Source organism: Allobranchiibius sp. GilTou38, assembly GCF_017565325.1.
Lineage (GTDB): Bacteria > Actinomycetota > Actinomycetes > Actinomycetales > Dermatophilaceae > Allobranchiibius > Allobranchiibius huperziae.
On sequence record NZ_JAGEKN010000003.1, the window covers coordinates 1 to 57,198 of the forward strand.

Genomic DNA, 57,198 nt, shown 5'->3' on the forward strand with positions numbered 1-57,198 from the left:
CATGACCGGCGACACGTTCCAGGACAGCACGACCACGTCCACCCCCACACCGGAGCCCACCGGCCGCTGATCACCGGTCCGTCGAGCGCGGCGCCGCGAGGGCCTCTTACGTCTGCGGCCAGGGCTGCAGCACTGGCCACCAACGCAGAACGCCCACCCCGCCGTACGGCGGGGTGGGCGTTCTGCGTTGATACCCGCGCCGGGAGACCCGGGGCGTGACCGCTGACCGTCAGCCGGCCAGGGTCTCCTCCTCGATCTGCGCCTCACGCTGGGAGTCGGCGATGTAGCGGTCGACCGAGACGCGGGACAGGCGGGTGGAGTACGCCAGCGCCATGATCGCGGCGGAGAAGATGAACGTGACGATGAACGCGCTGCCGAACTGGATCACGTTGCGCCCACCGTCGTAGTTGCCGAGGTAGGACATCAGCGCCAGGCCACCGAGCCACGGCACGTACCAGAGACCGGACACCCAGTCCCACTCCGGCTGCTGGCCCCGCACGGCGTTGACGGCGTACATCACGCCGAGCAGCACGACACCGAGCAGCACTGCCATGAAGAGCTTCTCGTTGGTCTTCCAGCCGGTCCAGTAGACGATCAGGTTGGCCGACCAGAACGCGAGGAAGGCCAGCACGTGCGCTCCGGGCAGCCGGAACGAGCGCGGGTGGTCCGGCAGCTGCTTGCGGAAGGCCAGCAGCACCAATGGCCCGGAGCCGAACGACAGCACGGTCGCGGAGGTGATGAAGCCGACCAGCTGCTGCCAGCTCGGGAAGGGCAGGAAGAGGATCAACCCGACGACGAACGCGAGGACCATGCTGATGAGCGGTACGCCGTTCGACGTCGTCTTCGCCAGCGCCTGCGGCGCGTTGCGGTTGCGCGCCATCGCGAAGGAGATGCGCGAGGTCACCGTGGTGTAGATCAGACCGGTGTCGGCCGGCGAGACCACCGCGTCGATGTAGAGCAGGGTGGCCAGCCAGCCGAGACCCAGCACGCTGGCGATGGCCGCGAGCGGGCCGAAGTCGTCGGTGAAGGACACCTTGCCCCAGCCGTGCGCGAGATCGGACGGGGAGAGCGAACCCACGAAGGCCACCTGCAGCAGGACGTAGATCACGGTGGTCAGCAGTACCGAGCCGATCACTGCGACCGGCACGTTGCGCTTGGGGTTGTCGGTCTCGCCGGCGAGCTCGATGCCCTGCCGGAAACCGAGGAAGGAGAAGACGATCCCCGAGGTCGAGATCGCGGTGAAGACCCCGTGCCACCCCTCGGGCCTGAAGCCGTGGGAGGTGAAGTTGTGGGGGCTGAACTTGGTGACCAGGAAGGCCACGATCACCAGGGTGATGATGCCGAGCTTCCACCACACCAGGACGTTGTTGACGCGCGCGAACCACCGCACGCCGAAGTAGTTGATGACCACGAAGACGGCCATTGCGATCACGGCGACACCGAGTCCCAGGCCGGTCAGGGTGTGGACGACGGCACCGTCGACCGTGTGCTTCTCGGTGAACGCCGCGTACTTGGTGGCGTAGGTGAGTGCGCCCTCGACCTCGATCGGCGCGACGGCCATGCACGCCACCCAGGTGATCCACCCGGTCATGTAGCTGGCGAACGACCCGAAGCCGATGTGCGGGAAGCGCACGACGCCGCCGGACAACGGGAACATCGTGCCGAGCTCGGCGTAGCAGAGGCCGATCAGCAGGATCATCACTCCGCCGAGGCCCCACGAGATGACCGCGGCCGGCCCGGCCTCCTGCGAAGCGTTGAGGGCACCGAAGAGCCACCCCGATCCGATGATGGATCCGACGCTGGCGAAGAGGAGGCCGACCACGCCGACGTGCCGCTTGAGGTGCGGATCACCACCGTCGGCGGTGTTCGTCGTGGGTTCGGCGGCTTTGTTGGGGGAGGCCATGGGCCACCTTCCGGCCCGCTGGGGGCATTGTCGATAGGAGTGCTATAACCGTCGCAGGCTACCGACCGACCGCGCCGCGACGACGCCGGGACCGGAAGAAATCGGTCAGCAGCCCAGCGCACTCCTGCTCGCGTACGCCGCCCACGCAGGTCACCTTGTGCGGCGACGGGTTGCCACGGATGACGTTCCACGCGCTCCCGCAGGCGCCGGCCTTCGCGTCGTACGCGCCGAAGACGATCCCGGACAGACGCGACTGCATCACCGCGCCGGTGCACATCAGACACGGTTCGAGCGTCACCACCAGCAGGCAGTCGTCGAGTCGGTAGTGGCCCAGATGCGTTGCGGCAGCACGGATCGCGAGCATCTCGGCGTGCGCGAGCGGATCCTTGTCGCCGACCCGCAGATTGAGCCCGGAGCCGATCACCTCGCCATGCGGATCGAGCACGACGGCGCCGACGGGCACGTCGTCGGTGAGCAGCGCCTCGCGGGCGCGGAGCAGCGCCAGTCCCATCCACGCGTCGTACGGCGGCTCGGGAGCGCCAGGGAAGCCTGCCGTCACGCCGTAGAGTCTGGGCCATGCGTGTCCAGGTCGCCAATCACCCGCTCATCGCACACAAGCTGACGTATCTGCGCGACGAGCGGACCGACAGCCCGACGTTCCGACGGCTCACCGAGGAGCTGGTGACGCTGCTCGCGTACGAGGCGACCCGCTCGGTGCGCGTGGAACCGTTCGAGATCAACACCCCGGTCTCCCCCGCCACCGGCATCAAGCTGTCGACGCCGAAGCCGCTGGTCGTGCCGATTCTGCGCGCCGGGCTCGGCATGCTGGAGGGGATGGTGCGACTGCTGCCGAGCGCCGAGGTGGGCTTCCTCGGGATGCAACGCAACGAGGAGACCCTCGAGGCCATCACCTACGCCAACCGGCTGCCGGACGACCTGTCCGGTCGGCAGTGCTACGTGCTCGACCCGATGCTCGCGACCGGCGGCACCCTCGCCATGTCGATCCAGTACCTGGTCGACCGGGGCGCGGACGACATCACGGCGGTCACCCTGCTGTGCGCGCCGGAGGGCATCGAGGCCCTCGACGACCAGCTGCGAGAGCTGGACGTGCCGGTCACGCTGGTCACCGGCGCCATCGACGAACGGCTCAACGAGAAGGGCTACATCGTGCCGGGCCTCGGCGATGCGGGCGACCGGCTGTACGGCGTGGTCTGAGCCCTGCGGACACCTAGGCGCTGGTCGCGACACTCCCGGCGGCGGCAGACGGTGTCGTCACACGCGTCACTCCTGTCACACTGGCTCATGAATCGTGCCGCACGTCCCGTCGGCACCCACGCACTTCCGGAGGACCGATGGCCACCGACAAGGTGAAGAAGATCGTCATTTGGGCGGTCTTCGTCTTCCTCCTCTACGCGATCTTCACCGACCCGCACCACTCGGCCGGCATCGTGCACAACATCTGGAGCATCCTGCAGTCCGGCGTGCAGCACATCGGCGACTTCTACCACGACATCCTGCACTCCTGATCGCACATGGACGGGGTGGCGTCGGGCGCCGAACGGGCGATGGGGCGCTATCTGCTCGACGGTGAGCGGATGGTGGTGGCGGTCCACCAGCACTGGTCCCGTGTCGCCGGGGTCGTCGCCGGCACGGTGGCCGGACTGCTGCTCGTCGTGGCGATCGGGTTGATCACCCCCGCGAGCGCCGGGCTCGTCTCCGACCTCGCATGGTGGCTCTGGCTGGCGCTGCTGGTCTACTGCCTGGTCCAACTGCTGCTGTGGCGCCACGACTGGTTCATCGCGACCGACCGGCGCCTGCTGCTGACCTACGGCCTGGTGTCGCGCAAAGTGGCGATGATGCCGCTGGCGAAGGTCACCGACATGTCGTTCAACCAGTCGGTGTCCGCGCGGTTCCTCGGTTACGGCACCTTCGTCATGGAGAGCGCGGGACAGGACCAGGCGCTGCGGCAGATCGACTACATCCCCGACGCCGACATGCACTACCGCTCCATCTGCGCCGAGATCTTCGGCGAGGAGGAATCGGTCGACGAGGACAGCAACGAGCCGCAGCACCACCATCGCTCGCTCGACCCGGTCGATGCGACCGATCCGTACGGCATCCCGGTGCCCGTACGCCGGCCGGTACGTTCCGGTTTCGAGGACCGGCCACCCCCGGACTACGGCGCGAACCGTCGCCGCGTCGTACGCGCCGCGACCGTGCTGTCCGACGACCCGGAGGCCAGCTGGTCGGTCAGCCGCGAGGACGCGCCGCCGCCCCAGCGCGTCCGCCCGCGCCATGACCGGCGCACGGACGACGACCGACCGTGAAACACTCCTCGCTGCAACGATCCGCGCAGCGATGCAGCAACACCCAGGAGTGAAAAAGGTATGGCGGTCCGGCCGATCACGATCATCGGGCACAAGGCGCTGCATCAGCCGACCCGGCGCGTCCGGGAGGTCACCGACGACGTGCGCGAGCTGGTGGCCGACATGTTCGACACCCTGGAGGCCGCGGACGGTGCGGGCCTGGCCGCGAACCAGGTCGGGGTGCGACTGCGGATCTTCGTCTACGACTGCGCCGCAGACGACGACGTGGTCCAGCGCGGCGTCGTGATCAACCCGGTGCTGGAGAAGGGCACCGTGCCCCCGGGCGATCCGGACCCGGGCGAGCTCGAGGGCTGCCTCTCGGTGCCCGGTGAGCACTTCCCCACCGCGCGCTCGGACTGGGCGCGGGTCACCGGCACCGACCTGGACGGCAACGAGGTCGTCGTCGAGGCGCAGGGCGGCACGCTGGCGCGCTGCCTGCAGCACGAGACCGATCACCTGGACGGCAAGCTCTACGTCGAGCGCCTCACCCCGACGTACCGCACGCAGGCCCGGGACGCGGTCAAGTCCCGCGGGTGGGAGTCCGCGCGGATCACCAAGTGGGATCCGCTGCAGCAAGAGGCCGAGGACGTCTGAGCGGCATCGCAACGGCCCGGCATAGGGTGCGGGCATGCGCGCCCAGGAGATCTCCGCACCGCACGCCTTCCACGCCGAAGGGCCCTGCTGGGACGTCGAGTGGGGCGGGCTGAAGTACGTCGACATGCTCGCCGGCGACGTCCTCGCGCCACGCCCGGACGGCGGAGTCGACCGGGTGCACGTGGGCAAGGTCGCCGCCGCGCTGCGACCCCGCGGAGCCGGCGGCGCGATTATCGCCACCGAGCGCGGCTTCGCCCTCGCGAGCGCACCGGACCTGTCCGACGTGCAGCAGATGCAGCCGCTGTGGAGCGACCCGGGCATCCGCTTCAACGACGGCGGCTGCGACCCGATGGGCAACTTCTACTGCGGCACGATGGCCTACGGCCAGACGCCCGGCGCGGGTTCCCTGTATCTCCTCACCTCCGACGGGCTCGCGTCGCAGGTGATCACCCACCTCACCGTTTCCAACGGGATCGGCTGGACCGGTTTGGGAGACAGGGGTTTCCACAACGACACCCCGACGCGGGTCGTGTCGACCTTCGACTGGTCGCCGGACGGGATCACCGACCGCCGACCGTTCGTCACGCTGCCGGAGGACCTGGCCGGCGACCCCGACGGACTGTGCGTCGACGAGCAGGGCGGGGTCTGGGTCGCCCTCTACGGCGGCTCCGCGGTGCACCGCTACTCCCCCGAGGGTGAGCTCGACCACGTCGTCGAACTGCCGGTGACCAACGTCACCGCGTGCACCTTCGGCGGCGACGGGCTGCGCACGCTCTACATCACCACCACCAGGGAGAACGTGCCTGACGGTGAACAGCCCCTGGCCGGAGCGGTATTCGCCTGCGAGCCCGGCATCGGCGGCCTCCCTGCCCGGCCGTTCGCGGGCTGAGGCATCCGGCGTACGCCGATGGGTGGTCGGCGGGCCGCCGATTTCCGCTGTCGAGAGCGAGCAGGTAACGTACCTCTCCGGTGAACGGGCCGTCCTGACGCGCCCACACCAGCACCCGTAGCTCAACGGATAGAGCATCTGACTACGGATCAGAAGGTTGGGAGTTCGAATCTCTCCGGGTGCACGCTGTGTTGAGATAGTAGAACGGCCCCGATCGCGTGAGAACGCCGGTCGGGGCCGTTTCTTTCCGCGCGGGCCAGCGGCGCTGCGGTCATTTTCCTGCACCGGGCGGCGGGCGTTTTCAGGCGGCTTCGGACGGGGACCGCTCCGGTGGGCTTCCGCTGCGTGGCTCGGTGCGTGGGGCAGCGGCCGCGCGGTCACTTTCCTACGCCGGCTGGCGGCAGCCAGGTGGGGTATCGGCCGCCCGGTCACTTTCCTACGCGGCGGGCAACCCGGTAGCGGCCGGCGGGGCGAGCGTGCCCTTCCAGGCACCTGAAGGCGTCACCGGACTGCGAAACCGGCCCACCCGACCGGGCGATGAGGTGGGCTATGGGCACGGCGGTCACTTACCTGCACGCGCGTACGGCAGCCCGGTGGGTTATCGACCTTGCGGTCACTTTCCGATGCCTACGGACGACGCCACACCGAACCGTGACCTCGATGTGCTTGACAGTCAACGGCTTTGCGCGGACTGTGAGGTGGCTCACACTTCGACAGATAGGGCTCCAATGGCCTCGTCCAGCGCAGCATCCCCCGCCGCACGCTCGGCACCCCGCACCGGCAACCCCCTCGTGCACCGTCAGTTGGCCAAGTACCCCGCCACCGGGCAGCGCATCGCCTACCTCGCGATCACGGTGGCCGCGACGGTCGTCCTCTACTACGAGCTCTACATCCCGGGCGCCGTAGCGACGCAGATCATCACCAGCTTCAACATCAGCTTCAACCAGTTCGTCTTCATCTCGGTGATCGGCAACCTGGTCGGTGCGTTCGGCTCGCTCGCGGCGGGTCTGGCCGACCGGTGGGGCCGGGCCAATCTGGTGGTGGTCGGGCTCTTCCTCACCGGACTGCTGGTCACCTTCGCTCTGCCCCATGCGCCGAACGGCACCGTCTATCTGCTCGAGTTCGCGGTGCTCTCCCTCGTCGAGGGCATGATCCTCGTGGCCACCCCGGCACTGATCCGCGACTTCTCCCCCCAGCTCGGACGCGCGTCCGCCATGGGCTTTTGGACCCTCGGCCCGGTGCTCGGCTCCCTGATGGTCACCGAGGTCTCCAGCCACACGCTGGGATCGCATCCGGACTGGCAGTTCCAGTTCTACGTGTGCGGCATCGTCGGGCTGGTCGTGGCGGTCATCGCGCTGCTCTTCCTGCGCGAACTGTCCCCCGGCCTGCGCGACCAGCTGATGGTCTCGATGCGTGACCGGCAGCTGATCGAGGCGCGCGCGGCCGACGTCGACGAGGCGCAGGTGCATCAGGGCCAGTGGCGTCAGATGATGAAACTGGACGTCGTCGGATCGGCGTTCGCGATCAGCATCTTCCTGATCTTCTACTACATCGCCGTCGGCTTCTTCGTCGTCTACTTCGCGACGATCTTCGGCTACACGCCCGAGCGCGCCAACTCCCTGGCCAACTGGTACTGGCTGCCCAACGCCATCGCCCTGGTGGTCGCCGGGTTCATCTCGGACAAGCTGGGCGTGCGCAAGCCGCTGATGATCGTCGGCTCGGTCATCAGCGTCATCGCCCTGGTCGTCTTCGCCATGAAGGCGACCTCGTCGGGCACGTCGTACGAGACCTTCCGCACGCTGCTCATCATCATCAGTGCCTCGCAGGGCATGACCTACTGCGCGTGGATGGCCTCCTTCACCGAGACGGTCGAGAAGCACAACCCGGCCGCCACGGCGACGGGTCTCGCGACGTGGGGCTGGACACTGCGGATCATCGTGTGTCTGACACTAATCGGGTTCGGCGCGGCGCTCCCGGCGACCTCGGTCCTGGTCGACAAGGGTGCCAAGGTGCAGGAGCTGGCGGCGGAGTACAAGACGCAGCTGGGGACGGTGAAGGGCATCACTCCGGCCAACCTGGCTGCGCTGGAGAAGGATCCGACGTCATCGAGTGCCGGGGCGGCCGCCGTGGGCGACCTGGTGAAGTCCGGGACCGCGAAGTCCCCGGCGGACGCCGTATCGCAGCTGAAGTACCTCGGCGCGCACCCGATCAAAGCCGCCGACTCGGCATACCTGCAGAAGAACGGCGACAAGGTGCAGAAGGCGGCGAAGGACAGCCCCGGTCAGTGGAAGCGCTGGTGGCTGATCTGTGCACTGGCCGATCTGCTCTTCATCCCGTTCGTCTTCCTCATGGTCGGCCGGTGGAGTCCGCGCAAGGCGCGCGAGGACGCCGCCCGGCACGAGGAGTTCGTGCAGGCCGAGATGGCCAAGCTCGAAGGGGCACGCACCGCCTGAACACCCCACGAAATGAGCGCGTGAAGAGGCCGGTTCGTCGTCACACCGTGATGACGGACCGGCCTTTCGCATGTCCGGCCCGGCTGGCGTCCTGGGCGTCGGCGGCCTGCTCCAGCGAGAACGTCTGCTCGACGGGAAGGCTGAACTTCCCCGCCTCGAACAGCTGCGCCGCCTCGGCGTACGCCGCCTCCTGGGCGGAGCCGGACGTGGAGACCTTCGCGCCCTTCTCACCCGCGCCGAAGTCGGCGATGGACAGCACCTTCTGCGGGTCGCCGGTGAGCTCGATCAGCTCGTCGATCACCCCGGAGCCCGCGATGTCGAGGGCCGCGTCGACCCCGTCCGGCGCGAGAGCGCGCACCCGCTCGACGAGGCCGTCGCCGTACGTCGTCGCCGTCGCGCCGAGCCCGCGAAGGTAGTCCTGGTTCTTCTCGCCGGCGGTGGCGATCACCGTGATGCCCCGGTCGACAGCGAACTGGACGACCGATGAGCCGACACCCCCGGACGCGCCGCTCACCAGGAGCGTCTGGCCGGTCTGGATGCCCACCTCCCGCAGGATGCGCAGCGCCGTCTCGACGGGGACGGGGTAGCCCGCCGCCTCCTCGAACGACAGCCCCTGCGGCTTCGCGGCCCAGTGATCGAGCACCACACGCTCGGCGTACGCGCTCGCCCCGGAGCCGAACACCGCATCGCCCACCGCGACGCCTTCGACGCCCTCGCCCACCTCGTCGACCACGCCGGCCGCGTCCGCCCCGGATCCGGCGGGCAACTGCAGAGGCATCAGGTCCTTCATGTAGCCCTCGCGCATCTTCCAGTCCATGGCGTTCACCCCCGCAGCTCGCGTCGCGATCCGGATCTGCCCCGGCCCTGCGTGCGGATCGTCGACCTCGGTGACCGAAAGGACTTCAGGGCCGCCGTACTCGGAGAACTGAACAGCTTTCATCGCATTGCTCCTCCTGTCGCGGCGCACCACTGTGGACCGCGGAGCGCTCCCCCGGTGCAACCTCCGGTCACCTCTCGTTAGTCCCCCCTCGAGCCAGGTCGAGAATCTTTCGTCAATAATTATTGACATCCAGATCAATGTCATGTTTAGTTGACGCATGGACACGACTCAGGACCCGGCCGCCGCGGCCGCAAGCACCAATCCGGCACAAGGTCTGGCCGCGATCCGCGCATTGCGGACGCTGGCCGATCGACTGGAAGAGGTGCAGGTGCGCAATGCGCGGGACCAGGGCTGGAGCTGGCAGGCGATCGCCGACGTCTTGCACGTCAGCCGCCAGGCCGTCCATCAGAAGCACGCTCGGAGTTGAGCTGCTTTCCACCGATTTTGAAGGAGCACAACATGTTTCACCTACGAAACTCTGATGTCGGCATCGCCATGATGCAGGCCCACGACGTGGCAGCGGAGCTCGGACACTCCGAGGTCGGCCCCGACCACATCCTGCTCGGACTCACGACCAACCTGCGCTCCCCCGTGGCGCCGTTGCTCGCCGAGCATGGACTCACCTATCCGGCTGCGAGGGACATCCTCACCGCCCAGCACAGCGGGGAAGCAAGTGATCCTGACAACGACAGCGATGACGATGGTCCGCAGACCGCGAACCTGGACGACGACCGGGACGCCCTCGCCTCGATCGGCATCGACCTGGACAAGGTGACCGAGGCGGTCGGCGAGGCGTTCGGTGAGGACATCACCCGCGCCTGGGGCCGGCGCCGTGAGCGCGCCGAGCGGGACGACCGTCGCGGCCGCCGCGACGAGGATCGCCCCCGTCGCGGCCCCGGTCCGGGCATGCCGCCGACCGGTCCCGGCTTCGGCGGGTTCGGGCGCTTCCCGAATTCGGAATGGTTCGCGGACTTCCCGGACTTCCAGGAGTTCAACCCGTTCGGCGGTCCACGTGGCCGCGGGCGCCGGGGTCCGCAGAGCCGCCGGTTCGGCCGCGGGCCTCGCCCGTCGGAGGCGACCGTGCGCATCTTCCGCGACCTGCGGGCGCAGGCACAGGAGGCGCGCGCCACGGCGCAGGACGACGACCGGCAGTCCGGTCGCACACAGTTCCACGCGATGTTCCGCGCCGAGCACATCGTGCTCGCCATCCTGCACTCCGACGATCCGGCGACCCGGGCGATGGTGTCCGCCATGACGGACGTGGACCGGCTGCGCACCCAGCTGCACGAGCGACTGGCGGCCGATTCCGCCGCCTGACCCCGCACGACAGGTCGGCCCGCCGCCCGACAGTGACGCCGGGCCGACCTGTCGCATCTCCGTCGAGTCACGTTGGGGCGCCTTCGAGGTTGGGCCCCTGCACCACGGGTACCGATGTTCTGGCACTGCTGCGGGTCGCCCACTCCGGGAGGCTCCACCGCAGTAACCTGCGACGGGGTCTGACGACCCCGCGAGCGGAGGACCACCATGCTGGGTTTGCCAGAGAACATCACCACGTGTCTCTTCGACCTGGACGGTGTCCTCACCGACACGGCGAGCGTGCACCGCACGGCGTGGAAGGAGACGTTCGACGCGTTGCTCAAGGCGCGCGACGGTGACGGCTACACGCCGTTCGACATCGCCGGCGACTACAACGACTACGTCGACGGCAAACCGCGCGAAGACGGTGTCCGCGACTTCCTGAAGTCCCGCAACATCGACCTGCCCGACGGCAGCCCAGACGACCCGCCCGACGCGAACACGGTCTACGGGGTCGGCAACCGCAAGAACGATCTCGTGCAGGTCGCCATCAAACGCGACGGCGTGAAGGTCTACGACGGGTCGCGGCGCTACCTGCAGCAGGCGCAGGCGGCAGGCCTGCAGCGGTACGTCGTCTCGTCGTCGGCCAACACCGAGATGGTGCTCGACGTGACCGGTCTGGCGCAGTACGTCGAAGGTCGCATCGACGGCAAGACGCTTGCGCAACAACACATCAAGGGCAAGCCGGCGCCCGATTCCTTCCTCGCCGGCGCGAAGCTCGCCGGTGCGCCGCCGGCGCAGTGCGTCGTCTTCGAGGACGCGACGTCCGGCGTTGCCGCGGGCAAGGCCGGCCACTTCGGCTACGTCGTCGGCGTGGACCGGGTCGACCACGCGCAGGAGCTGCGCGAGCACGGCGCGACCGTCGTGGTGAAGGACCTGTCCGAGTTGCTGGATTCCACGCCGACCGATGGAGATGCACCCGCGTGAGCACCGACTACGAGGGCTTCGTCGTCGAACCCTGGAGGATCCGCGAGATCGGCATCGCACCGGACAACTTCGCGCAGGCCGAGTCGATCTTCGCGCTCGCCAACGGTCACATCGGCGTCCGCGGCAACCTCGACGAGGGCGATCCCGCCGGGCTGCCCGGCACCTACCTCAACTCCTTCTTCGAGACCCGGCCCCTGCCGTACGCCGAAGCGGGGTACGGCTACCCCGAATCGGGACAGACGGTCGTCAACGTCACCAACGGCAAGCTGATCCGGCTGCTCGTCGACGACGAGCCGTTCGACATGCGGTACGGCACCATCCGCCACCACGAACGCACCCTCGACCTGCGCACGGGCGTGCTCACCCGTGACGTGCTGTGGGAGTCCCCGGCGCGCCGCATCATCCGGGTCCGCTCCAAGAGGCTGGTCTCCTTCACCCAGCGCTCCATCCTGGCGATCTGGTACCAGGTCGAGGCCGTCGACAAACCGCTACGCGTGGTGATCCAGTCCGAGATGGTCGCCAACGAGGAGTTGCCGGTGACCTCGGCCGACCCCCGGGTGGCTGCCGCGCTCGAGCGCCCACTGGTCTCCGAGCAGCACCTCGCCGGCGTCACCCGCGCGCAGCTGATCCACAGCACGCGGCGCAGCGGGTTGAGGATGGCGGCCGCGTGCGACCACGAGCTGCACGGCGATCACGACTACGAGCCCAACACCTTCATCCAGCCGGACTGGTCGCGGATGACCCTCGGTGCGCACCTCGACCCGGGCGAGACGCTCGGCCTGACGAAGTTCGTCGCCTACGGCTGGTCCTCTCAGCGCACCCTTCCGGCGTTGCGCGACCAGGTCGACGGCGCACTGTCGGCGGTCGTGAACACCGGCTGGGACCAGCTGGTCGCGGAGCAGGAGGGCTATGTCCAGGAGTTCTGGGACGGCGCCGACGTGCAGGTCGACGGCGACGAGACCGTCCAGCAGGCAGTGCGGTTCGGCCTGTGGCACGTGCTGCAGGCAGGTGCCCGCGCCGAGGGCCGCGCGATCCTCGCCAAGGGCCTCACCGGACCTGGTTACGACGGGCACGCGTTCTGGGACACCGAGCAGTTCGTCCTGCCGGTGCTGACCGCCACCGCTCCCCTGGCGGCACGCGACGCCCTCACCTGGCGCCAGTCGATCATCGACCTCGCCTCGGAGCGGGCCACAACGCTGAAGCTGCACGGGGCGGCGTTCCCCTGGCGCACCATCCGAGGCCAGGAGTGCTCGGCGTACTGGCCGGCGGGCACGGCCGCGTTTCACATCAATGCCGACATCTCAGTGGCCGCCGCGCGGTACGTCTTCTGGACCCAGGACGAGGAGTTCGACCGCGACGTGGCGCTGCAGCTGCTCGTGGAGACCGCCCGGCTGTGGACCGACCTCGGCTACCACGGCGACGACGGCAAGTTCCACATCGACGGCGTCACCGGTCCGGACGAGTACTCCGCGGTCGTGGCCGACAACACCTACACCAACCTGATGGCGGCGCTGAACTTCCGCTACGCCGCCGACACCGCCGAACGCTGGCCGCAGGAGGCCCTGGCCCTCGGTGTGACGAAGCGCGAGATCGCCACTTGGCGCGCCGCCGATGAGGCGATGGCCATGCCGTACGACGTCGAACGCGGTGTTTACCAACAGGATCGAGGCAGCACTGAGCGCGAGGTGTGGGACTTCAAGGGCACGGCGAACAACAACGACTATCCGCTGCTGCTCAACTATCCCTACTTCGACATCTACCGCAAACAGGTCGTCAAGCAGGCGGACCTGATGCTCGCGATGCACTGGTGCGGCGACAACTTCACCCTCGAGGACAAGGCCAAGGCCTTCGCGTACTACGAGGCGATCACCGTGCGCGACTCATCCCTGTCCGCGTGCACCCAGGCGGTCATCGCCGCCGAGGTGGGTCACCGGGAGCTTGCGCACGACTACCTGACCGAGGCCGCGCTGATGGACCTGCGCGACCTGGAGCACAACACCGGAGACGGCGTGCACGTCGCGTCGCTCGCGGGTGCGTGGCTGGCGCTGGTGTGTGGTTTCGGCGGGATGCGCGACCACGGCGGCAAGCTGTCGTTCGCGCCCGCGTTGCCGAAACGGTTGTCCCGACTTGCTTTCGCGATCCGGTGGCGCGGTTGCAAGGTGCGCGTCACCGTGCACCCCGACCACGCGGTCTATGAGCTGGAGGACGGCGTGCACGGCTACACCGAGCTCTCGCACTACGGCGAGATGTTCACGCTCACCACCGATGAACCGGTCACCCGGGACATCACCCCGGTGCAGCCGATGACCCCCCGCCCGACGCAACCGGCCGGCCGGGAGCCCATCACCAGCGAGTGACAGAGCGACCACGTGTGTCGCCCTGTCACCGACTCAGTTCGCGGTACCGCCCGGGTTCGGCACGGTGCCGCCGTCAAGGGCGGCGATCCCGCCGGTGCCGGTCGGCACTCCGTCGACGGGCGAGCCGTACTCCGGGGTGTACTTCTGGCTGTTGCGGAAGGTGTCGACGAACTTCTGCATCCGCGGGTCGGTGGGGCTGCTCACCCGCAGCTGGTGACCCCACGACGACAGCACGATCGGCGACGGCAGCGAGTTCGAGGCCCACGGGGTCAGGTCGATGTAACGGTTCTTCTGCCCGCTGATGCCCTGCTGCTCCAACGCCGGTTCGGCGATGAGGGACTGCTTCGTCACGAACGCGACCAGCTGATTCACCTCGGACGTCGGCAGCTTGGGGTCGTAGGTGATCCAGATCGCCCCGTGCTCCAGGTTGTGCACGGCGCGCTCGTTGGGCACCGGCTTGGTGTAGATGCCGGCATTCATCCAGGTCGCGTTGTGCGGGCCGCCGATCGGCGGCGTCACGGCGTACGCCACGGGTCCGGGGACGTGGTCGTGTCCCACCGTGCCCGAGTTCGGGGTGCCCGACGCGGGGTACCCGGCGGTATTCCAGGCGAGGACCCCGGAGATGCCCGAGTCGTCCTCGACCTGAGCCGGTTTCGGCTGCGTCGTCGTCTGACCGGTCACCGCGGACGGCAGCACCTGCCTGCCGTACTTCGGCCCCCCGGAGGCACCCGTCGACGTCGTACTGCTGCTGCCGCTCGAGCGGGTGCCCACGTAGGTCGCGACGCCACCGATCACGACGATCAGCACGACCGCGATGACCACCGGGATCAGCCACCCGGGGCGGGACTTCTGTTGCTTCTTCAGCGCCGCCAGTTTGGCGGCGCGGTCGGTCGACGTGGGATCAGGCATGTGCTCGATCCTAGGTCGGTCAGTTCTTGGTGCCCGACGGGTTGGGCTGCACACCGCCGTACCGCGCGGCGACACCCCCGGTCCCGGTCGGTATGCCGTCCACCGGCTCGTTGGTCTCGGGGCTGTAGGGCTTGCGGTGCCGGAAGGTGTCGACGAAGCGCTGCATCCGCGGGTCGGTGGCACTCGTCACACGCAACTGGTGCCCCCACGACGACAGCACGATCGGCGAGGGCAGCGAGTTCGAGGCCCACGGCGACAGGTCCATGAAGCGGTTCGCCTGACCGGAGACCTTCACGCCGCCCTGACCCTTCGGCTCGGGGATCAGGCTCTGCCGCCCGACGAAGGCGACCAGCTTCGCGACCGTGCTCTTCGGCAGCTTCGGGTCGTAGGTGATCCAGATGGCACCGTGCTCCATGTTGTGCACGGCGCGCTCGCTGGGCACCGGTTTCGTGTAGACACCGGCGTTCATCCAGACGATGTTGTGCGGCCCACCGGCGGGCGGCGTCATCGTGTAGGTCACCGGGCCGCGAACGTGCGACAGGTGCACGGCCTTCCCGTCCTGGGTCGCCAAGGTCATGTACTGCCCCTGATCCCACGCCAGGACGCCCGGGATGCCGGAGGTGTCCCGCACCAGCCGCACCGGGTCCTGGATAGTGCGGACGCCGGTGGGCGTGCTGGGCAGCACCTGCTTCGTCGCGGCGGGACCGTCGTCACGGGTGAGCCACCACCCCAGGGCCGCGGCGATCACCAGCACGACCACGATCACCCCGGCGACGACGGCGATCCGGGTCCTGCGGGCGGACTGCGGATGCGTGGTCATACCGCACCCTAAGCACGGGCAGCGCCGTACGGGCGGCCGCGCACCCTCGCGCACTACAGTCGGGCCGTGTCCACCTGGAGGTCGCGGATCCGTACGCACCCGGCGCATCACACGCCACCGGTGTCGACGCAGGACGCCCCCGAACGGGTCCTGCAACCCGACCGCAACTCCCTCGGCACGTCGCATCCGGAGGGCGTCGAGGGGACCGTCGTAGAGCGCGCCATCTATCTGCACGGCGTACGCCAGGCCAATCCGCACAGCTTCCGGGCCGTCGTGCACCGGCTCGCCGAACCCGACCAGGCCGTCGCATGGGTGGGGCTCGCGAACGCCGCGCCCGAGGAGATCGAGCAGGTCGCGCAGATCTTCCACCTGCACCCGCTGGCCGTCGAGGACGCGATCGTCGCGCACCAGCGACCCAAGATCGAGCGCTACGACGACACGCTCTTCGTGGTGCTCCGGCCGGCGACCTACGACGACGACACGGAGACCGTGCATCTCGGCGAGCTGCACCTGTTCATCGGACCGGACTTCGTGGTGACCGTCCGGCACTCCGACGAGCCGCGACTCGCGCCGGTCCGGAAGCGGATGGACAACGACCCGCACCTGATGGCCCTCGGGCCCGAGGCGGTGCTCTACGCGGTCCTGGACTTCGTGGTCGACGGTTACGCCCCGGTCATCGCCGGTCTGGAGAACGACATCGACGAGATCGAGGAGCAGGTCTTCGAGTCCGACCCGGCGGTGTCACGGCGTATCTACGAGCTGTCCCGCGAGGTGCTCGCGCTGCAGCGGGCGACCAAGCCGCTGCTGGACATCCTCGAAGCACTGAAGAGGGGTCACGAGAAGTACGGCGTCGACGAGGAGCTGCGTCGCAACATGCGCGACGTCGCCGACCACGCGACCGGGGTCGCGGAGCGCGTCGACGGCTTCCGGCAGACCCTGATGTCGATCCTGTCGCTCAACTCCACCCTCGTCGCGCAGACCCAGAACGAGAAGATGACGCGGCTGGCAGAGACGGCCAATCAGCAGTCCGACCGGGTCAAGTCGGCCTCCTCGTGGGCGGCGATCCTCTTCGCTCCCACTGTGATCGCGGGCATCTACGGGATGAACTTCGACAAGATGCCCGAATTGCACTGGTACTGGGGATACCCCATGGCCATCGGGCTGATGGTGCTCACCTGCACCACGATGTACATCGTCTTCCGTCGCCGCGACTGGATCTAACCGACCTGTTCCCCCGACCGAAGAAGTCGGATTTTGTTGATTCGACGGTGCATTGCGTCGGCTTCGTCGAGACCCCCCGCGGGAAAGCGACACAGGTCACCGAACGTGTGACGGGGGTCACATCTGAGCGCTCTTCGCCCGTTGGGCGGCCCGCTCGGGGCCGGGTTACGTTCGACAGCACCGCATCCGCCCGGCGTACGACGCCGCGCAACCCGACCGCTCGGTCGACGCGCCATGGCCCCCCGTGCGATGCGGCGTACGAACAGCGACGAACACCTACGAAGGACGGTCACATGACTTTGGACGCACCCGAAAAGTCCGGCACGACGCACGCAGGACTGGCGAGGTGGGTCGCCGAGGTCGCTGCGCTGACGACCCCGGACGAGGTGCGCTGGGTCACCGGCTCCGCCGACGAGTGGACCGAACTGACCGACAAACTCGTCGCCGCCGGCACCTTCACCCGGCTCAACGAGGACATCAAGCCCAATTCCTTCCACGCGGCGAGCTCCCCCGAGGACGTCGCACGGGTCGAGGAGCGCACCTTCATCTGCAGCCGCGACGAGAAGGACGCGGGGCCCACCAACAACTGGATGGACCCGGAGCAGATGAAGGACCTCATGCGCGGCCTCTACCAGGGGTGCATGAAGGGCCGCACGATGTACGTCATCCCGTTCGTGATGGGTCACCTCGAGGCCGACAGCCCGATGTTCGGTGTGGAGATCACCGACAGCGAGTACGTCGTGGTCTCGATGCGCGTGATGGCGCGCTGCGGCACCAAGATCCTGGACCGCATCGAAGAGCTCGGCGACGCGGCCAAGTACGTGCCCGCCCTGCACTCGCTCGGCGCCCCGCTGGCCGACGGCGAGCAGGATGTGAAGTGGCCGTGCAACGAGGAGAAGTACATCGTGCAGTTCCCCGAGGAGCGCACGATCTGGTCCTACGGCTCGGGCTACGGCGGCAACGCGTTGCTGGGCAAGAAGTGCTACTCGCTGCGGATCGCCTCGGCCATGGCGCGCGACGAGGGCTGGCTGGCCGAGCACATGCTCATCCTCAAGCTCATCTCGCCCGAGCAGCAGGTCTACTACGTCGCGGCGGCGTTCCCCAGCGCCTGCGGCAAGACCAACCTGGCCATGCTCAAGCCGACCATCCCCGGCTGGACCGTGGAGACCCTCGGTGACGACATCGCGTGGATGCGGTTCGGCAAGGACGGGCGCCTGTACGCCGTCAACCCCGAGTTCGGCTTCTTCGGCGTCGCACCCGGCACCAACGAGCACACCAACCCGCACGCGATGACGACCATCAACAAGGGCAACTCGGTCTTCACCAACGTCGCGCTCACGGACGACGGCGACGTGTGGTGGGAGGGTCTGGAGAACGAGCCCGCGCACGCGATCTCCTGGAAGGGCGAGGACTGGACGCCGGACTCCGGCGAGCTGTCCAGCCACCCGAACAGCCGCTACTGCACCCCGATCGAGCAGTGCGACATCCTCGCGGACGAGTACAACGACCCGCAGGGTGTCCCGATCTCGGCGATCCTCTTCGGCGGGCGCCGCAAGACCACGGTGCCGCTGGTGACCGAGTCGCGCGACTGGCTGCACGGCACGTTCATGGGCGCGACCCTGTCGTCCGAGACGACCGCGGCCGCGAAGGGCGAGGTGGGCGTCGTGCGCCGCGACCCGATGGCGATGCTGCCGTTCATCGGCTACAACGCCGGCGACTACTTCCAGCACTGGGTCAACCTCGGCAAGGACGCCGACGCCACCAAGCTGCCGAAGATCTTCTACGTCAACTGGTTCCGTCGTGACCAGGACGGTGGCTTTCTCTGGCCGGGCTTCGGGGAGAACTCCCGCGTGCTCAAGTGGGTCATCGAGCGCATGGAGGGCAAGGCCGCCGCGGTCGAGACCCCCATCGGTCACGTGCCCACCCCGGAGTCGCTCGACGTCGAGGGCCTGGACATGACCGCCGCCGAGCTGGAGGCCGCGCTCGCGGTCGACCCGGAGGAGTGGAAGGCCGAGATCCCCCAGATCGAGGAGTGGTTCGCCAAGTTTGGCGAGACGCTGCCGACCCAGCTGCAGATCGAGCTGGATGGTCTGAAAGCCCGCCTCGGCCTGTAGTCGCAGGTCGTTCTTCCATCGAGCGGAGTGGTCCGCGCGCGAGTGCAGGGTGTCGTCCCCGCCGCTCGACGCCGGACCACTCCGCTCGATGTCGGTAGGGCGACTTAGGGTTGCCTTATGAGCCCGAAGAAGCCGCGTCGCCAGCACGTCCTGGAAGTCATCGCCCGCGAGCAGGTCACTCCGCACGTCGTCCGCGTGCGGTTCGGTGGAGCCGACGTCCGGGCGATGGCCGCCGAGCGCCCCGACGCGACCGACAGCTACCTCAAGCTGCTCTTCCCCGACCCGGCCCTCGGCCTCGTCCCGCCGTACGACCTGGACGAGTTGCCGCGCGAGCACCAGCCGGTCCGTCGCACCTACACGATCCGAACTTGGCACGCCGACGGCACCATCAGCATCGACTTCGTCACGCACGGCGACCAGGGCATCGCGGCGCCGTGGGCGATGAACGCGCAGCCCGGTGACCTGGTCGCGGCGAACGGGCCGGGCAGTGGCTACCGGCCGAGCGGTCAGGCGTCCTGGTACCTGCTGATCGGCGACGACTCGGCGCTGCCTGCGATCAGCGCGGCGCTCGAAGCGCTGCCGACCGATGCCCGCGGCCAGGTGGTCGTCGAGGTCGACGCGGCGGCTGACGAGTTGCTGCCGCAGGCCCCGGCCGGAGTCGCCATCCAATGGCTGCATCGCGACGGCGCCACCCCCGGCGAGGGGTCCCTGCTGCCGGACGCCGTGCGTGGCCTCGACTGGCCGACCGATGGCGTCGAGGTCTTCGCGCACGGCGAGCGGGAGTCGATGAAATCGTTGCGGGACATCCTCTTCCGCGACCGGGCACTCCCCCGGGAGTCGGTCAGCCTGTCGGGCTACTGGGCCTTCGGACGCACCGAGGACCGCTTCCAGGCCGAGAAGCGCGAGCCCATCGGGCAGATCGGCTGACGCCATGGCACTCGAGCGTCCCCTCGTACGGCTGAGAAACCATGCAGCGGCGCTCCGTTGGTTCACCGAGCACCAGCACGACACCGACGCGGTCTTCATCGCGATCGGCAAGAAGGGCGGGTCGGTGCCCACCCCGACGTACGACGAGCTGGTCGAGCTCGCGCTCATGCACGGCTGGATCGACGGGCAGGCGGGCCGCTTGGACGACGACTGCTACCGGCTCGCGTTCTCACCGCGCCGGGCGCGCAGCCCGTGGTCGCAGATCAACCGACGCAAGGCCGAGGCACTGATGGCCGCGGGTCGGATGACCGCGACCGGCCTCGCGGCTGTGGAGGCGGCCAGGGCGAACGGTCGGTGGGACGCGGCGTACGCCGGCCAGAGCGACTTCGAGCTGCCTGATGACTTCGTCGAGGCGCTGGCCGCGAACCCGCGGGCGGAGGCGTTCTTCGCGACGCTCAACCGGACCAACCACTTCGCGGTCTACTACCGGGTCAACGACGCGAAACGACCCGAGACCCGGGCCCGTCGGATCGCCGCGTTCGTGGAGCAGTTCGAGCGCGGCGAGGCGATTCACTGACGCGGCACCTCGACGGTGTGCACGCTGCCGTTCTCGATGGGATCCCACTGCACATCGCGGTGGCTGCGAGCGGCCAGCACGGCGCGGGCCACCCGGATGGTGTCGCCGTGGCTCACGATGACCAGATCGCGCACCCGCGGCGAGGTGGCGCGCAGCTCACGTGCGGCGAACCGGCGGAACCGTGCGGCGACGTCCTGCGTACTCTCGCCCCCGGCCCACCGCACCTCGCTCACGTGCTCGCCCGGTGGCGTGGGCTCCGGGTGCAACTGGTCGGCCGTGCGCCCCTCCATCGTGCCGAGATGCTGCTCGCGCAGCGCCTCGTCGTACTGCACCGGCACCCGCAGAGCGCGACCGATGAGCTGGGCGGTGCGGGCGGCGCGTACGAGGTCGCTGCTCCACAGCACGACGCGGCCATCGACTCGTCGCATGAGAGTCTGCGCAGCGGCAGCCGCCTGCGTCCGGCCGAGGGGGGTGAGGTCGGGGTGGACCGTCTGACCCTGGATCCGGTGGGCAAGGTTCCAGGTCGACTCCCCGTGCCGCACCAGGTGCACCCGTAGGGTCTCGGTCGGCATCGGCACAACCGCAACTGTAAGGTCGGCCAGCGTGGCAGGTCTGCTGGTGGCGGGAACGAGCTCGGACGCCGGCAAGTCCCTGGTCGTGACGGGGCTGTGCCGCGCATGGGCACGCGCGGGAGTGCGCGTCGCACCGTTCAAGAGCCAGAACATGTCCAACAACTCGATGGTCTGCGTGGACGGCGCCGAGATCGGGCGCGCGCAGTACCTGCAGGCGCAGGCCGCCGGCGTCGAGGCGTCGTCGCTGCACAACCCGGTGCTGCTCAAACCCGGCTCGGACCGGCGCGCGTTCGTGGTGCTGCGCGGTCAGCCGGCCGGTGAGCTTGCTGCGGGCGAGTACGCCACGGGCCGGGCGCATCTCGCCGAGGCGGCGTTCGCGGCGTACGCCGAGTTGGCGGACTCGGTCGACCTGGTCGTGTCCGAGGGCGCCGGGTCGCCCGCCGAGGTCAATCTGCGTGCCGGCGACTACACGAACATGGGTCTCGCACGGCGCTTCGACCTGCCCACCGTCGTGGTCACCGACATCGACCGTGGTGGCGCGCTCGCCGCGACGTACGGCACCTGGGCGCTGCTGGACGACGCCGACCGCGCGCTGCTGCGGGGGTACGTCGTGAACAAGTTCCGCGGTGATGTGTCGGTGCTCGCGCCGGGCCTGGATGTCGTCACCGAACGCACCGGGATGCCGTGGCTCGGGACCATCCCGTGGCTGGAGGACGTGTGGCTGGACGCCGAGGACGCGCTGTCCGTGGGCCGCTCGATGCCTGCGGATCCGAACGCAACCCTGGACGTCGCGGTGGTCCGGTTTCCCCGCACCTCCAACGCCACCGACGTCGACGCACTCGCCGCCGAGCCAGGGGTACGGGTGCGCGTGACGAGCGATCCCGCGGTGTGCCGCGACGCGCACCTGCTGGTGCTGCCGGGGTCTCGCGCGACGGTGTCGGACCTGGGCTGGCTGCGCTCGCGAGGGCTCGCCGACGTGGTCGCCGCGCGGGTCGCGGACGGTCGTCCGGTGCTGGGGGTCTGCGGCGGTTACGAGATGCTGGGCGAGACCATCGACGACCCGGTCGAGTCCGCGGCGGGAGCGGTGACGGGCCTCGGACTCCTCTCGGCGGCGACGACGTTCGCAACCTCGAAGGTGCTGGCCCGGTCCCGTGGTTCGTGGCGGGGATGGCCGGTCGAGGGGTACGAGATCCACCACGGCGTCGTGGCGGCGGCCGACACGTTCCCCGGGGGTACGCGAGAAGGTTCGACCTACGGCACGATCTGGCACGGCACGCTGGAGGGCGACGACTTCCGGCGTGCGTGGCTGACCGAGGTGGCGGCGGCGGCCGGCTCGTCGTGGGCGCCGGTCGCGGATGCGCCGTCGTTCGCCGCACGACGTGAGGCGCAGATCGACGCTCTCGCCGATGCCGTGATCGAGGCCCTCGATCTGGACCGGCTGCTGGCGATCGCCCAAGAGGCGGGAGCATGAGCGTGCGCCGGGTGCAGGTCGTCGGCATCGGCGCCGGGTCGCCCGAGCACCTCACCCAGCAGGCGATCGCCGCGCTGAACGAGGTCGACGTCTTCCTCGTGGCCGAGAAGCGCTCTGCCACCGACGAACTCGTCGCGCTTCGCAAGGCGATCTGCGAGCGGTTCATCGATCCCGCGCACCCGTACCGGTTCGTGACGGTGCCCGATCCGACACGCGGCGTGGACGCCGACCGGGCCGACGCGGCGTACGGCGAGGCGGTCCGTGACTGGCACGCCGCGCGTGCCGACAGGTACGCCGATACGATCGACGCTCTGCCGGAGGGAGCCGTCGTGGGTTTCCTCGTCTGGGGAGACCCCGCGTTCTACGACTCCACGATCCGGGTCGTGCGCAGCATCGGTGAGCGGACGGCGCTGTCCGTCGACGTGATTCCCGGCATCTCTGCCTTCCAGGCCCTCGCGGCTGCGCACGGCATCGTGCTGCACGAGATCGGCGAACCGGTGCACATCACCACCGGACGTCGACTTGTCGCAGAGTGGGCACCGGGCGTCGGCACGGTCGTGGTGATGCTCGACGGCCACCTCACGTGCCGCGATCTCGTGCCGCGCGCGCCCGACCTGCAGATCCACTGGGGCGCGTACGTCGGCATGCCGCAGCAGGAGCTGCGGGCCGGGCGCCTCGCCGATGTGATCGACGAGATCACCTCGCTGCGTGCCACTCTGCGCGAGCGGCACGGCTGGGTGATGGACGTCTACGCGCTCACGTCACCGCGGTGAGCTGCGGCTCGGGGTGGGAACGCCACTCCTCGCCCTCGAGCACCGCGCGGAGGGCCACGACGCTGTCCCAGACGTCCTCGAAGCGCAGGTAGAGCGGCGCGAACCCCAGTCGCAGCACGTCAGGCGAGCGGAAGTCGCCGTGCACGCCACGCTCCATCAGCGCCCGCACCACCTGGTAGGCGCGCGGGTGGCGCAGCGAGACCTGACTCCCGCGTCGGTCGGCGTCCCGGGGGGTGACGACCTCCAGGTCGAAGCCGCCGCACTCCTGATCGACCAGTTCGATGAACAGCCCGGTCAGCCCCTCGCTCTTGCTCCGCACCTGTGCGATGTCGAGCTCGGCGAACATGTCGAGGCTGACCTCGAGCGGCGCGTAGGACACGATCGGCGGAGTGCTGATGCGGAAACGCGAGACCCCTTCTCCCGGCTCGTAATCGGTGACGAAGGCGAACGGCGCCTTGTGACCGTGCCAGCCCGACAGAGGTTGCTGCGCCTCCGCTTGCAGCCGCGGTGCGACGTAGACGAAAGCCGGACCGCCGGGGCCGGCGTTGACGTACTTGTACGTGCAGCCGATGGCGAAGTCGGCATCGCAGCCGGCCAGATCCATCTGCACGACGCCGATGCTGTGGCACAGGTCCCAGACCACGAGGGCGCCCGCCGCGTGGATCTGCTCGGTGATCGCCTGCATGTCCAGCAGCTCGCCCGTGCGGTAGTCGACGTGACTGAGCACCACGACGGCGACGTCCGGGGTGAGCATCTGCTGCAGGTTGCCGCGGTCGGCGTCCATCAGCTTCAGCCGGTGACGACCGGTCCACGCGGTCATGCCCTGCAGCATGTAGAGGTCGGTGGGGAAGCTGCCGGCCTCCGACAGCACCACGGCCCGGTCCGGGCGCATCCCCAGGGCGGCGCCGACCGCCTTGTAGAGGTTGATCGAGGTGCTGTCGCCGACGACGACCTGCCCGTCCCCCGCACCGATCAGCGGTGCGAGCCGATCGCCGACGGTCAGCGGCTTGTCGAACCACCCTGCGGTGTTCCAGCTGCCGACCAGCCCCTGGCCCCACTCGGTGGCCACGACCTCCTGCACCCGGGCCGGCACGTCCTTGGACATCGCTCCGAGAGAGTTGCCGACGAGGTAGGTGACGCCCTCGGGCAGCACGAACCGATCGCGTACCGCGGCCAGCGGGTCCTGGCGGTCGAGCTCCTGACAGTGCGACAGATCGAGCGAACTCACTGCGGTGTCCCTTCGAGGTCGGATCGGTGCGGATCGAGCACATTCTCGACGGTACGCGCGGCGAGACTGCGGATCTTCAGCCCCTGCAACAGCATCGATGCAGCGAGGCAGCCACCGACGCCCTCGCCCGCACGCAGCCGCAGGGTGAGGAGCGGCTCGAGTCCGAGCTCGCGCAACACGGCCGCGTGGGCGCGTTCGCGGGACTGCTGCCCCGCGACGAGATAGGCCTGCACGGAGGGTTCGAGTCGCACGGCCAGCAGCCCGGGCAGCGATCCGCAGAGCCCGTCGAGCACCACGGGTGCTCCCGCACCCGCGGCACCGAGCACCACACCGGTGAGGACGGCGAGCTCGGGGCCGCCGAGCATCCGCAGGGCGGCAAGGGCGTACGACGGTGCGTCGGCCGCCGCGTCGAGCGCCGGCCGCGCGCGGGTGAGCGCGGCCTCGACGACGTCCGCCTTGCGCGCCACGATCGCGGCGTCCGACCCGGCGCCGAGCCCGACGGCGTCCCGCGGCTCGAGGTCGATGAGCGCACAGACCAATGCCGCTGCGACCGTGGTGTTTCCGACACCCACTTCGCCGAGCACGACCAGGCCGTCGATCGCGGCGGAGCGGCCGGTCCGACGCCCGGCCTCGAGCAGTCGCTCGACGTCGGCGGCTGTCAGTGCGTCGGTGGTGCACAGGTCGCCGCGATCGCCGAGTGGACGAGAGGACACGGCGCCGGTGATGGCAGCCCCGTCGACGCCCGCGTCGACGACGACCAACCTCAACCCTGCGGCGGTCGCTGCCGCGGCGCCCACCGAGCCGCCCGCCAGCGCGGCCGACACCACGTCGTGGGTGACGTGAGCGGGGTACGCGCTGACGCCGAGCGCCGCGACAGGGTGGTCCGCCGCGACGAGCACGAGGGTGCCTCCGGACAGACCGCCGGGCGCCAGTGCCTGCACCCGGTTGAGCACCCGGTCGAGCAGACCCAGCGACTCCGGTGGCGAGAGCAGATCGTCGGCGGCGTCGGTCGCCGTGACCAGGCGATCCTGCGCGGGGCCGCGGACGTGCGACACCGGCGCGTCCGGGGAGCCCGACGACGGCCACCGCTCGTGGATCACGATGTCCTGCAACGGCGTACGCCGCGACCAGGCGGCCCGCTCCAGGCCCGGCGAGGTCGGCCGCTCGTCGGGCCAGCCCAGGCACAGCCAGCCCAGCGTCTCCACCCCGGCGGGCAGGTCGAGCAGCGTCACGAGATCCGTGGGCTCGAAGAGCGTCACCCAGCCCATCCCCAGACCGTGCGCGCGGGCGGTGAGCCACATGTTCTCGATCGCGGTGGCACAGGACCACAGGTCGGTGTCGGGGAAGGTGGCGCGACCGAGCACGCCGGCGGCCGGCGTACGGCGGTCGCACGCCACGACGATGCCGACCGGCGCCTCGCGCAGACCTTCGAGCTTGAGGTCGAGCAGCCGCGCGGCGCGGTCCTGCGTCAGATCCGACGCCTGCGCCAGCCGGGCGCGGTCGGCCAGGTGAGCGGCGCGATCGCGGGTCGCCTGGTCGCGCACGACCATGAAACGCCACGGCTGGGAGTGCCCGACGCTCGGAGCGTGGTGGCCCGCCTCCAGCACGGCAGTGAGCAGGTCTTCCGGGACCGGGTCGGGCCGGTAGCGGCGGATGTCGCGACGGGCGTCGATGACATCGCGCAGCGCGTCCGTGACATCGGCGCCCATCGCCCATCCGGTCGGGTCGGCGCCGCGACGCCGCGCGCTGGTCGTGTCTCCCACGACCGGCACGGGACGCGGCCATTTCTCGCCGGTCATTCCTCGAGTTGCCCCTCGACATCGAGGTAGACCTGCTGCATCGCCGCGACGAGCTCGGGGTCCGGCGACTCCCACAGTCCACGGTCGGCGGCCTCGCCGAGCTTCTCCACGATGCCGCGCAGCGCCCACGGGTTGGCGTGCTGCATGAAGTCGCGGTTGGTCTTGTCGAGCACGTACTCCTGGGCGAGGGTCTCGTACATCCAGTCCTGCACCACCCCGGCCGTGACGTCGAATCCGAAGAGGTAGTCCACGGTCGCCGCGAGTTCGAACGCGCCCTTGTACCCGTGCCGCTGCATCGCGCTGATCCAGCGGGGGTTGACCACGCGCGCACGGAAGATGCGGTTGGTCTCCTCCTGCAGAGTGCGGGTGCGCACCGAGTCGGGTGAGGTCGAATCCCCCACGTATGCCTTGGGTTCGGAGCCGGTGAGCGAACGCACGACTGCGACCATGCCGCCGTGGTACTGGAAGTAGTCGTCGGAATCGAGGATGTCCGACTCGCGGTTGTCGATGTTCTTCGCGGCGACCTGGATGCGTCGGTAGTTGCGCTCCATGTCGTCGCGCGCCGGTACGCCGTCCAGCCCGCGTCCGTAGGCGAAGCCGCCCCACTGCGTGTAGACCTCGGCCAGGTCGGCGTCGTCGCGCCAGGTGCCGGACTCGACCAGCTGCAGGATGCCCGCGCCATACGCGCCGGGCTTGGAGCCGAAGATCCTGGTGCGCGAACGGCGTTCGTCACCGTGGGCCTCGATGTCGGCGAGCGCGTGCTTGCGCACGAAGTTGGACTCGACCGGCTCGTCCAGACCCGCCACGAGCTGCACCGCGTCGTCCAGCATGCTGATCACGTGCGGGAACGCGTCCCGGAAGAAGCCGGAGATGCGCACCGTGACGTCGATGCGCGGGCGGCCGAGCTCGGCCAGCGACAGGGGGTCGAGACCGACCACCCGGCGGGACGCCTCGTCCCAGACCGGCAGCACGCCGAGCAGCGCCAGGACTTCGCCGATGTCGTCGCCGGAGGTGCGCATCGCCGAGGTACCCCACACCGACAGCCCCACCGATTCGGGGTACTCCCCGCTCTCCTCCTGGTAGCGCGCCAGCAGCGAGTCGGCCATGGCCGCGCCGGTGCCGTACGCGAGGCGTGAGGGGATCGCCTTGGGGTCCACGGAGTAGAAGTTGCGGCCCGTCGGCAGCACGTTGACCAGACCGCGCAGCGGCGACCCGGACGGACCGGCCGGCACGTAGCCGCCGTCGAGCGCGTGCAGCACCATCGGCAGCTCGCGGGTGGTCTCCGCCAGACGCGGCACGACCTCACGGCAGGCGAACTCCAGTGATGCCGATGCACCGGGATTCGGTTCTCCCACCAGGTCGTTCACGATCGTGTCGACAGAGCCGGCGTGCCATGAGGATTCTGCGAGGCGGCGTACGAGCTCGTGCGCCAGGGCTTCGACGCGGTCGGTCTCACCGGACGACGCGCCCTCGACGAGGCCTAGGGAGGCGCGCAACCCGGGCACGCCGTTGTCGCGGCCGCCGAAGACCTGGCTGGCGCGCAGCACCGCGAGCACCAGGTTGATCAGGCCCTCACCGGACGGCGCTTCGCCGAGGACGTGGAGCCCGTCGCGGATCTGCACGTCCTTGATCTCGCAGAGCCACCCGTCGATGTGCATCACGAAGTCGTCGAACGACTCGTCGTCGGGGCGGTCGGTCAGCTGCAGGTCCTGGTCCAGCTTGGCGGCCTGGATCAGCGTCCAGATCTCCCCACGCAGCGCGGCGGCCTTGGGCGGGTCCATCACCGAGGCGTTGCCGTAGTCGTCGAGCAGCTGCTCGAGACGCTCGATGTCGCCGTACGCCTCGGCGCGAGCCATCGGCGGGATCAGGTGGTCCACGATCGTGGCGTGCGCGCGGCGCTTGGCCTGGGTGCCCTCGCCGGGGTCGTTGACCAGGAACGGGTAGATCAGCGGCAGGTTGCCGAGTGCCGCATCGGTGCCGCAGGAGGGCGACATCGCGAGGTTCTTGCCCGACAGCCATTCCAGGTTGCCGTGCTTGCCGACATGCACGACCGCATGCGCGCCGAACTCCTCCTCGATCCACCGGTACGTCGCGAGGTAGTGGTGCGTGGGTGGCAGGTCGGGGTCGTGGTAGATCGCGATCGGGTTCTCACCGAAGCCGCGCGGCGGCTGCACCAGGATGACGAGGTTGCCGAACACCATTGCGGCAGAGAATATTTCACCGTCAGGATCGGTGGTCTTGTCGACGTAGAGCGTGCCAGGGGCGGGGCCCCAGTGCTGCTCCATCGCCTCCTGCAGGTCGGTCGGCACCCGGCCGAACCACTCGGCGTACCGGCTCGCGGGGATCCGCACGAGCGCTCCCTCGATCTGCTCCTGGGTGAGCCAGTCGGGGTCCTGACCACCTGCCGCGATCAGAGCGTGCACCAGGGCGTTGCCGGCTGTGGTGTCGAGCGCCTCGCCCTCGATGGGCTCTACGTCGTCGAGCCCGGGGATCGCGCCGCGCGGGCCGAGGTCGTAGCCGGCCGCGCGCATCTCGCGCAGCAGCCGGATGGTGGAGACCGGAGTGTCCAGGCCGACCGCGTTGCCGATGCGGGAGTGCTTGGTCGGGTACGCCGAGAGGACCAGCGCGATCTTGCGCTCGCCGACCGGGGTGTGCCGCAGGCGGCCGTGGTTGACGGCGATCCCGGCGACCCGGTCGCAGCGCTCGGGGTCGGCGACGTAGTGCGGCAGGCCGTCGGCGTCGACCTCCTTGAACGAGAACGGGACGGTGATGAGGCGGCCGTCGAACTCCGGCACCGCGACCTGGGTGGCGACGTCCAGCGGCGACATGCCCTCGCTCGATGCGGCCCAGTCGGCGCGGCTCCAGGTCAGCGCGAGTCCCTGGATGATCGGGATGTCGAGCGCGGCGAGCGCCTGCACGTCCCAGGTCTCGTCCTCGCCGCCGGCCTGCGCACCGGCCGGGCGGGTGCCGCCCGCTGCGAGGACGGTGGTGACCAGGGTGTCGAGCGTGCCGAGATGGTCCAGCAGGTCCTGTGGGGCGTCGCGCAGGGAGGTGGCGAAGATCGGGACGCCGATGCCCCCGGCCGCGTCGATCGCGTCGCAGAGCGCGTGGATGTGCGTGACGTTCCCCGCGGCCTGCTGGGCGCGGTAGAAGAGCACGCCGACGCGCGGTCGTACGCGCTCGAGCGGGGCGGGTTCGGCGCGGTCGAGCACACCCCAGATGGGCAGCTCCAACGGCGGTTCGAAGCCCTCACCGCTCAGCAGGAGGGTGTCGGACAGGAACGCGTGCAGGTTGGCGAGGTTGGCGGGGCCGCCCTGCGCAAGGTAGCGGTGTGCCTCGGCCACGATGCCCGCCGGCACGTGCCGCGAGCACTCCATCAGCGCCGCGTTCGGGGTCTGCTCGCCGCCGAGCACCACCATCGGCACATCGGTCTCGGCGAACCGGCGGAAGCCGCTGCACAGATCCTGCGGGCCGCCGAGGATGCGGGCGACGATCACATCGGCGCCCTCGATCGCCGCACCCATCTCGGTGTGCGCGGAGCGGGCCGGGTTGGCGAAGAGGTAGTCGGCGCCGCTGGCCCGGGCGCTCAAGAGGTCGGTGTCCGAGGTGGACAACAGGGCGACGCGAGGCATCAGTCTCCTTGGCCGGGGTCCGCGCCCCGAGCTGGCAGTTCGTGCTGAGGGCCGCACCCGTTCCGGGGCGGCGGTGCGCGCCCGCATACCTGACTCACCGGGCGACGTCCCCGGTTCACAGTGGCGGGACCGTCCCGGACTTTCACCGGGTTCCGCGAGCGTGTACCGCCCGCAGCCTACCTACCCGCCGACCAGGTTGCGGCCCACCACAGGCTGCATACGCCGTCCGTCCGGTCGTGCGCTCGGCGCCGCGTGTACGGCGGGAGGAGATGTGCCCCGATTTCGGCTGACAGCGGCCTGCGGGCGACGTGTCTCCTCCCCCTGCATACCTCAGGGGCTCGGTCGGGCAGTTGACGCCCGGCACGACGGGCCGACTTAGGCTCACCCGGTGACTTCCCGAGCCCGCCCCGACGGTGGCGACCGTTGCCCGGGGGTGCTGCGCCCGTTCGTCGCGGGCGACGGCGCCCTCGTGCGGCTGCGCGTGCCCGGCGGCCGGATCGGTGTCGACGTGCTCGGCGAGGTCATGGGAATCGCCACCGAGTACGGCGCACCCGTGGTGCAGCTGACCAGCCGCGGCAACCTGCAGCTGCGCGCTCTTCCGGATCCGCTGCCCGAGGTGCTGATCGAGCGGGTCGAGGCCACCGGCCTCCTGCCCAGCGCCTCCCACGAGCGGGTACGCAACATCCTGTCCGCGCCGCTGGCCACATCCCTGCGCCCGCTCGTCGAAGCACTCGATACCGCGATCACCGACGATCCGGTGCTCGCCGGGCTGCCGGGGCGGTTCCTCTTCGCGCTCAGCGACACGTCCGGCTCGGTGCTCACCGAGGGGTGGGACCTGGCCTACCAGGCGCTCGACGCCGACGAGGGCCGCGTCCTCGCCGGCGGTCACGCGTTCGAGGTCCGGTCGGTCGACGCGGTCCCCGAACTCATCCGCCGCGCCCACCTCTTCCTGGACCACCGCTCAGGCGACGACGTATGGAACGTCCGCGACCTACCCACCGGCTCCCCCGTCTTCGAGGGCATGCACCCGTACGGCGTACACCCGCCCGCGCCGCTCCCGCCCGGCCCGGCCGGCGACGACCTAGTGGTCGGTCTCCCGCTCGGGATGCTGCGACCCGCCCATCTCGACGCCATCGCCGCGTTCGCCGACGAGGTGGTGCTCACCCCGTGGAAGTCGTTCGTCATACCTGGCGCGGCGGCCGACCCGTCTCGTCTGGGCGACGCCGGGTTGGTCATCACCGGCGCCTCCCCCTGGTCGCGGATCACCGCGTGCGTCGGCGCGCCCTACTGCGCCCGCACCCAGACCCACACCCTCGACCTCGCCACCGCTGCGACCGCGCAGATGACCGGGGCCGGACCCGGTGTCCACGTCGTCGGATGCGAACGCCGTTGCGGCGAGCCGTCGTCCGACCACCTCACCCTCGTGGCACCGACCGACGTGCACCAGGTCGTTGCCGCCTCTGGAGACCCTCGATGAACGCCGACCCGAGCCCACCCACCCGTCGCTACGACTACGTCGCCGACGGCGCGGAGATCTACCGCCGCTCGTTCGGCATGGTCCGCGAGCAGGCCGACCTGTCCGCGGTCCCAGCCGACCTGCGGGTCGTCGTGACCCGGATCGTGCATGCCTGCGGGGACGTCGACATCGTGCCTGCGGTCGCCGCCTCATCCGATGTCGTCACCGCGGCGCGGCACGCATTGCGTTCGGGTGCAGCGGTGTTCACCGATTCGGTGATGCTCGCCTCCGGGGTCACCGCTCGCCGGATGCCGGCACACAACGAGGTGTTGTGCACCCTGCGCGACGCCCGCGTGCCTGCGCTCGCGAAGCAGTGGCACACCACGCGCGCCGCGGCGGCGGTCTCGCTGTGGGACGAGCGCCTCGACGGGGCGGTCGTCGCCATCGGCAACGCACCCACCGCGCTCTTCCACCTGCTCGAAGTCGTGATGGACGGCGGCCCGCGACCGGCGGCGATCGTCGGGATGCCGGTCGGATTCATCGGGTCGGCCGAGTCCAAGGTCGCCCTGGCCGAACACGTCCTGCCGGGCGGTGGGCAGATCCCGTGGATCACCGTGCACGGCCACCGCGGCGGATCGGCGATGGCGTCGGCCGCTGTCAACGCGCTCGCCACGGAGTCCGAACTCGCATGAACAGCAACATCATCGGGCATCTGTACGGCGTGGGCCTCGGCCCCGGCGACCCCGATCTGATCACGCTCAAGGCGGCCCGGCTCATCGATTCCGCCGACGTGATCGCCTATCACGCGGGCACCGGCAAGTCATCGATCGCGCGTGCCATCGCCGCCGACCTGATCCCGGCGGGCGTCCACGAGGAGGAGCTGCGCTACCCGGTCACGACCGGCGCGGTGGAGCACCCCGCCGGATACCACGGCTGGCTCGCGGAGTTCTACGACGAGTGCGCGGCCAGGTTGCGCGCGCACCTCGAGGCCGGCCGCTCGGTCGTCGTTCTGGCAGAGGGCGATCCGATGTTCTACGGGTCGTTCATGTATCTGCACGACCGCCTCGCCGACAGCTTTCCCACCGAGGTCGTCCCAGGCGTGACCGCGGTGTCCGGGGCAACCGCCGTGTCCGCGCACGCCCTCGCCCGACACGAGGACGTGCTGACCGTTCTGTCGGGCACGCTGCCCGTCGCCGAGCTCGCCCGCCGCCTCGCCGACACCGACGCCGCCGTCGTGATGAAGCTCGGGCGCACGTTCGCCAACGTGCGTGAGGCGCTACGGCAGGCCGGCCTGCTCGATCGGGCGGTCTACGTCGAACGCGCCACCCGTGACGGCCAACGCGTGCTGCCCGCGGCCGATGTCGATCCGTCGACCGTCCCGTACATGTCGATCGTCATCGTCCCCGGTCAGGACCGGCGGGCGGATGCCGCAGGACGTGCGGCCCCAGCGGCGGAGCAAGCGCCTCCCACATCGACCACCGGCACCGTCCACGTCGTCGGCCTCGGCCCGGGGCCGGACCGCTGGCTCACGCCCGAGGCGAGCGCGATCCTGGCCGAGGTCGACCATGTCGTGGGGTACGCGCCGTACGTCGAGCGGGTGCCCCAGCGCGTCGGCCTCACCCGGCACGCGAGCGGCAACACGGTCGAGGTCGACCGGGCGCGCGACGCGCTCGAGCTGGCTGCCGCTGGTGACGACGTCGCGGTCGTATCCGGCGGCGACGCAGGGGTATTCGGCATGGCGGCTGCGGTCTTCGAGGCCGCTGAGGCGGCTGGCACGGCGTACGCCGAGGTGCCCGTCCACGTCGTACCCGGCCTCACTGCTGCCCACGCCGCAGCCGCGCTGGTCGGGGCTCCGCTCGGCGCGGATTTCGCCGTGATGAGCCTCTCGGACCGGCTCAAGCCCTGGTCGGTGCTGGAGGCACGCCTCCGCGCGGCGGCCGCCGCCGACCTCGTGATCGCGCTCTACAACCCTCGCTCGCGCTCCCGGCCCGACCAGCTGCACACTGCACGCGCCGCGCTACTCGACGTGAAGTCCGCCGACACCGCGGTCGTCATCGCGCGCGACGTCGGCCGGACCGAGGAGTCGGCCGTCGTAACCACGCTGGGCGAGTTCGACCCCGAGACGGTCGACATGAAATGCCTGGTGATCATCGGGGCGTCCTCCACCCGGGTCACGCCGGGCGGCCAGGTCTGGACTCCGCGCTCCGTCGCTCAGCCCTGACTTTTCGGACATGCACGACGGGTCAGATGTGACCCGCCGTGCATGTCCGAAACTCGAGTGGTGGGCTCCGGCACCGACTGACATTCCTCTCTAACCTGTCTTTATGACCGCGGAGCGCAATTCGAGCGTCGACGGGCAGGTCGAGGTACGCGTCGTCCACTCGGTGGATCGGATGCTGTCCCCTGAGACGGTCGAGCAGATCTACGCCGCAGCCTCCGCGCAGGCTCCTCTCTCCGAGCCGGCGGTCGTTGCGACGATGTATGCGGGGCTGTACGCGCGGGCTCGCGCCGCATCAGGCCTGGCCATGGCAATCGCCCTGGACGAGGGCTCGCCGGTGGGGTTCGCTTACGGCCACGACTGGAGTTGGGGCGGGCAGGCTGACGCCTGGTCGACTCAGCTGCGAGAGCGAATCGGAGACAACGTCGCCCAGCAGATCGCCGACTCGTACGCAGTCGAACTTCTTGCGGTCCTGCCGGCTGCGAGCGGGATGGGTGTGGGTCGGCGACTTCTGGAAGAGCTCGTCGACACGGCGAAGTCCGACACCGCCTGGCTGCAGACCACGGACTTCGATTCCCCTGCGCGACGGTTGTATCGGCGCGCCGGATGGCGAACGCTCGGCCACGGACCAGATGCCCCGAACGGAAGTCCGGGGCTCGTCCTGATGCACGAGCGAACGCCGACGACCGACTCTTGACCCTCACACGGTGTCAGGCGGGAGAACGGTGTCATGTTGATCGGAGACTTCGCTCGGCTCGGGCAGGTGTCGGTGCGGATGCTGCGCCACTACGACGCGCTCGGGCTGCTCACGCCCGCCAGCGTCGACACGTCCAGCAGCTGTCCGTCCTCGATCGCATCGTGGCACTGAAGGATCTCGGTCTCACGCTGGAGCAGATCGGCCAGCTGCTGACGGATCGCATCGGAGTGCAGGAGCAGAACGGGATGCTCCGGTTGCGGCGCAGCGAGCTCGAGGACGAGATGCGCGCCGCCGGCACCCGGCTTGCGGCGGGCCGAGTCAGGGGCACAAGAGCACAGAACGATCGAGAAGGAGCACGACATGCCCACGGATTACGTCGTCAAGCAGGTGCCGGCCGTACGGCTCGCTGCCGTCAGCGCCACCGTCGACCCGGCGGAGATAGGTCAGCACGTCGAGCCGATGTTCGTCCGCGTGCAGACCGCGCTGCAGTCCGCCGGCGCCAGTCTGTCCACCCCGATGGCGACCTACGCCGAGGCGGAGGACGGGATGGACGTGGTCGTCGGATACGCCCACGAGGGCACTCCGCCGGCCGGGCGGAGGCCGTGGACCTGCCGTCCGCGAACGCGGTGTGCGGGGTCCACCTCGGCCCGATGGACCGCATCCGGGAGTCCTGGCAGGGGCTGCACCGCTGGCTGATCGACAACGGCTACGAGTACGACGGAGCCGCCCGCGAGCTCTACGTGCGGGCCGAATCGACGCACCAGCAGGACTGGGTGACCGAGTTGCAACAGCCCGTCCGGCAGAAGTGAGTTTCGGACATGCACGGCGGGGCAGATGTGACCCGCGGTGCATGTCCAAAATCAGGCGGGTGGGCGCGAGGAGTAGAGGTGCGACTCCACGAAGTCACCGGTGCCGAGCGCGGGTCCGACCAGGATGACCGCCGCCTGCCGCAGACCGTGCTCGTGCACCTGACCGGCGATGTCGGCCAGGGTCCCGCGCAGGACCAGCTCGGCCGGCTGACTGACCTGCGAGCCGATGACCACCGGGCAGTCCGCGCCGTAGTGCGGGGTCAGCCGCTCGACGATGGTGTCGATGTGCCGGATCGCCAGGTGCAGCACCAGCGTCGCGCCCGTCGCGGCGTACGCCTCGAGCGACTCCCCCGCGGGCATCTTCGTGGAGTCCTTCTGCACCCGCGTGAGCACGACGGACTGGGCGACCTCGGGGACGGTGAGCTCCCGCCCCACCAGGGCTGCGGTCGCGGCGTACGCCGGGACGCCGGGTGTCACGTCCCAGTCCACGCCCGCCTGGTCCAGGCGCCGGGTCTGTTCGGCGATCGCGGAGTAGACCGACGGGTCACCGGAGCACAGCCGTGCGACGTCGGCGCCGCGTGAGTCCGCCGCCACCAGGTGCTCCGTGATCGCGTCGAGATTGAGGTGCTGGGTGTCGATGAGCTCGGCGTCCGGCGGGCAGTGCGCCAGCACCGCATCGTCCAGGTAGGTGCCGGCGTAGAGGCACACCGGGCTCTGCTCGAGCAGCCGCACCGCGCGCAGCGTGAGCAGGTCGGCGGCGCCGGGTCCGGCGCCGATGAAGTGCACGGTCACGGCATTCCCTTCGTGGAGCTCCACTGGACGACGGCACGCGACGGTGTCCACGACACCTGCGCGCCCAGGGACGTCGCGCGCTCGATGCTGATCCGCGTCAGTTCCCCGCCGAAGCGCTCCTGAGCACCGACGAGCAGGGCCTCCGTGCTCAGGGTCACCGCATGCGCGACGAGCCGCCCGCCCGGCCGCAACCGCGATCGCACGGCGTCGATGAGGGCCGGAGAGAGGCCTCCGCCGACGAAGACCGCGTCCGGATCCGGGAGATCCGCCAGCGCGTCGATCGACGCGGACTCCACGACCGTGACGTCCGACACGACACCGAACTCCCTGGCATTGCTGCGGATCCGCTCGGCACGCGCCGCGTTGTGCTCGACCGCGCTCACGCTGGCACCGGGCGCGGCCAGGGCCCACTCGATCCCGACGGCACCCGATCCGGCACCGAGGTCCCACAGGTGGCCGCCGGGCGTCGGGCGCAGATGAGCGAGAGCGGACGCGCGTACGTCGCGCTTGCTGATCTGGCCGTCGTGCTCGAACGACGCTTCGGGTCGCCCCGGAGCCGGACCCACCGCCGCTGCCGTCAACGGCGACGCCGATACCGCGAAGACCTCCACGCAGACCAGCACCAGGTCGGCGGTGCGCTCAGCCGACCACCCCGCGGCGGAGGCGCGCAACGACCCCTCGGCCGCGCCACCCAGATGCCACCAGGCCGTCATCAACGAGGCACCCCACCCCTGCTGCGTCAGCAGGCGGGCCAGCACCCCGGGCGTGTTCCCGTCGCTGCACAGCACGACCAGATGCGCACCGGGGGCGAGGTGACGGCGTACGCCGTCCGGTGAGCGGCCGACGAGCGTCACCACGGTCGTCTGCTCGGCCGACCACCCCATCCGGGCCCGCGCGAGCGTCTCGGAGGACAGCCCTGGGTGTACACGCACGGCGCCGGCCCCCAGCAGGTCGATGAGGGTGGTCCCGATGCCGGAGCGCAGCGGGTCGCCACTGGCCAGTGCCACGACGTGCCCGATGGGTGCGTCGGCGGCGTGCACCTCGGCGAGCATCGCCGCCAGTCCCTCGCGCAGCGGCGAGGGCCACGGGCGACGGGTCTGGCCCGGCACGTCGGGCACCATGTCCAGGTGCCGGCGGCCGCCGAGCAGCGTCCGGGCGCCCATCACCAGGGCCCGGCTCCGAGGGGAAAGCTCGGCTTCGCCGCCGTCCCCAATGCCCACGACGTCGATCACGTCGGCACTCTAGGCGAGGGCGCCGATATGACATGATCGCTGCGACGCAGGGCGAGGAATCCGGTGAGAATCCGGAGCGGTCCCGCCACTGTGAGCTGCCGGAGTCGATCCGGCACGAGCCAGGATGTCGGCCTGCGTCACGCCCGGTCGGCGACCCGACCGGGCCACTCGACCGGCGAGCGTGGTCACTCGTCAGAAGGGCCCGTGGATTCCGTGCCGCAGTTCCCGTTCTCCGCCATCGTCGGTGCCGACGAGATGGCCATCGCGCTGGTCCTGACGACCGTCGCCCCCGATGTCGGCGGCGTGCTCGTCCGCGGCGAGAAGGGCACCGCGAAGTCGACGATGGTGCGCTCGCTCGCGGCGGTCCTGCCCGAGCAGGACGTCGTCGACGGATGCCGGTTCGGCTGCGACCCGAGCGAGCCCGACCCGCAGTGCCCCGACGGCCCGCACACACCCGGCGAGGACGCCGTGCAACGGCCGGCCCGGCTGGTCGAGCTGCCGATCGGCGCCAGCGACGACCGGGTCACCGGATCGCTCGACCTCAGCCGCGCGCTCGGATCGGGGCAGACGGCGTTCGAGCCGGGCCTGCTCGCCGACGCGCACCGAGGCCTGCTCTACGTCGACGAGGTCAACCTGCTGCAGGACCACCTGGTCGACCTCCTGCTCGATGCCGCCGCGATGGGCCGCAACACCGTCGAGCGTGACGGCGTGTCGGTGACCCACGCCGCGCGCATCATGCTGATCGGCACCATGAACCCCGAAGAGGGTGAGCTGCGACCCCAGCTGCTCGACCGCTTCGGCCTGTCCGTTGAGATCACCGCGTCCCGGGTGCCGCAGGAGCGCGTGGAGATCGTCCGTCGCCGACTGGCCTACGACGCCGACCCCGAGGGCTTCGCCACGACGTACGCCGACGCGCAGGCCACGCTCGGCGCGCGGCTGGCCGCCGCGCAGCAGCGGCTGGCCGACGTGGAGCTGTCGGACTGGGCGCTGGGCAAGATCGCGACCGTCTGCGCCGGGTTCGACGTCGACGGGATGCGCGCGGACATCGTGACGGCTCGCGCGGCCCGGGCGCACGCAGCGTGGCAGGACCGCGACAGTGTCGCCCGCGAGGACATCCGGGTCGCTGCGAAGCTGGCCCTGCCGCACCGTCGCCGGCGCAAGCCGTTCGACGCGCCAGGCCTGGACGAGGACCTGCTCGACCGACTGCTCGGTGATGACGACGAGCCGGATCCCACACCCGACGACACGAACGACGACCCGGATCCGCAGCAGCCGCAGCCTGATTCGCAGAACGATGGCGAGGAGACCGACCGCGAGGATTCCCCGTCCGGTGGTGACTCGTCGTCCTCCGACAGCGGCGATTCCGGGCAGGACGCCGCCCCGCCGACCCCGCACCAGGACGGTGGCCAGGCCGACCGCTCCGACCAGGAGCAGGAGCTCGACACGGCGGCGCCCGAGGCGCCGAGCGCGGCCCTGCAGGTCGCGCAGGCCGAGGAGCCCTACCGGGTGCGGTCGTTCACCGTGCGCGGCGTGGGCCGCGGAGAGGCCGGCCGGCGCAGCCGGGCGATTACCAACTGGGGCGCGACGATCGGCTCCGAGCGCGACGGCACCGGCGCGGTGCACCTGCCCGCCACCATCCGGGCGGCCGCACTGCGCGGCGCGGGTCGGGCGGGCGCCGGGCGACTGCACGTCGCCGGTGAGGACCTGCGCCACAAGGTGACTCAGGGCCGTGAGTCCAACCTCGTCCTCATCGCCGTCGACGCCTCCGGATCGATGGGCGCGCGCGAACGGATGCGCGAGGTCAAGACCGCCGTCATCAGCCTCCTGACCGACGCCTACCAGCGCCGCGACCGGGTCGGCGTGGTCACCTTCCGCGGCGCCGAGGCCGACCTGGCGCTGCCCCCGACACACTCGGTCGAGGCGGCCGCGGCCTGCCTGACCGACCTGCCGCACGGCGGCCGTACGCCGCTCGCCGAGGGACTGCTGGCCGCCGCCCGCGCCCTGGAGGTCGAGCGCATCCGCGACCCGCACCGGCGGGTGCTGCTCGTCCTGGTCACCGACGGCCGCGCGACCTCCGGGCCGGACGCCCTCGAGCGCGCCCGCTGGGTCGCCGACCGCTGGCCGAGCACCGGGGTGGACGCAGTGGTCGTCGACGCCGAGACCGGCCGGTTCCGGATGGGCCTGGCCGCCGACCTCGCCGAGCGGATGGGCGCCGAGCACGTGACATTGGCAGAATTCGCCGCCGACAGCCTGGTCAGCGCCATCCGCGAGAGGAGTGTGGCCTGATGCCGAAGGGACAGACCCCCGTCGCCGCGGCGGACGGACTCACCACCCGGGCACGGCGCAACTCCCCCCTGGTCGTCGTGCACGGCGGCGACGGCAAGGGCAAGTCCACGGCCGCGTTCGGGCTCGCGCTGCGCGGCTGGAACCAGGGCTGGTCGATCGGTGTCTTCCAGTTCGTGAAGTCCGCCAAGTGGCGCATCGGTGAGCAGAGCGCCCTCGAAGCGCTCGACGTCGTACACTCCGAGACCGGCCAGGGCGGCCCGATCGAGTGGCACAAGATGGGCTCGGGCTGGTCGTGGTCCCGCAAGGCCGGCAGCGAGCAGGAGCACGCCGACGCCGCCCGCGAGGGATGGGTCGAGATCAAGCGGCGCCTCGCCGAGCAGACCCACACGCTCTACATCCTCGACGAGTTCACCTACGTCATGAAGTGGGGCTGGGTCGACGTCGACGACGTCGTGAGCACGCTGCGCGACCGCCCCGGCCACCAGCACGTGGTCATCACCGGTCGCAACCCCGACCCCCGCCTGCTGGAGATCGCCGACGTGGCGACCGAGATGACCAAGATCGCGCACCCCTTCGACAAGGGCCAGAAGGGCCAGAAGGGCATCGAGTGGTGACCCGGCTGCCCCGCGTCGTGATCGCCGCCGCCGCCTCGGGTCAGGGCAAGACCACGGTGGCCGTCGGCATCATGGCCGCGCTGCGCCGCCGCGGACTCGCGGTCGCACCGGCCAAGGTCGGCCCCGACTACATCGACCCCGGCTACCACGCGCTCGCGACCGGTCGCCCCGGCCGCAACCTCGACCCGTGGCTGACCTCACCGGAGCAGATCGCGCCGCTGCTGCTGCACGGAGCGCGCACGCCGTACACCGCGGACCTGTCGGTCATCGAGGGCGTCATGGGCCTGTACGACGGGCAGATGGGCACGGACGGCTTCGCCTCGACCGCCCACGTCGCCACGCTGACCGATTCACCGGTGCTGCTGGTCATCGACATCTCCTCGGCGGCCCGCACGATCGCCGCGAGCGTGCACGGACTTGCCAGCTACGACCCGTCGGTGCGCGTCGCAGGCGTCGTGCTCAACAAGGCCGGCAGCGCCCGGCACGCTGCTGAGGTACGCCGCGCCGTCGAGGCCACCGGCCTGCCTGTCCTGGGAGTCCTGCCCCGCGACGCGGGCGTCAGCGTGCCCTCCCGCCACCTCGGACTCGTCCCCGCCGCCGAGCGCGACGAGGCCGCGGCCGGACTCGACCGGCTCGCCGGCCAGATCGCCGAGCACCTCGACCTCGACGCCGTCCTGGATCTCGCACGCACCGCGCCGGACCTGGCCGACGAGCCCTGGACCCCGCCGGTCGTCCACCGCACCACGCCGCCGCGCGTCGTGGCCGTCGCCGGTGGGCAGGCCTTCACCTTCCGCTACGCCGAGACCGACGAACTGCTGCGCGCCGCCGGGTGCGAGCCGGTCGTCTTCGACCCGGCGACCGACACGTCCCTGCCGCAGGGCACCAGCGGCCTCTACCTCGGCGGCGGTTTCCCCGAGGCGCACGCGCCCGCGCTGACGCGCAACACGCCCCTGCTCGCCGAGCTGCGCGACGCCGTCGCGTCCGGGATGCCGACCGTCGCCGAGTGCGCCGGGCTGCTCTATCTCGCAGAGGCACTCGACGACCACCCCATGGTCGGCGCCCTGCCCGCGGCTGCTGCGATGCATCCGCGCCTGACCCTCGGATACCGCACCGCGGTCCTCCCGGTCGACGGGATGCTGGGCGCCGCCGCCACGGCAGTGCACGCCCACGAGTTCCACCGCACCCGGACGACTCCCCCGACCGCCGGGCCCGGCGCCTGGCTGGTCGACGGTGCACCGGTCGGGTTCGCGCTCGACCCCGCCGGAACGGGCCGCCCGACCGTGCACGCGTCGTACCTGCACGTCCACTGGGCCGGGAATCCATCCCTCGCGACGTCGTTCGCCGACGCGGTGCACGCATACGAGCCCGTGACCACGGGTGCACGTCCTTCAGACGACCACGCGCCGGTGGCAGCGCACCCCGCGACCACCGCGGACGCCGTCGACCCTCTGGACCACCACGGCGATGCCGAGCTCCGCGGCACCGGACGCACCCTGGTCGACCTCGCCGTCAACGTGCGGGTGCCCGTCCCGCCGGTCTGGCTCAGCGACCGGATCGCTGCCTGCACCACCCGCTTGGCCGCGTATCCCGATGTCTCGCAAGCGCGTACGGCGATCGCTCGTCGCCATGGCGTGCCCGAGACGATGGTGCTGCCGACCAGCGGCGCCGCCGAGGCCTTCACCCTCATCGCCCGCGCCGTGCCCGGAAGGCACCCGCTCGTGGTGCACCCGCAGTTCACCGAGCCCGAGGCGGCGCTGCGCCGCGTCGGCCGGGTGCCCGAGCGCCACCTCCTGCACGGCGACACCGGCTTCGTCCTCGACCCGGCTCTGGTCGACCCGAACGCCGACCTCGTCCTGCTCGGCAACCCCACCAACCCGACCGGCGTCCTGCACCCGCGCGCCTCCCTCGAGTCCCTGCTGGGCCCCGGTCGCACCGTCGTCGTCGACGAAGCATTCATCGATGCCGTGCCGGGAGAGCTCGATTCGCTGATCAGCGCGCAGATGCCCGGCCTCCTGGTGCTGCGCTCACTCACCAAGACCTGGGGGTTGGCCGGACTGCGCGCCGGCTACGTCGTCGGCGACCCAGACCTCATCGCGCTCCTGGCGCAGCACCAGCCGCCGTGGTCGGTGTCGACGCCCGCGGCGGTCGTGATGTCCGCGACCGCGACCCGGTCCGCGCTCGAGCAGGCCGACGACCTCGCCCGAAAGGCGACCAGCGACCGGGCGTACCTCGTCCGCGGTCTGCAGGAACGGGGGCTGCGGCCGGTCGACGGAGTGGCCCCATTCGTGCTTGTCGAAGGGCCCTCGGGGGCACGGGAAGCGCTGCGCGACAACGGCTTCGCCGTCCGTCGCGGCGACACCTTCCCAGGCTTGAACGCCGCCTGGATCCGCATCGCCGTGCGTGACACCACCACGACGGATGCCTTCCTGACCGCGCTCGACGACGTCCTCGCCCACACCGCCGCGTCCGCACCCGAGCTCGCCCGATGAGGCTCGACATCCCCGGCACCGGCGCTCGCGTGCTGGTGCGCGACCCGGGGCCGCGCGTGGCCGAGATCGTGCACACCCTGCTCGACGGTGGAGCCGTCGTCGACGTACAGGAGTCCGGGACGCACCCGGTGGTGCGTGACCTGGCCGCGCGCCGCCTCGTCACGGTGGTCGCCGCACCCGATCTCACGGCGTACGACGTCGTGTTGCGCGACCCGGCGCTCGAGGCGCAGGAGCCGCCACGGCCCAGTACCGGTGGGCGGGTGGTGCTGGTCGGCGGCGGTCCCGGCGACCGCGGCCTGCTCACGCTCGCCGGGATGCAGGCACTGCGCGAGGCCGACGTCGTGGTCTGCGACCGACTGGCGCCGCTCGGAGTACTCGACGAGCTGGATCCCCGGCCGGAGATCATCCACGTCGGCAAGATCCCCTCGGGTGCCTTCACGCCTCAGGAGCGGATCAACGAGATCCTCGTCGAGCAAGCCCAGGCTGGGCGCAACGTCGTGCGGTTCAAGGGCGGCGACAGCTTCGTCTTCGGCCGCGGCGGCGAGGAATGGAACGCGTGCGTCGACGCGGGCGTTTCGGTCACAGTGATCCCTGGTGTCACTTCGTCCATCGCTGCACCTGCGCTCGCCGGGATCCCCCTCACCCACCGCGATGTCATCCAGGGTTTCGTGGTCGTCTCCGGGCACGTCGCCCCCGACGACCCGCGCAGCACCGTCGACTGGCGGGCGGTCGCCGAGACGCGGATGACGGTCGTCGTCCTGATGGGAGTCAAGACGCTCGGGAGCATCGCCGACGCACTCGTCGCGCACGGCCTCGACCCGGAGACGCCCGCGGCATCGGTCGCGGACGCCGGCCTGCCGAGTCAGCGCGTCGCCCGCGGCCCGTTGCGCGAGATCGCCCGGATCGGCGACGACGCGGACATCCGGCCACCCGCCGTCACGGTGATCGGTCACTCGGTCGCCGCGCTGCGCCCCCAGAACACCGGCACGTCGTGAGGCAGCTGCTGATCGGCCTGCGCCTCGCCGTCGGCACCCTGTCCATCGTCCCCGTGGGCACGCTGCCCGAGGTGGACCGCACCAGTGCACGCTGGGCGATGGTGCTGGCACCCGTGGGTGCGCTGCCCGTCGCGGTGCTCGCCGGGCTGCTGGCCTGGGTCGGACCGATGGTGCACCTACCGGCACTGGTGGTCGGCATCGTCGTCTGCGCGGCGCTCGGCTGGGGCACCCGCGCCATGCACTGGGACGGCCTCGCGGACACCGCCGACGGCCTCGCCGCGGGGTGGAGCCGCGAACGCGCCCTGGAGGTCATGCGCAAGGGCGACACGGGCCCCGTGGCGGTCGGCGTGCTCGTGGTCGTCCTGCTGCTCGACGCCGCCGCCATTGCCGCCGTTGCCCCGGACTCCTGGGGGTGGCTGCTCGTCGGCGTCGCCGTGCTCGCGTCCCGGGCTGCCTGCACGCTGGTCGCCGTACGCGGCCTGCCGCCCGCCCGCTCCGACGGCCTCGGTGTCGTCGTGGCCGACAACGTGCCCGGCCCCGCCCTCGCGGTCACGGTGCTGGTGACGCTGGCGATCGCCGCCGCGGCGGGTCTCGTCGCCGGGCACGTCGTGCTCGCCCCGGTCGCCGTCGCCCTCGGATTCGTCGCGGTGTCGGTGCTCGCGATCCGCTGCCGCACGGTGCTCGGTGGCGTCACCGGAGACGTGATGGGCGCCGGGGTCGAGATCGCCCTCGCCGTGAGCCTGCTCGTCCTGTCCACCCGGGGTGGCGCGTGAAGACCCTGATCCTCGGCGGCATCCGATCGGGCAAGTCCGCAGTCGCCGAACGCACGCTCGCCGGCGTACCGGCCGTCACGTACGTCGCGACCGGCCCCGGCCCCGAGTTGGACGACGACTGGGCCCACCGGGTGCACGCCCACCGCGAGCGTCGCCCCGCGCACTGGTCGACGGTCGAATCCGTCGATCTGCCAGCCGTGTTCGCCGACCTCACCCGGCCCGCACTGGTCGACGGGCTCGGCACGTGGCTCACCGCCCACCTCGACCGACTGCAGGCCTGGGACGCGCCGCGTGAGGACTGGGAACCCGCGGCGCTGACGCTGATCGACGACCTCGCGACCGCCGTCCGCGACTGCGCCCACGACCTCGTGATCGTCTCGGACGAGGTCGGCCTCACGCTCGTCCCCGAGCACCGCTCGGCCCGGGTGTTCGCCGATCTGCTGGGCCTGACCAATCAGCGCGTCGCCGACGCCTGCGACGCGGTGCAGCTCGTCGTGGCCGGGCAGGTGCTGACGGTGAAGGCGCCGTGAGACCCGACCCCATCGCCGCGGGTCTCCTCGTCGGGTACGCCGCCGACCTGGCCTTCGGCGATCCCCGCCGCGGCCACCCCGTCGCCGGCTTCGGCAGTGCGGCCGCGGCGCTGGAGCAGCGCACCTACGCGCCTCGCCGCTCCCGCGGCGTCCTGCACGAGGCCATGCTGGTCGGTGGGGTCGTCGTCCTCGGCGGCGCCGCCGCTCGCGTGCGCCCGCAGGTGCCGGTCGTCGCCCTGGCCACCTGGACGGTGCTGGGCGGACGCTCCCTCATTCGTGAGGCGGCCGCGATGCACGACCTGCTGGCGCGGGACGACCTCGCCGGGGCAAGAGTGCGGATCCGGCATCTCGTCGGGCGGGACAGTTCGCAACTGTCGCCTGCCGAGCTCGCCCGCGCCTGCATCGAATCGGTCGCCGAGAACGGCGCCGACGCAGTGGTGAGCCCGCTCTTCTGGGGAGCGATCGCCGGCGTCCCCGGCCTGATCGGCTACCGCGCGGTCAACACGCTGGACGCGACGATCGGGCACCGTTCCGTGCGCTACCGCGAGTTCGGTTGGGCCGCAGCGCGGCTGGACGATGTGGCGAACTGGGTGCCCGCGCGGCTGACCGTGCTGTCGATCGCCCTGGCCACCGGGTCCCCTACGGCGTCGCGTCGGGTGCTCCATGTCGTACGCCGTGACGCGCCTGCCCACCCGAGCCCCAACGCCGGTCCGGTCGAGGCGGCGTTCGCGGCAGCGCTCGGTCGTCGCCTGGGGGGCCGCAACACCTACCGCGGCGTCACCGACGACCGCGGCACGCTGGGCGACGGACCCGACGTCGACGTCTCGGACATCGACGCCGCGGCCCGGCTGCACCATCGCACCGCCGCCATCGCCCTGGCACTCGTCGTCGGTGGGCGTCTCGTCACCCGAGCAGCGCGGCGACGCATGCGTCGACGCAGCTGACCTCGCGCAACCCGGCGGGTGCGTCCGGCCGGGACAGCACGACGACCGGCACCCCCAGCCTGGCCGCGGCATCGAGCTTGGCGCTGGTGTAGGCGCCGCCGGAGTCCTTCGTCACCAGCACGTCGATCCGCTGGTCCCGCAGCAGCGCGAGCTCACCGTCGATGTCGTACGGCCCGCGGTCCTGCACGACGGTCCACCGCGGCGGAAGCGGCTCCTGCACGGGCTCGACGACGCGCACCAGCACGTCACGATCGCTCCACGTCCTGAACGCCGGAAGCGTCTGCCGCCCGCTGGTCACGAACGGCCGCGCGCCGATATCCCCGGCGACGTCACACAGCTCGGACAGCGAGCCGCACCGGTGCCATCCGGCAGCGTCGGGCCGACCGGACCAGCCGGGGCGGGCGAGGCGGATCGACGGGATGCCGACGTCCGCAGACGCCTGCGCCGCGTGCTGCGTCATCGTCGCGGCGAATGGATGGGTGGCGTCGACCAGATGGGTGACCTCGGAGGAGCGCAGGTACGCCGCCAGGCCGGCCGCACCGCCGAAGCCGCCGATCCGCACCTGCCCGACGGGCAACCGCGGCCGGGCGACCCGACCGGCCAGGGAGGACACGAACGGCACGCCGGCGCCCTGCAATCGGTCGGCCAGGTCGCGTGCCTCGGCGGTGCCACCGAGGATCAGGACGAACACGTGCCCGAGGGTACGGCGAAGGGCCCGCGGCGCGCACGCCACGGGCCCTTCGACTGAGCTCAGCTCAGTACAACTCGGACGGGTCCTTGTCGGTCCAGTCCAGGGTGCGCTGCACGGCCTTGTTCCACTTGGAGTAGAGCCACTTGACCTTGTCCTTGTCCATCTTGGGCTCCCAGCGCTTGTCCTCGGCCCACTGCTTGCGCAGCTCGCCCTCGTCCTTCCAGAACCCGACCGCGAGCCCCGCGGCGTACGCCGCACCGAGCGCCGTCGTCTCGCTCACGACCGGACGGATGACCGGCACTCCGAGGATGTCGGCCTGGAACTGCATGAGGGTCTCGTTGACGACCATGCCGCCGTCGACCTTCAGCTCGGTGAGAGCGACACCGGAGTCGGCGTTCATCGCGTCGACGACCTCACGTGACTGGAACGCGGTGGCCTCCAGCGCGGCGCGGCAGATGTGGCTGCGGTTGTTGAACCGGGTGAGACCGACGATGACACCACGCGCGTCCGGACGCCAGTGCGGCGCGAACAGACCGGAGAACGCCGGCACGATGTAGACGTCGCCGTTGTCGTCGACCTCCTTGGCGTAGTCCTCGACCTGCGGCGCGGAGTCGATCATCTTCAGGTTGTCGCGCAGCCACTGCACCAGCGAGCCGGTCACCGCGACCGAACCCTCGAGCGCGTAGATCGGCTTCTTGTCGCCGATCTTGTAACAGACGGTGGTGAGCAGGCCGTTCTTGGACATGACCTTCTCCTCACCGGTGTTGAGGAGCACGAAGTTGCCGGTGCCGTAGGTGTTCTTGGCGGTGCCGATCTCGAAGCACACCTGCCCGAACGTCGCCGCCTGCTGGTCACCGAGGATGCCGGCGATCGGCACCCCGGCCAGCGGGCCGCGCTCACGGACCTTGCCGTACTCCTCGGAGCTGGAGTGGATCTCCGGGAGCATCGACTTGGGGATGCCCATGTCCTTGACGATGTCGTCGTCCCACTGGAGCGTGTCCAGGTCCATCATCAGGGTGCGCGAGGCGTTGGTGACGTCGGTGTAGTGCTTGCCGCCCTCGGTGCCGCCGGTGAGGTTCCACAGCACCCAGGTGTCCATGTTGCCGAAGAGCAGGTCGCCGGCCTCGGCCTTCTCGCGGGCACCGTCGACGTTGTCCAGGATCCAGCGCACCTTCGGGCCGGAGAAGTAGGTCGCGAGCGGCAGCCCGACCTTGTCCTTGTAGATGTCCGCGCCCGTGTCACCGGCGAGCTCGTCGCAGATGCGCTGGGTGCGGGTGTCCTGCCAGACGATGGCGTTGTAGACCGACTTGCCGGTGGTCTTGTCCCAGACGACCGCGGTCTCGCGCTGGTTGGTGATGCCGACCGCGGCGACGTCGCTGGTCGCGGCGTCCAGTTTCACCAGAGCGTCGGCGCAGACCTGGCGGGTGTTGTGCCAGATCTCCTCGGGGTTGTGCTCGACCCACCCCGACTTGGGGAAGATCTGTTCGTGTTCCATCTGCGCGGACGCCGCGATGGCGCCGTTGTGGTCAAAGAGGATGCAGCGGGTGCTGGTCGTCCCCTGGTCGATCGAAGCGATGTACTTGGCCATGGTGCTGATCTCCTAGATGGGTGCGGTACGCGCGACTTCCTGGGGGTCGGTCCGTCGGCTCCCTACGAAGTATCGAAGAGCAACGAGCTCTTCGCAGGGGTTCGTTACATGTAGGCCCGGGCGACCAGCGCCGCGAGCAGGCAGCCGATGATCGGGCCGACGACCGGCACCCAGGCGTAGCTCCAGTTGCTGGAGTCCTTGTTCGGGATCGGCAGCACGAAGTGGGCGATCCGGGGTCCGAGGTCACGGGCGGGGTTGATCGCGTATCCGGTCGGGCCACCGAGGCTCACTCCGATCGCGACCACGATCAGGGCGACGCCGAGCGCGCCCGCGGGCGCGTCGCTGAAGGTCGTGCCTCCGGAAGCACTACTGATCTTGTTGGTCATCCCGGACACCAGGACGTAGAAGATCAGCACGAACGTGGCGATGATCTCGGTCACCAGGTTCCACGCGTAGGACTTGATGGCCGGGCCGGTGGAGAAGATACCGAGGGACGGTGCGTCGAGCCGGTCGTCGAACTGCTTCTTGTATGCCGCCCACATCGCCACCGCGCCGAGGAAGGCTCCGAGGAACTCACCGGCGAAGTAGACCAGCGTGGACCCGGGGGTGATCGACACTCCCGTGGCATAGCTCTTGGCGCCGCTCGCCCAGAGCCCGATCGTGACGGCGGGGTTGAGGTGGGCGCCCGACTTGTACGCGGCGTACACACCGCCGAACACACCGAGGCCCCAACCGAAGTTGATCATGAGCGTGCCGCCCTCGAAGCCGCCCGCCTTGGGCAGCACGACGTTGGCGACCACGCCGGTACCCAAGACGATCAGGATCGCGGTGCCGAGCACCTCACTGACGAACACCGACCACAGACTCATTGACTCTCCTCGGTAGGCCCAGGTAGCAGCTCGTGTGAGCGGCGTCACACCGTACCGTACGCCGTTTTACCGTGACCCAGATCACGTCTTTCGTCCAGTCTGCTCGCAGGGATCGCACAGGACGCATCGAATCCAGGACGGTGCGCACGGTGACATGAGGCGGGCTTAAGCTCGGAACGACACCCGATGAGGAGCTCCCATGGTGATGCAACCTTTCAGCGCGACCCTGTCGCCGCAGCAGCACGAGCAGGCCTGGAACGCATTGCGCGACACAGAGTTCGACGTCCTGGTCATCGGCGGTGGTGTCACCGGGGCCGGTTCGGCACTCGATGCCGCCACCCGCGGCCTGAAGGTGGCGATGGTCGAGGCGCGCGACTTCGCGAGCGGTACGTCATCGCGCAGCAGCAAGCTGTTCCACGGTGGTCTGCGCTACCTGGAGCAGCTCAACTTCAGCCTGGTGGCCGAGGCGCTCAAGGAGCGCGAACTGATGCTCACCACGATCGCCCCGCACCTGGTGCACCCGGTGCCGTTCCTCTACCCGATCAAGCACCGTTACTGGGAGCGCCCGTACATCGCGAGCGGCCTGATGCTCTACGACAACATCAACGGCAAGCAGTCGGTGCCCCGCCAGAAGCACCTCACCCGCACCAGCGCGCTGCGGCTCTTCCCCAGCCTGAAGAAGAGCGCCCTCGTCGGGGCGGTGCGCTACTTCGACGCCCAGTCCGACGACGCCCGCCACACGATGACGGTGGTGCGCACGGCCGCCCACTACGGCGCGGTGGTGCGCAACTCCACCGAGGTCGTCAAGATCGTCAAGGAGGCCGACCGGGTGGTCGGCGCGGTCGTGCGCGACGTCGAGAGCGGCGATGAGGTCACCGTCCGCGCGAAGGTCGTGGTCAACGCCACCGGGGTGTGGACCGATGACGTGCAGAAGATGGCCGGCGGCCGGGGGCGCTTCCACGTTCGCGCGTCCAAAGGCGTGCACATCCTCGTGCCGCGCGACCGCATCGCCGGCGAGGTCGGGCTGATCCTGCGCACCGAGAAGTCCGTGCTGTTCGTGATCCCGTTCGGACAGCAATGGATCATCGGCACCACCGACACCGACTGGGTCTACGATCTCGCGCACCCTGCGGCGACGTCCAAGGACATCGACTACATCCTCGAGCACGTCAACACGGTGCTCACCACCCCTGTCAGTCGCGACGACATCCTCGGGGTCTACTCCGGCCTGCGGCCGCTGCTCGCCGGTGAGAGCGAGGACACCAGCCAGCTGTCCCGTGAGCACGCGGTGGCACGTCCGCAGCCCGGACTGATCTCCATCGCCGGTGGCAAGTACACGACGTACCGGGTGATGGCGGCCGATGCGATCGACGCGTGCGCGGAGGATCTGGGCGAGCTCAAGCCGTCGGTCACCGAGCACGTGCCGCTCGTGGGCGCCGACGGCTACAAGGCGATGATCAACCTCAAGAGCGAGCTCGCCAAGGAGGCAGGCATCTCCACCTGGCGCGTGGAGCACCTGCTGGGCCGCTACGGATCGAAGCTGAACGAGCTGCTGTCGCTCGGCGACGACGACCCCACGATGCTGGACCCGGTGACCGGCGCCGAGGAGTACCTCCGCGCGGAGCTGAAGTACGCCGTCACGCACGAAGGTGCGAAGCACATCACCGACGTGCTCGCCCGACGTACCCGGATCTCCATCGACACCAAGCACCGCGGTGTCGACTGCGTGGACGAGACGGCGGCCATCATGGCCACCGAGCTGGGCTGGGACGAGGCGACAGTCGAGCACGAGAAGGCCGCGTACGTCGAGCGGGTGCATGCCGAGCGCAAGTCCCAGGAGCTGTCCACGGACGAGGAGTCCGACGCGGCTCGTCGCGAGGCTGCCGAGAGCCGTGGCGGCCTGCGTCAGGTGACCGCCACCCGCTGAACGCCCACCGAGCCGGGCCCGTCGAGCGACGGGCCCGGCTCAGGCGCGTCGGATCCGGAACGGGCCCTTCGCCGTGGACGGGTCGACCACGCGGCTCCCTTGCACGATGACGACCTGGCCGGACTCCACGAGTCGTCGCGCGGCGCGCCGAGCCGGCTCCGCGAGGTCCTCGTCGACGTCGCCGCGAGCGCTCACCGCCTCGGCCGCGTCGCTCGGTGCGATGGTGGCCGTGCGCGAACCGGACGCGAGCAGCCGCAGGATCGCCTTTTCCAACAGCGTGTCGGTCTGCGTGACCCCACGACGACGGCACGCGGCACTGCAGTAGCGCACCTGCTCCCAGTCGCGCTCCCACTTCCGGCGCCACTCGATCCGGCGCCCGCACGACACGCAGGTCCTGTCCGCAGGTGTGCTCACCCCGCCAGTCTGCCGCTGGGCCACTACGGTGACGGTCGACCCCTCTCTCCGCGATCTCCGAGGTCCCCATGCGCGCCGACACCTTCCTCCTGCAGTCCGCCGACGACACCCCGTTGCACGTACGTCGATGGCTGCCCGACGGCGACCCCACGGCGGTCGTCCAGGTGGCCCACGGCATGGCGGAGCACTCGGGCCGGTACGAGCGGTTCGCGCAGGCGCTGACCGCGGCGGGGTACGCCGTCTACGCCGAGGACCACCGCGGCCACGGCCGCACCTCCGGGGGTGCGGACACCGGCTACCTCGCCGACTCCGACGGCTGGAACGTGGTGGTGGAGGACCTGGCCGCGGTCACCGCGCGAGCCTCGTCCGAGCACCCCCACCTGCCGATGGTGCTCTTCGGCCACAGCATGGGCTCGTTCCTCGCACGGTCGTACGCGATGGTCCACGGCACCGACCTCGCCGGGCTCGTGCTGTGCGGGACGGCCGGCGACCCGGGCACCCTCGGCGCGGTGGGCAAGGGGGTGGCGACGCTCGAGGCGCGGACCCTCGGACGCCGCCACACCAGCAAGGTGATGAACACTCTGACCTTCGGCCAGTACAACGCGGCGTTCAAGCCGAACCGCACCGACTTCGACTGGCTGTCGCGCGACCCGGCCGAGGTCGACGCGTACATCGCCGACCCTCGGTGCGGCGAGGTCTTCACGGCCGGGTTCTACATCGATCTGCTCGGCGCCCTCGCTCAGATCAACCGCGACGACCAGGTCGCGCGCATCCCGGCCGGCCTGCCGATCCTGCTCATCTCCGGTGACCACGATCCGGTCGGTGGCAAGGGCGGCGCCGGCGTCAAGGCCGTCGCGGCGCAGCTGGAGAAGTCCGGGGTCCGCGACGTGACGCTCACGCTCTACCCCGGTGCCCGGCACGAGCTGCTCAACGAGACCAACCGCGACGAGGTCACCGCCGACGTCCTGGCCTGGATCGCCGCCCACGTCCCCCGGGACTGAGGGGAAGGACCGCCTCGCTCAGGTGCGCTGCCAGAAGACGATCCGGTTGCCGAACGGGTCCAGCACCGTCATCTTCTGACCCCATGCGTCGCGACTGATCCCCGGCCGCGCGTTGCGGTGCCGTTGGGCGAGCAGCCCCTCCCGGTAGGACGCCAGATCCGGGACGGTGATCATCACCCCGCTGCCGGGCGTGGCGTCGCCGTGGTGCTCGGACAGGTGCAGGATGCACCCCTCCCGTCCCACCTCGGCATAGACGGGGGTCTCCGTCTCGAACTGGTGCTCCCAGCGCCAGGTGAAGCCGAGGAAGGAGCAGTAGAACTCACGGGCGAGCTGGTGATCGAAGACCCGCAGCACGGGTATGACCCGTTGGCGGCCGACCGGGTCGTCCTGGCGTTCGGGCGCGGTGGCGTGGAAAGTGTTCCAGTCCCGGTGTCCGGCCGCGTGGGCGGCCGCCTCCAGGACCTGGGAGTGCGAGATGCCGCCCCGCCCGGAGAGCTCTCGTGCCAGTGCCTTGGCTTCGGTGGTGGTGATCACGACGTGTCCTGTCCGCGCGGCGTCGTCCGGTCCCTGCGTTGCCGGATGCCGCGCGAGGAGCGTCGGATCATCCAGAATCGGATCCACCGGTGTTCACCATCGAGGCAGGGGGCAGGCCACCGGAAAGCCGCCACCGACAATACGCGCGCGACCGCCGCCGCGTCCCGCAAAGGTCTCACACAGAGAAGACACAGGCTGGGCCTGGACGGAGTACAGGCCGGACCGGTCTACTGAGTGTCATGCCTACGAACGCGGCCACTCTGAAGCACACCGACGGCAGCAACGTACGCGTGCTGGTCGTCGACGACGAGTCCAACCTGACCGAGCTGCTGAGCATGGCCCTGCGCTACGAGGGCTGGGACATCAAGTCCGCCGGCACCGGGTCGAGCGCCGTACGGGTGGCCAAGGAGTTCAAGCCGGACACCGTCGTGCTCGACATGATGCTGCCGGACTTCGACGGCATGGAGGTGCTGCGGCGGCTGCGCGACGACGACCCGACGCTGCCGGTGCTCTTCCTCACGGCCCGGGACGCGGTGGAGGACCGCATCGCGGGGCTCACCGCCGGCGGCGACGACTACGTCACCAAGCCGTTCAGCCTGGAGGAGGTCGTCGCGCGGGTACGCGCGCTGCTGCGCCGGTCGGTCCAGCTGACCCAGGAGTCCTCCTCGACCCTCGTCGTCGGTGACCTGTCACTGGACGAGGACAGCCATGAGGTGGTGCGCGACGGCACCGAGATCTCGCTGACCGCAACAGAGTTCGAGCTGCTGCGCTTCATGATGCGCAACCCCAAGCGCGTCCTGTCCAAGACCCAGATCCTCGACCGGGTGTGGCACTACGACTTCGGCGGCCAGGCCAACGTCGTCGAGCTCTACATCTCCTACCTGCGCAAGAAGATCGACGCCGGCCGGTCGCCGATGATCCACACCATGCGTGGCGCGGGGTACGTCCTCAAGCCCGCGGCCTGAGCCACATGAGTACCGCGCTGCGCCCCTCGCACTGGACCCTGCGCACGAAGCTGGTCTCCTCGGTGCTGCTGCTCTTCGTCGTGATCATCACGGCGATCGGCGCCCTGACCGTCTGGCAGCTGCAGAGGACGTTGGCGGACAGGATCGACCAGCAGTTGGTCACGTCGGCCCAACAGTTGGCCGTGCCGTCCGCGGATCGCGCCGATGCGCTCAACTATCAGGGGGGAGGCGGCAACTCCCTGCGGGTCGACCTCTACGCAGGCAACGTCGTCTATGTCCAGGACCTGCAGAACGGAGGCATACGTCCGAGCGCGCTCATCAACAGGCTGGGCGCGCCTCCCACGCAGTTGTCCGTGGCTCAGATCAATATCGTGCGCACCGCCGGGATCGGCGACCACCCGTCCACCATCGGGCTGGGGCGGGCGGGAGATTACCGCGTCATCGCCGTGAGTCACACGGCGAAGCTGCGCACTCAGGCGACAGGTCCGCCCTCATCGCAGACCGTCACCACGATCGTCGGACTTCCTCTCGGCGACACCTACGCGGCCGTCCGCAGGGCCGCGCTCGCCGTGGCCCTGCTGTCGGGTGCCGGATTGATCCTGGTCGGCCTGGCCACGGCATATGTGGTCCGCCGCAACCTCGAACCCCTGCGCCGGGTCGCCGAGACCGCGACCCGGGTCTCGACCCTTCCGCTGTCCGCCGGTGAGGTCGTCATGCACGAGCGGGTGGATCCTGCGGACACCGACGAGCGCACCGAGGTCGGCCAGGTCGGTCTCGCGCTCAACCAGATGCTCGACAACGTCGACGGCGCGCTGACCGCACGTCAGGAGAGCGAGACCCGCGTGCGGCAGTTCGTCGCGGACGCCAGCCATGAGTTGCGGACGCCGCTCGCCTCGATCCGCGGGTACGCCGAGTTGTCCCGGCGCGAGCGCGAACCGGTGCCGACCGGCGTCCAGCACGCGATGAGCCGCATCGAGTCCGAGTCGGATCGGATGACCGCGTTGGTGGAGGATCTGCTGCTGCTGGCCCGGCTGGACTCGGGGCGGCCGTTGGACCGCGAGCCGGTGGATGTCACGCTGCTGGCCATGGAGACGATGTCGGATGCGCACGCCGCAGGACCGGGGCACCGGTGGAAGCTCGACCTGCCGGACGAGCCGATGGAGGTCGTCGGCGACGAGGCTCGGATCCGTCAGGTGCTGATCAACCTGTTGGCGAACGCGCGACGCCACACGCCTGAAGGCACCGAGGTGACCACGCGCGTGGCCGGCGACGGCGGGGACGTCGTGGTGTCGGTGTCCGACGACGGCCCGGGGATCGAGCCCTCCCTGCTGCCGCACATCTTCGAGCGCTTCACGCGTGGCGACTCCGCCCGCACCCGCACGGAGGGCTCGACCGGGCTCGGGCTCTCGATCGTGCACGCGGTCGTGACGGCGCACGGCGGAGACCTTCGCGTGCAGTCCGTCCCGGGGCGGACCACCTTCACGATGCGGATGCGGCGCTCGCCCCAGGAGGCCCCGGCCTCGATGCCGTCGGTGGCTCCCTGATGTCGGCACGGCGCAAGCTCGGCGCCCAGGTCGTGAAGTTCGCCGTCATCGGCGTCGGCAGCACGGTGCTGAACCTGCTGCTCTTCGCCCTCTTCCGGCACGCCCTCGGCAATCAGTGGGCGAACATCACGGCGCTGCTCATCTGCACCGTGATCAACACCGCGCTCAACCGCCGCTACACCTTCGGCGCCAAGGGGACCGGTGGCGCGGCGCGGGTGCAGCTGCAGTCCCTGGTGCTGCTCGCGATCACCGTCGCCATGACGTCCGGTGCGCTGGAGATCCTGCGGCAGACCGACCCGCATGCCGACAGCCTGGTCTCGACCGGCACGGTCGCCGTCGGCAACGTGATCGCCACCGTCATCCGTTTCCTACTGCTGCGGCGGTGGTTCGCTCCGGCTGCCCCCGAGGTCGTCGCCGCCGAGTCCGCCCCGACCGCACTCTGAGGTCCCGCGCCCGGGCGCGCTCGCTCAGTGCTCGAATTCGCCGCGTGCCGAACGACCGCGGGGCACCCCGGCGACTCCGCGCATCGGCGCCACCACCACGTGGATCCCCTGGTCGCGCATCCTCGTGACGTGCTGGTCGGGCGTGCCGGCGTCGACGATCACCGTGTCGAACGCCGACAGGGGCGCGAGCGCGTGCAGCGCCCGCTTCTCGAACTTGGTGTGGTCCACCAGCAGGATGCGCCTGCTGGCCGAGTCGAACATCGCCCGCTTGATGTCGACGGTCTCCAGCGCCTGGTGGAAGACGATGTCGTCGGTGATCGCCGCGGTAGACATCAAGAACGTGTCGGCGCGCAGGTTGGAGATGGCCTGGGTCGTCATCCGGCCCATGAACGCGCTGCACCAGTTGTAGTACTCACCCCCCAGTGACAGCAGGGTGATCCCCCGTGCACCGCGCAGCTCGTTGATCAGCGTGAGCACGTTGGTGATGACGGTCAGCGGGCTCTTGCTCTGCAGGTGCGGAGCCATGTGCGCCACCGTGGTCGAGTCGTCCAGCAGGATCGCCTGTCCCGGTTCGACGAAGTCCATCGCCGCGATGGCGATCGCTTCCTTCTCCCGTTTCTCACGGCCCGTGCGGTAGATGTCGCTGGACTCCACCAACGACGTCGCGGTCGCGGTGGCGACTCCGCGGCTCTTGCGCAGGATGCCGCGGCTCTCCAGCTCGTCCAGATCCCGGTGCACGGTCATCACGCTGATGTCGAACCGCTCCGCGAGCTCTTCGATCCGCACCGCGCCCTGCGCCATCACCGCTTCGGTGATCGCCCGCTGGCGCGCCATCTGCCGGCTCTGACGGCTATCGGCGGCGACGGGTTCGATGGACATCCGGTGGCAACCTGCTCAGTTGTTCGGTCAGGACAGAACACCGGACTCTATCGCGGTGATCTCGTCCAGGATGGCTCGCAGCGCGGTGACGTCGTGCGCGAAACGACCCAGGAACAGCCCATCTACGGAATCGTGGATGAGGGTCCACAGCCCCGGTGCCGCGCTGCCGCCGTAGATGACGCGCGACCCGGCGACCACCGGATGCCCGCGTACGTACTCGCGCAGCGCGCGTGTCACCTCGCCGATGTGCTGGGCATCGGCCGGCTCGGCCCGCCCGATGGCCCATTCGGGCTCGTACGCCAGGACGACGTCCGCGCGCGCATCGTCCGGCAGGTCGGCGAGCGCGTTGGTCAGCTGCCGGATGCAGTCGGCCACCGCGTCGTCGGTCGCACCGGGCTCTCGTTCCCCCAGGCACAGGACCGGCGTCAGCCGGTTGCGCACCGCGGCCGCGAACTTGCGCGCGATCGTGGCGTCGTCCTCGCCGAAGAACCGACGCCGTTCGACGTGCCCCACCTCGACCAGGGTGCAGCCGATATCGCGCAGGTCCGCGCCGCTGATGCCGCCGGTGAACGCGCCGCGGTCCTCCCAGAACAGGTCCTGGGCGCCGACCTGCACTCGGGTGCCGGTCGCGATGTCGAGCACGGCGGGGACGACGGCCATGGAGGGCAGTACGAACAGATCCACCGTGCCGGAGCTCGTGCTGTCGTGCTCGGCCGCGAGCCGCACCACGTCCTGCGCCC

General features: G+C 70.3%; 53 protein-coding genes, 1 tRNA gene and 2 riboswitches (1 of these 56 only partly in view). Of the genes, 36 read left to right on the top strand and 18 right to left on the bottom strand.

Going from position 1 to position 57,198, the window contains the following annotated elements; genetic code table 11:
* Positions 1-229: 229 nt before the first annotated feature.
* Complete coding sequence (locus JOB34_RS00510; protein ID WP_208050897.1) at positions 230-1,903, bottom strand: APC family permease; 1,674 nt, start codon at positions 1,901-1,903, stop codon at positions 230-232.
* Positions 1,904-1,961: 58 nt separating this feature from the next.
* Positions 1,962-2,462 carry a nucleoside deaminase gene (locus JOB34_RS00515; RefSeq protein ID WP_347813671.1) on the bottom strand — a complete coding sequence of 167 codons (501 nt, stop codon included), beginning with the start codon at positions 2,460-2,462 and terminating at the stop codon, positions 1,962-1,964.
* A 17-nt stretch (positions 2,463-2,479) separates the two neighbouring features.
* Here JOB34_RS00515 and upp point away from each other — a divergent pair, with 17 nt between their 5' ends.
* From upp to JOB34_RS00550, 7 genes are all read left to right on the top strand, one after another.
* The gene (gene upp, locus JOB34_RS00520; RefSeq protein ID WP_179478523.1) at positions 2,480-3,118 is read left to right on the top strand and encodes a uracil phosphoribosyltransferase; all 639 of its coding nucleotides are present in this window, start codon (positions 2,480-2,482) and stop codon (positions 3,116-3,118) included.
* 137 nt (positions 3,119-3,255) lie between these two features.
* The gene (locus JOB34_RS00525) at positions 3,256-3,429 is read left to right on the top strand and encodes a hypothetical protein (RefSeq protein WP_208050898.1); all 174 of its coding nucleotides are present in this window, start codon (positions 3,256-3,258) and stop codon (positions 3,427-3,429) included.
* A 6-nt stretch (positions 3,430-3,435) separates the two neighbouring features.
* Complete coding sequence (locus tag JOB34_RS00530; RefSeq protein ID WP_208050899.1) at positions 3,436-4,230, top strand: PH domain-containing protein; 795 nt, start codon at positions 3,436-3,438, stop codon at positions 4,228-4,230.
* A gap of 60 nt (positions 4,231-4,290) precedes the next feature.
* Entirely contained in the window at positions 4,291-4,863 is a 573-nt protein-coding gene (gene def / locus JOB34_RS00535) for a peptide deformylase (RefSeq protein ID WP_179478517.1), read from the top strand.
* Positions 4,864-4,897: 34 nt separating this feature from the next.
* Complete coding sequence (locus tag JOB34_RS00540) at positions 4,898-5,752, top strand: SMP-30/gluconolactonase/LRE family protein (RefSeq protein ID WP_208050900.1); 855 nt, start codon at positions 4,898-4,900, stop codon at positions 5,750-5,752.
* A gap of 111 nt (positions 5,753-5,863) precedes the next feature.
* Positions 5,864-5,936 (top strand) — tRNA-Arg (locus JOB34_RS00545).
* 544 nt (positions 5,937-6,480) lie between these two features.
* Complete coding sequence (locus JOB34_RS00550) at positions 6,481-8,205, top strand: MFS transporter (protein ID WP_208050901.1); 1,725 nt, start codon at positions 6,481-6,483, stop codon at positions 8,203-8,205.
* Between the two features lie 40 nt (positions 8,206-8,245).
* On the opposite strand, the gene JOB34_RS00555 is transcribed toward JOB34_RS00550, so the two are convergent.
* Positions 8,246-9,145 (bottom strand): NADP-dependent oxidoreductase, encoded by a 900-nt coding sequence (locus JOB34_RS00555; protein WP_208050902.1) that lies wholly within the window; start codon positions 9,143-9,145, stop codon positions 8,246-8,248.
* A 157-nt stretch (positions 9,146-9,302) separates the two neighbouring features.
* Between JOB34_RS00555 and JOB34_RS00560 the strand changes: the two genes are divergently transcribed.
* The 4 genes from JOB34_RS00560 (at position 9,303) to JOB34_RS00575 (ending at position 13,725) form a co-directional block, all read left to right on the top strand.
* Positions 9,303-9,512, top strand: a complete 210-nt coding sequence (locus JOB34_RS00560; RefSeq protein WP_179478511.1) for a helix-turn-helix domain-containing protein — start codon at positions 9,303-9,305, stop codon at positions 9,510-9,512.
* Positions 9,513-9,544: 32 nt separating this feature from the next.
* A complete protein-coding gene (locus JOB34_RS00565; RefSeq protein WP_208050903.1) occupies positions 9,545-10,402 on the top strand; it encodes a Clp protease N-terminal domain-containing protein in 858 nt (285 codons plus the stop codon).
* Positions 10,403-10,609: 207 nt separating this feature from the next.
* The gene (locus tag JOB34_RS00570) at positions 10,610-11,368 is read left to right on the top strand and encodes a beta-phosphoglucomutase family hydrolase (protein WP_208050904.1); all 759 of its coding nucleotides are present in this window, start codon (positions 10,610-10,612) and stop codon (positions 11,366-11,368) included.
* Entirely contained in the window at positions 11,365-13,725 is a 2,361-nt protein-coding gene (locus tag JOB34_RS00575) for a glycoside hydrolase family 65 protein (protein ID WP_208050905.1), read from the top strand. The genes JOB34_RS00570 and JOB34_RS00575 overlap by 4 nt, the downstream gene beginning before the upstream one ends.
* Before the next feature lie 33 nt (positions 13,726-13,758).
* On the opposite strand, the gene JOB34_RS00580 is transcribed toward JOB34_RS00575, so the two are convergent.
* Together JOB34_RS00580 and JOB34_RS00585 are read right to left on the bottom strand one after the other, a co-directional pair.
* Positions 13,759-14,634: a DUF3105 domain-containing protein gene (locus JOB34_RS00580; protein WP_208050906.1), complete on the bottom strand. Its 876-nt coding sequence runs from the start codon at positions 14,632-14,634 to the stop codon at positions 13,759-13,761.
* A 19-nt stretch (positions 14,635-14,653) separates the two neighbouring features.
* Positions 14,654-15,454 carry a DUF3105 domain-containing protein gene (locus tag JOB34_RS00585; protein ID WP_208050907.1) on the bottom strand — a complete coding sequence of 267 codons (801 nt, stop codon included), beginning with the start codon at positions 15,452-15,454 and terminating at the stop codon, positions 14,654-14,656.
* 150 nt (positions 15,455-15,604) lie between these two features.
* Here JOB34_RS00585 and corA point away from each other — a divergent pair, with 150 nt between their 5' ends.
* The 4 genes from corA to JOB34_RS00605 all read left to right on the top strand — a co-directional run bounded on the left by corA (position 15,605) and on the right by JOB34_RS00605 (position 20,293).
* Positions 15,605-16,675, top strand: a complete 1,071-nt coding sequence (gene corA / locus JOB34_RS00590; RefSeq protein ID WP_208051124.1) for a magnesium/cobalt transporter CorA — start codon at positions 15,605-15,607, stop codon at positions 16,673-16,675.
* A gap of 293 nt (positions 16,676-16,968) precedes the next feature.
* Entirely contained in the window at positions 16,969-18,789 is a 1,821-nt protein-coding gene (locus JOB34_RS00595) for a phosphoenolpyruvate carboxykinase (GTP) (protein WP_208050908.1), read from the top strand.
* Positions 18,790-18,906: 117 nt separating this feature from the next.
* Positions 18,907-19,716, top strand: coding sequence for a siderophore-interacting protein (locus JOB34_RS00600; protein WP_208050909.1), 810 nt, complete (start codon positions 18,907-18,909; stop codon positions 19,714-19,716).
* Between the two features lie 4 nt (positions 19,717-19,720).
* Positions 19,721-20,293, top strand: coding sequence for a YdeI/OmpD-associated family protein (locus JOB34_RS00605; protein ID WP_208050910.1), 573 nt, complete (start codon positions 19,721-19,723; stop codon positions 20,291-20,293).
* Here the strand turns inward: JOB34_RS00605 and JOB34_RS00610 are convergent.
* Positions 20,287-20,865 carry a histidine phosphatase family protein gene (locus JOB34_RS00610; RefSeq protein ID WP_208050911.1) on the bottom strand — a complete coding sequence of 193 codons (579 nt, stop codon included), beginning with the start codon at positions 20,863-20,865 and terminating at the stop codon, positions 20,287-20,289. The two genes, JOB34_RS00605 and JOB34_RS00610, sit on opposite strands and share 7 nt — an antisense overlap.
* Positions 20,866-20,896: 31 nt before the next feature.
* Here JOB34_RS00610 and JOB34_RS00615 point away from each other — a divergent pair, with 31 nt between their 5' ends.
* Together JOB34_RS00615 and cobF are read left to right on the top strand one after the other, a co-directional pair.
* A complete protein-coding gene (locus JOB34_RS00615; protein ID WP_208050912.1) occupies positions 20,897-22,336 on the top strand; it encodes a cobyric acid synthase in 1,440 nt (479 codons plus the stop codon).
* Positions 22,333-23,109: a precorrin-6A synthase (deacetylating) gene (gene cobF / locus JOB34_RS00620; RefSeq protein WP_208050913.1), complete on the top strand. Its 777-nt coding sequence runs from the start codon at positions 22,333-22,335 to the stop codon at positions 23,107-23,109. Before JOB34_RS00615 ends, cobF begins: the two co-directional genes overlap by 4 nt.
* Here cobF and kynU read toward each other — a convergent pair.
* The 3 genes from kynU to cobN are packed head-to-tail and all read right to left on the bottom strand — an operon-like array spanning position 23,093 to position 29,768.
* Positions 23,093-24,337: a kynureninase gene (kynU, locus tag JOB34_RS00625; RefSeq protein WP_208050914.1), complete on the bottom strand. Its 1,245-nt coding sequence runs from the start codon at positions 24,335-24,337 to the stop codon at positions 23,093-23,095. The two genes, cobF and kynU, sit on opposite strands and share 17 nt — an antisense overlap.
* On the bottom strand, positions 24,334-26,100 hold the full coding sequence (bluB, locus tag JOB34_RS00630) for a 5,6-dimethylbenzimidazole synthase (RefSeq protein WP_347813672.1): 1,767 nt from the start codon (positions 26,098-26,100) through the stop codon (positions 24,334-24,336). The genes kynU and bluB overlap by 4 nt, the downstream gene beginning before the upstream one ends.
* Before the next feature lie 32 nt (positions 26,101-26,132).
* Entirely contained in the window at positions 26,133-29,768 is a 3,636-nt protein-coding gene (cobN, locus tag JOB34_RS00635) for a cobaltochelatase subunit CobN (RefSeq protein ID WP_208050916.1), read from the bottom strand.
* A gap of 88 nt (positions 29,769-29,856) precedes the next feature.
* Positions 29,857-29,918, bottom strand: a riboswitch (cobalamin riboswitch).
* Positions 29,919-30,156: 238 nt separating this feature from the next.
* Here cobN and JOB34_RS00640 point away from each other — a divergent pair.
* The 7 genes from JOB34_RS00640 to JOB34_RS00670 all read left to right on the top strand — a co-directional run bounded on the left by JOB34_RS00640 (position 30,157) and on the right by JOB34_RS00670 (position 34,948).
* Positions 30,157-31,245: a cobalamin biosynthesis protein CobG gene (locus JOB34_RS00640; protein WP_208050917.1), complete on the top strand. Its 1,089-nt coding sequence runs from the start codon at positions 30,157-30,159 to the stop codon at positions 31,243-31,245.
* Positions 31,242-31,916: a precorrin-8X methylmutase gene (locus JOB34_RS00645; RefSeq protein WP_179478485.1), complete on the top strand. Its 675-nt coding sequence runs from the start codon at positions 31,242-31,244 to the stop codon at positions 31,914-31,916. The genes JOB34_RS00640 and JOB34_RS00645 overlap by 4 nt, the downstream gene beginning before the upstream one ends.
* Complete coding sequence (locus tag JOB34_RS00650; RefSeq protein ID WP_208050918.1) at positions 31,913-33,445, top strand: precorrin-2 C(20)-methyltransferase; 1,533 nt, start codon at positions 31,913-31,915, stop codon at positions 33,443-33,445. Before JOB34_RS00645 ends, JOB34_RS00650 begins: the two co-directional genes overlap by 4 nt.
* 103 nt (positions 33,446-33,548) lie before the next feature.
* Positions 33,549-34,139 (top strand): GNAT family N-acetyltransferase, encoded by a 591-nt coding sequence (locus JOB34_RS00655; protein ID WP_208050919.1) that lies wholly within the window; start codon positions 33,549-33,551, stop codon positions 34,137-34,139.
* Positions 34,140-34,172: 33 nt separating this feature from the next.
* Positions 34,173-34,310 carry a MerR family DNA-binding transcriptional regulator gene (locus JOB34_RS00660; protein WP_208050920.1) on the top strand — a complete coding sequence of 46 codons (138 nt, stop codon included), beginning with the start codon at positions 34,173-34,175 and terminating at the stop codon, positions 34,308-34,310.
* Positions 34,311-34,499: 189 nt separating this feature from the next.
* On the top strand, positions 34,500-34,835 hold the full coding sequence (locus tag JOB34_RS00665; RefSeq protein WP_208051136.1) for a hypothetical protein: 336 nt from the start codon (positions 34,500-34,502) through the stop codon (positions 34,833-34,835).
* Complete coding sequence (locus tag JOB34_RS00670; RefSeq protein WP_347813673.1) at positions 34,790-34,948, top strand: GyrI-like domain-containing protein; 159 nt, start codon at positions 34,790-34,792, stop codon at positions 34,946-34,948. Before JOB34_RS00665 ends, JOB34_RS00670 begins: the two co-directional genes overlap by 46 nt.
* Positions 34,949-34,999: 51 nt before the next feature.
* Here the strand turns inward: JOB34_RS00670 and JOB34_RS00675 are convergent, their stop codons facing one another.
* Complete coding sequence (locus JOB34_RS00675; RefSeq protein ID WP_208050922.1) at positions 35,000-35,740, bottom strand: SAM-dependent methyltransferase; 741 nt, start codon at positions 35,738-35,740, stop codon at positions 35,000-35,002.
* Entirely contained in the window at positions 35,737-36,972 is a 1,236-nt protein-coding gene (gene cbiT / locus JOB34_RS17965; protein ID WP_208050923.1) for a precorrin-6Y C5,15-methyltransferase (decarboxylating) subunit CbiT, read from the bottom strand. Before cbiT ends, JOB34_RS00675 begins: the two co-directional genes overlap by 4 nt.
* A 56-nt stretch (positions 36,973-37,028) precedes the next feature.
* A riboswitch (cobalamin riboswitch) is annotated at positions 37,029-37,099 on the top strand.
* Positions 37,100-37,176: 77 nt separating this feature from the next.
* On the opposite strand from cbiT, the gene JOB34_RS00685 reads away from it, so the two are divergent.
* From JOB34_RS00685 to cbiB, 7 genes are read left to right on the top strand one after another with little or no spacing between them, the layout of a single operon-like run.
* Complete coding sequence (locus JOB34_RS00685) at positions 37,177-39,258, top strand: VWA domain-containing protein (protein ID WP_347813674.1); 2,082 nt, start codon at positions 37,177-37,179, stop codon at positions 39,256-39,258.
* Positions 39,258-39,872 carry a cob(I)yrinic acid a,c-diamide adenosyltransferase gene (gene cobO / locus JOB34_RS00690; protein ID WP_208050924.1) on the top strand — a complete coding sequence of 205 codons (615 nt, stop codon included), beginning with the start codon at positions 39,258-39,260 and terminating at the stop codon, positions 39,870-39,872. The genes JOB34_RS00685 and cobO overlap by 1 nt, the downstream gene beginning before the upstream one ends.
* A complete protein-coding gene (locus JOB34_RS00695; RefSeq protein WP_208050925.1) occupies positions 39,869-42,361 on the top strand; it encodes a cobyrinate a,c-diamide synthase in 2,493 nt (830 codons plus the stop codon). The genes cobO and JOB34_RS00695 overlap by 4 nt, the downstream gene beginning before the upstream one ends.
* Positions 42,358-43,356 carry a uroporphyrinogen-III C-methyltransferase gene (gene cobA / locus JOB34_RS00700; RefSeq protein ID WP_208050926.1) on the top strand — a complete coding sequence of 333 codons (999 nt, stop codon included), beginning with the start codon at positions 42,358-42,360 and terminating at the stop codon, positions 43,354-43,356. Before JOB34_RS00695 ends, cobA begins: the two co-directional genes overlap by 4 nt.
* Entirely contained in the window at positions 43,353-44,129 is a 777-nt protein-coding gene (locus JOB34_RS00705) for an adenosylcobinamide-GDP ribazoletransferase (RefSeq protein ID WP_233764221.1), read from the top strand. Before cobA ends, JOB34_RS00705 begins: the two co-directional genes overlap by 4 nt.
* On the top strand, positions 44,126-44,659 hold the full coding sequence (locus JOB34_RS00710) for a bifunctional adenosylcobinamide kinase/adenosylcobinamide-phosphate guanylyltransferase (protein WP_208050927.1): 534 nt from the start codon (positions 44,126-44,128) through the stop codon (positions 44,657-44,659). Before JOB34_RS00705 ends, JOB34_RS00710 begins: the two co-directional genes overlap by 4 nt.
* The gene (gene cbiB, locus JOB34_RS00715; protein ID WP_208050928.1) at positions 44,656-45,603 is read left to right on the top strand and encodes an adenosylcobinamide-phosphate synthase CbiB; all 948 of its coding nucleotides are present in this window, start codon (positions 44,656-44,658) and stop codon (positions 45,601-45,603) included. The genes JOB34_RS00710 and cbiB overlap by 4 nt, the downstream gene beginning before the upstream one ends.
* Here the strand turns inward: cbiB and JOB34_RS00720 are convergent.
* The 3 genes from JOB34_RS00720 to JOB34_RS00730 all read right to left on the bottom strand — a co-directional run bounded on the left by JOB34_RS00720 (position 45,563) and on the right by JOB34_RS00730 (position 48,751).
* Positions 45,563-46,294 carry a cobalt-precorrin-6A reductase gene (locus tag JOB34_RS00720; RefSeq protein ID WP_208050929.1) on the bottom strand — a complete coding sequence of 244 codons (732 nt, stop codon included), beginning with the start codon at positions 46,292-46,294 and terminating at the stop codon, positions 45,563-45,565. The genes cbiB and JOB34_RS00720 overlap by 41 nt on opposite strands.
* Positions 46,295-46,358: 64 nt before the next feature.
* Positions 46,359-47,882, bottom strand: a complete 1,524-nt coding sequence (gene glpK, locus JOB34_RS00725; protein ID WP_208050930.1) for a glycerol kinase GlpK — start codon at positions 47,880-47,882, stop codon at positions 46,359-46,361.
* A 104-nt stretch (positions 47,883-47,986) separates the two neighbouring features.
* The gene (locus JOB34_RS00730; protein ID WP_208050931.1) at positions 47,987-48,751 is read right to left on the bottom strand and encodes an MIP/aquaporin family protein; all 765 of its coding nucleotides are present in this window, start codon (positions 48,749-48,751) and stop codon (positions 47,987-47,989) included.
* 199 nt (positions 48,752-48,950) lie between these two features.
* On the opposite strand from JOB34_RS00730, the gene JOB34_RS00735 reads away from it, so the two are divergent.
* Positions 48,951-50,678, top strand: a complete 1,728-nt coding sequence (locus JOB34_RS00735; RefSeq protein ID WP_208050932.1) for a glycerol-3-phosphate dehydrogenase/oxidase — start codon at positions 48,951-48,953, stop codon at positions 50,676-50,678.
* A gap of 39 nt (positions 50,679-50,717) precedes the next feature.
* Here JOB34_RS00735 and JOB34_RS17970 read toward each other — a convergent pair whose 3' ends face one another.
* Positions 50,718-51,092, bottom strand: a complete 375-nt coding sequence (locus JOB34_RS17970) for a DUF3253 domain-containing protein (protein WP_347813675.1) — start codon at positions 51,090-51,092, stop codon at positions 50,718-50,720.
* A gap of 68 nt (positions 51,093-51,160) precedes the next feature.
* On the opposite strand from JOB34_RS17970, the gene JOB34_RS00745 reads away from it, so the two are divergent.
* Positions 51,161-52,093 (top strand): alpha/beta hydrolase, encoded by a 933-nt coding sequence (locus JOB34_RS00745; protein WP_208050934.1) that lies wholly within the window; start codon positions 51,161-51,163, stop codon positions 52,091-52,093.
* A gap of 18 nt (positions 52,094-52,111) precedes the next feature.
* Here the strand turns inward: JOB34_RS00745 and JOB34_RS00750 are convergent, their stop codons facing one another.
* Positions 52,112-52,714, bottom strand: a complete 603-nt coding sequence (locus JOB34_RS00750) for a glyoxalase superfamily protein (RefSeq protein WP_208050935.1) — start codon at positions 52,712-52,714, stop codon at positions 52,112-52,114.
* Between the two features lie 152 nt (positions 52,715-52,866).
* Between JOB34_RS00750 and JOB34_RS00755 the strand changes: the two genes are divergently transcribed.
* From JOB34_RS00755 to JOB34_RS00765, 3 genes are read left to right on the top strand one after another with little or no spacing between them, the layout of a single operon-like run.
* The gene (locus JOB34_RS00755) at positions 52,867-53,592 is read left to right on the top strand and encodes a response regulator transcription factor (RefSeq protein ID WP_279538801.1); all 726 of its coding nucleotides are present in this window, start codon (positions 52,867-52,869) and stop codon (positions 53,590-53,592) included.
* A 5-nt stretch (positions 53,593-53,597) separates the two neighbouring features.
* A complete protein-coding gene (locus JOB34_RS00760) occupies positions 53,598-55,136 on the top strand; it encodes a HAMP domain-containing sensor histidine kinase (protein WP_208050936.1) in 1,539 nt (512 codons plus the stop codon).
* A complete protein-coding gene (locus JOB34_RS00765) occupies positions 55,136-55,579 on the top strand; it encodes a GtrA family protein (protein ID WP_208050937.1) in 444 nt (147 codons plus the stop codon). Before JOB34_RS00760 ends, JOB34_RS00765 begins: the two co-directional genes overlap by 1 nt.
* Before the next feature lie 24 nt (positions 55,580-55,603).
* Here the strand turns inward: JOB34_RS00765 and JOB34_RS00770 are convergent, their stop codons facing one another.
* Entirely contained in the window at positions 55,604-56,458 is an 855-nt protein-coding gene (locus JOB34_RS00770; protein WP_233764234.1) for a DeoR/GlpR family DNA-binding transcription regulator, read from the bottom strand.
* A gap of 27 nt (positions 56,459-56,485) precedes the next feature.
* Positions 56,486-57,198, bottom strand: the 3' portion of a protein-coding gene (locus tag JOB34_RS00775; protein ID WP_347813676.1) for a triose-phosphate isomerase family protein. The gene runs 76 nt beyond the window's last position; the window shows 713 of its 789 coding nt (coding positions 77-789); its start codon lies beyond the right edge, outside the window — the gene reads right to left on this strand; the stop codon is at positions 56,486-56,488.

Coding starts and splice junctions, on each gene's coding strand:
- JOB34_RS00510 (WP_208050897.1), bottom strand. CDS start 1,903: ATGGCCTCCCCCAACAAAGCCGCCGAACCCACGACGAACACCGCCGAC.
- upp (WP_179478523.1), top strand. CDS start 2,480: ATGCGTGTCCAGGTCGCCAATCACCCGCTCATCGCACACAAGCTGACG.
- JOB34_RS00525 (WP_208050898.1), top strand. CDS start 3,256: ATGGCCACCGACAAGGTGAAGAAGATCGTCATTTGGGCGGTCTTCGTC.
- JOB34_RS00530 (WP_208050899.1), top strand. CDS start 3,436: ATGGACGGGGTGGCGTCGGGCGCCGAACGGGCGATGGGGCGCTATCTG.
- def (WP_179478517.1), top strand. CDS start 4,291: ATGGCGGTCCGGCCGATCACGATCATCGGGCACAAGGCGCTGCATCAG.
- JOB34_RS00540 (WP_208050900.1), top strand. CDS start 4,898: ATGCGCGCCCAGGAGATCTCCGCACCGCACGCCTTCCACGCCGAAGGG.
- JOB34_RS00550 (WP_208050901.1), top strand. CDS start 6,481: ATGGCCTCGTCCAGCGCAGCATCCCCCGCCGCACGCTCGGCACCCCGC.
- JOB34_RS00555 (WP_208050902.1), bottom strand. CDS start 9,145: ATGAAAGCTGTTCAGTTCTCCGAGTACGGCGGCCCTGAAGTCCTTTCG.
- JOB34_RS00560 (WP_179478511.1), top strand. CDS start 9,303: ATGGACACGACTCAGGACCCGGCCGCCGCGGCCGCAAGCACCAATCCG.
- JOB34_RS00565 (WP_208050903.1), top strand. CDS start 9,545: ATGTTTCACCTACGAAACTCTGATGTCGGCATCGCCATGATGCAGGCC.
- JOB34_RS00570 (WP_208050904.1), top strand. CDS start 10,610: ATGCTGGGTTTGCCAGAGAACATCACCACGTGTCTCTTCGACCTGGAC.
- JOB34_RS00580 (WP_208050906.1), bottom strand. CDS start 14,634: ATGCCTGATCCCACGTCGACCGACCGCGCCGCCAAACTGGCGGCGCTG.
- JOB34_RS00585 (WP_208050907.1), bottom strand. CDS start 15,454: ATGACCACGCATCCGCAGTCCGCCCGCAGGACCCGGATCGCCGTCGTC.
- JOB34_RS00595 (WP_208050908.1), top strand. CDS start 16,969: ATGACTTTGGACGCACCCGAAAAGTCCGGCACGACGCACGCAGGACTG.
- JOB34_RS00600 (WP_208050909.1), top strand. CDS start 18,907: ATGAGCCCGAAGAAGCCGCGTCGCCAGCACGTCCTGGAAGTCATCGCC.
- JOB34_RS00605 (WP_208050910.1), top strand. CDS start 19,721: ATGGCACTCGAGCGTCCCCTCGTACGGCTGAGAAACCATGCAGCGGCG.
- JOB34_RS00610 (WP_208050911.1), bottom strand. CDS start 20,865: ATGCCGACCGAGACCCTACGGGTGCACCTGGTGCGGCACGGGGAGTCG.
- cobF (WP_208050913.1), top strand. CDS start 22,333: ATGAGCGTGCGCCGGGTGCAGGTCGTCGGCATCGGCGCCGGGTCGCCC.
- cobN (WP_208050916.1), bottom strand. CDS start 29,768: ATGCCTCGCGTCGCCCTGTTGTCCACCTCGGACACCGACCTCTTGAGC.
- JOB34_RS00645 (WP_179478485.1), top strand. CDS start 31,242: ATGAACGCCGACCCGAGCCCACCCACCCGTCGCTACGACTACGTCGCC.
- JOB34_RS00650 (WP_208050918.1), top strand. CDS start 31,913: ATGAACAGCAACATCATCGGGCATCTGTACGGCGTGGGCCTCGGCCCC.
- JOB34_RS00655 (WP_208050919.1), top strand. CDS start 33,549: ATGACCGCGGAGCGCAATTCGAGCGTCGACGGGCAGGTCGAGGTACGC.
- JOB34_RS00660 (WP_208050920.1), top strand. CDS start 34,173: ATGTTGATCGGAGACTTCGCTCGGCTCGGGCAGGTGTCGGTGCGGATG.
- JOB34_RS00665 (WP_208051136.1), top strand. CDS start 34,500: ATGCCCACGGATTACGTCGTCAAGCAGGTGCCGGCCGTACGGCTCGCT.
- JOB34_RS00670 (WP_347813673.1), top strand. CDS start 34,790: ATGGACCGCATCCGGGAGTCCTGGCAGGGGCTGCACCGCTGGCTGATC.
- cobO (WP_208050924.1), top strand. CDS start 39,258: ATGCCGAAGGGACAGACCCCCGTCGCCGCGGCGGACGGACTCACCACC.
- cobA (WP_208050926.1), top strand. CDS start 42,358: ATGAGGCTCGACATCCCCGGCACCGGCGCTCGCGTGCTGGTGCGCGAC.
- glpK (WP_208050930.1), bottom strand. CDS start 47,882: ATGGCCAAGTACATCGCTTCGATCGACCAGGGGACGACCAGCACCCGC.
- JOB34_RS00730 (WP_208050931.1), bottom strand. CDS start 48,751: ATGAGTCTGTGGTCGGTGTTCGTCAGTGAGGTGCTCGGCACCGCGATC.
- JOB34_RS00735 (WP_208050932.1), top strand. CDS start 48,951: ATGGTGATGCAACCTTTCAGCGCGACCCTGTCGCCGCAGCAGCACGAG.
- JOB34_RS00745 (WP_208050934.1), top strand. CDS start 51,161: ATGCGCGCCGACACCTTCCTCCTGCAGTCCGCCGACGACACCCCGTTG.
- JOB34_RS00755 (WP_279538801.1), top strand. CDS start 52,867: ATGCCTACGAACGCGGCCACTCTGAAGCACACCGACGGCAGCAACGTA.
- JOB34_RS00760 (WP_208050936.1), top strand. CDS start 53,598: ATGAGTACCGCGCTGCGCCCCTCGCACTGGACCCTGCGCACGAAGCTG.
- JOB34_RS00765 (WP_208050937.1), top strand. CDS start 55,136: ATGTCGGCACGGCGCAAGCTCGGCGCCCAGGTCGTGAAGTTCGCCGTC.
- JOB34_RS00770 (WP_233764234.1), bottom strand. CDS start 56,458: ATGTCCATCGAACCCGTCGCCGCCGATAGCCGTCAGAGCCGGCAGATG.